We start from the raw sequence: 52,927 nt of genomic DNA, 5'->3' as shown, positions 1-52,927 counted from the left end.
GTCTTTTGCTGTCCGCGTCCGGCCGTACGCCGCTCAGCGTGCCCGAGCCCGAGCCCGAGCCCACCGGCACGATCACCGTGGAGATCTGGCGGGACAAGGTGGAGGGGGCCCCCGCCGACGCCGCGGCCCACGCCTGGTTCAGCGACTACCTCGGCATCTCCGTGCGGCTCGTGCACCTCGACGACCCGGCGACCCGCCGCCCGATCGACCCCGAGTACGCCCGCCCCGGCGAGACCGTCAGCTTCGCCGACGGCTACCCGCTGCTGCTCACCACGCTCGCCTCCCTCGACGCGCTCAACTCGCTCGTCGCACAGGGCGACCATCCCGAAGAGGGCCCTCTCCCCATGAGCCGCTTCCGGCCGAACGTGGTCGTCGACGGCACGGACGCCTGGGCCGAGGACGACTGGCGGCGCGTCGCGATCGGCGAGGTCACCTTCCGGGTCGCCACGATGTGCGGCCGGTGCGTGGTGACCACCACCGACCAGGACACCGCCGAGCGCGGTCGTGAGCCGCTGCGCACCCTCGCCCGCCACCGCCGTTTCGGCGACAAGTTGGCCTTCGGGCAGAACCTCGTTCCGGAATCCGGGGGCACGGTACGGATCGGCGATCCCGTGCGGGTGCTCGAATAGAGAGTTCGATCTCGATGAGATCTGGGCGGTCCTGATGGCACCCGCTCCCCCACTTGAAAATTCAATCTCCTCCGATTCGGTTCGTGTACAGGGAACACAGGCCCTGGGCCCGACCGTTGGGTCTTTGTGAGAAGTGCGTGAGAAGGCCGTGGGAGGGTGATTTCGCTCTCTCTCGACCGGGACCGCGCGTGGAGGGCTCCGCCCCGGGTTATCACGGACGCGGAAGGGGGTGTGGGGCAGTGCGGGCTACCGGTGGACTACGGGCGTTCGGCGGGCTGTGGCGTTGGCGGCACAATCCGCTGCGGCGGACGACCGATCTGGTCGAGGCCTGGCTGGCGTTCGCGGCTCTCGTACTGATCCTCGTTGCCGCGCCCCTGATCGGCGCCGTCGTCGGCACCACCGCCCAGGGCGCCCTGCAGCAGTCCGTGCGCGACCAGCAGGAGACCCGGCACCGGGTGACGGCCACCGTCGTCAAGAAGGTCGACGGCTCCCCGCTGGACCCGGATCCGGAAACCGCCACGACCCGCGACCGGCAGAGCCGCGTGGTCGCCGACTGGACCGGCCCGGACGGCTCCGACCGGCACGGCACGGTCATGGCCAACCTCAAGGCCCCGCAGCCCGGTGACCACTTCACGCTGTGGACGGACGGCCAGGGCCGAATAGTGGGCCGCCCCCTGGACACCGCCACCGCGACGACCCACGCCGTGCTGGCCGGATTCGGAGCCACCGTGCTCGCCGCGGGGCTCGTCGAGGGCGGCAGACGACTGATCGTATGGCGCATGGTCCGCCGCCGGTACACCCGTTGGGACCAGGCATGGGACAGGGCGGGGCCGGACTGGGGCAGGACGGGCACAGGCAGCTGACCGCCTTCCCACTCCGGTCAACTCCCCCTGCCCGCGCACGCTACGGTGGACGGACCAGCCGAACTGTTCGGCATCGACCCGCGTTCCACGAGGTGGGGGCACAGCAACGCCATGGCACAGGGCACGGTCCAGGTGACGCACACCGGTACATCGCGGTGGCGGCGCCGTACAGGTGAGTACGCATCGCTCGCCGCGGCCCTGGAGGCCGCAAGCGACGGCGATGTGCTCATCGTCGCTCCCGGCACGTACCGGGAGAACCTCGTCGTGCAGCGGGGGGTTACGCTGCGCGGCCCGGAGGGCTCGCCCGGCTCGGTCCGTATCGCGCCCGTGGACGGGGTGCCGCTGACCGTGTCCGCCTCGGCCGTGGTGCAGGACCTGCACGTGGAGGGCCAGGACGCGGCGGCGCCCGCGCTGCTCGTCGAGGACGGCACACCTGAGCTCCTGGACCTGCGGATCGTCACGCGTTCCGCGGCCGGCATCGAGGTGCGCGGCGGCGCCCGACCCACGGTCCGGCGCTGCACGGTCGACAATCCGGCCGGGATCGGCATCGCCGTGGTCGACGGCGGCGGTGGCGTGTTCGAGGAGTGCGAGGTCGTGGCCGCCGGCCAGGCCGGTGTCGCGGTGCGCGGCGGTGGCCATCCGCGTCTGGAGCGGTGCCGGGTGCACCACACCTCGGGCTCGGGACTGACGGCGACCGGGGAGAACTCCGCCCTGGAGGCGGTCGGTTGCGAGGTCTACGAGGTCCGCGGCAGCGGCGTGCAGATCACCGGCCGGGCCACGGCCCATCTCACCGACTGCGATGTGCACCGTACGACGGCCGACGGGGTCACCCTCGACACGGACGCCGTGCTCACCCTCGCGGACTGCCGTATCCACGACATCCCGGAGAACGCGGTGGACCTCCGCTCGCGCTCCGTCCTCACCCTGACCCGCACGTCGGTACGGCAGTTCGGGCGCAACGGGCTGTCGGTGTGGGACCCGGGCACGCGTGTGGACGCCAACCAGTGCGAGATCTTCGACAGCACCGGCGACTACCCGGCCGTCTGGGTCAGCGACGGCGCGACGGCGGTGCTGGAGTCCTGCCGGGTGCATGACGTACCGGACGCGCTGTTCGTGCTGGACCGGGGCTCGCGCGCGGACGTCGTCGACAGCGACCTGTCGCAGGTGCGGAACACGGCGGTGTCCGTGAGCGACGGAGCGACCGCGCAGCTCGACGACTGCCGCATCCGGGACGCCGCCACGGGCGCCTGGTTCCGTGACCACGGCAGCGGCGGCACGCTCAACGGCTGCACCGTGGACGGCACACAGACCGGTGTGATCGTCACCAAGGGCGCCGACCCGACCATCGAGCGCTGCACGGTGACCTCGCCCGCCGAGGCGGGCTTCTATGTCTCGGCCGGCGGCCGCGGCAGCTTCCTCAACTGCCGGGTGACGGGCAGCGGCGGCTACGGCTTCCACATCATCGACGGTTGCCGGGCGACGCTGCGCAAGTGCCGTACGGAGCGCTGCGCGCGCGGTGGTTACGAGTTCGCGGACGGCGGGCCCGGCACCGCGGGCGGCGGTCCCGTGGTCGAGGACTGCACGAGTGACGAGAGCGCCGGGGTACGGCCCCCGGCCCCGCCGGAGGCCGCGACCCAGACCACGGCCCAGTCGCCCGGCCTGCTGGGCTCGATCCCGGGCCAGCGCACCACCGAGCAGCCGCCGGCCGTCGCGCCCGCCGTGGAACCGGAGACGTCGGCGCGGGCCTCGAAGGCCGTGCTCGGTGAACTGGACGCACTGGTCGGCCTGGACAGCGTCAAGCGCGAGGTCCGCGCCCTCACCGACATGATCGAGGTGGGCCGTCGCCGCCAGCAGGCCGGCCTCAAGGCGGCGTCCGTCAAACGGCACCTGGTGTTCACGGGCTCCCCCGGCACCGGCAAGACGACGGTCGCCCGCCTCTACGGCGAGATCCTGGCCTCGCTCGGCGTCCTGGAGAAGGGGCATCTCGTCGAGGTGTCCCGCGTGGACCTGGTCGGCGAGCACATCGGCTCCACGGCGATCCGCACCCAGGAGGCCTTCGAACGAGCCCGTGGCGGTGTGCTGTTCATCGACGAGGCGTACGCGCTGTCGCCGGAGGACTCGGGCCGGGACTTCGGCAAAGAGGCCATCGACACGCTGGTGAAGCTGATGGAGGACCACCGCGACGCCGTGGTGGTGATCGTCGCGGGCTACACGGCCGAGATGGAGCGCTTCCTCACCGTCAACCCCGGTGTGGCGTCCCGCTTCTCACGAACCATCACCTTCGACGACTACGTCCCCGACGAGCTGCTGCGCATCGTGGAGCAGCAGGCCGACGAGCACGAGTACCGGCTGGCGCCGGGCGCGGGCGAGGCGCTGCTGACGTACTTCACGGCGATCCCCAAGGGCCCGGCCTTCGGCAACGGCCGTACGGCGCGGCAGACCTTCGAGGCGATGGTGGAGCGTCACGCGAGCCGGGTGGCCCAGGTCGCCGAACCGAGCACGGACGACCTGACGTTGCTCTACGCGGAGGACCTGCCGGAGCTGTCGTAGCGGGCGTTCCTGGGGTGAACCCCCGGGGGATACCCCCACCACAGGTGTACTGTCGGCCGGATGGGCCCGGAGCGATCCGGCGGACAGCATGATCCCCATGACGATTCGCACCCGACGAGCACTGGTCCTGGCCCTCTCCGTCTCGGCCGCCGCCACCGCGCTGACCGCCGTCACCGGCCCGGCGGCCGCCACGGCGACCCCCTCCTCCCCCACCCTCACCTGGCGCCCCTGCGCCCAGCCCGAAGGCCCCGCCGGTCAGGAGTGCGCGGAGCTGCCCGTACCGGTCGACCACCGAGACCCGGAGGGCCCGCAACTCACGCTCGCCGTCTCCCGGCTGCGCAGCGAGAACCCCGAGGCGCGGCGCGGCACGCTGCTGGTGATCCCGGGCGGACCGGGCGGCTCCGGCGTCAAACGGCTGACCCAGCAGGGAAAAGCCCTGCGGCGGGAACTCGGCGACACGTACGACATCGTCAGCCTCGACCCGCGCGGTGCGGGCGGCAGTACGCGGGCGAGCTGTGGGCTACCCGCCGCCGACCGGCACCTGGTGACCCTGCGGTCCTGGCCGGCGCCCGACGGCGACATCACCGAGAACGTGGCACGGTCCCGGCGTACCGCCGAGGCCTGCGCGACGAACGGCGGGGCGGTGCTGCGCAGCCTCACCACCGCCAACGAGGTACGGGACATCGACCGCTTCCGGCAGGCCCTGGGCGAGGAGCGGCTGTCGGCGTACGGGGTGTCGTACGGGACCTATGTGGGCGCCGTCTACGCGCAGAAGTACCCGGAGCGGACCGACCGTTGGGTGCTGGACAGCAATGACGACCCGAACCCCCGGCTGGTCGCGCGGGGCTGGCTGGCGAGCATGGCGCGGGGCGCGGAGGAACGGTTCCCGGACTTCGCGGCCTGGGCCGCGGACCCGGCACAGGAAGCGAAGGGCCTGCGTCTCGCCGAACGGCCGGAGGACGTACGGCCGTTGTTCCTGTCCCTGGCCGCCGAACTGGACCGTGCGCCGAGGGCGACTACCACCAACGGTGTCCCCCTGACCGGCAACCGGCTGCGGCAGGCGCTCCAGAACGCCCTGTACACCGACGACTCGTTCGACGAACTGGCCCGGCTGATACGGCAGGTCATGGACCCCAAGGCGACGCCGGTCCTGACACCCGACGTGGCCGGACCGATGAGCGACGAGGAGGCGGCCGTGGTCATGGCGGTGGTCTGCAACGATGTGCGCTGGCCCGCGTCGGTGGGCGCGTACGAGCGGGCCGTGGCCGACAGCCGGGTGCGGTATCCGCTCACGGCCGGGATGCCGGTGAACATCACGCCGTGTTCCTTCTGGAAGAACAAGCCGGTGGAGAAGCCGACCCGGATCACCGGCGACGGGCCGTCCAACATCCTCATGCTCCAGCATCGGCGGGACCCGGCCACCCCTTACTCCGGCGCCCTGAACCTGCGGGCCGCGCTGGGCGACCGGGCCCGGCTCGTCACGCTGGAGAGCGGCGGGCACGGCGCGTATCTCGGGACGGGGAACGCGTGCGGCGACCGTGCGGTGACGACCTTCCTCCTCACGGGACAGCGTCCGGAGCGGGACGTGTCCTGCCCGGACGAATGACAGAGGTCGCGGGCACGCTGTGGGACGGGACCCGGGCCGACCGTGCACTAGGACGTGCGTGGCCCGGGCAGCTCCGGGCCGATGCGCGCCAGCAGTTGTTGTCGCTCATGGGCGAAGGCCGGGTCCGCCTGGTAGTCGGAGTGGCCGAGGATCGGGGCGGGCAGCGGGTGGGCGCCGGTGCGGCCGTAGGCGAGCGGGTCCTGGAAGGGCTCGGCGTCGACCTGCGGCGCGCATCCGCCGGTCAGGTGCACCGGGCCGCCTATGGGGTCGGTGAGGCGGTACAGATTGCGCCAGCAGTCGACCTCGCGATGCAGGGAGGCCAGCGGCTCGGGGCCGAAGTGGGCGGGGAACCAGCGCCCGTACAACCGCTCCAGCGGTGAGCCGTAGGTGAGCAGCGCGACCCGCTTGCGGACCGACGGAGTCAACTGCCAGGCGGCGGCCGCCGCGAGGACGCTGCCCTGGGAGTGTCCGGAGATCACGAGCCGGCCGCCCGTGGTGCGGGTCCAGGTGGCCATGCGCCAGGTCAGGTCGGGTACGGCCCGCTCGGCGTAACAGGGCGGTGCGAACGGGTGTGCGGCACGCGGCCAGAACGTGCCCACGTCCCAGAGGACGCCGATCGTGCGGCGCGCGGAGGCGTCCTTGTAGGCCCGGCGCCCCCAGGTGACGAACAGGAGGAACCCCACGCCGATCAGCCAGGACCCCAACGTCTGCGCGGTCTGGGCGGCGCCCGCGACGAAGTCGTACGAGTCGTGCGTCGCCTTCGCCGGTGTCTCGCGCGTCGTCAGGGCGCCGGTCAGGGCTCCGGCGCCGAGGAGCAGGGTCACGGTGGAGGTGATGCCGATGATGCGGGGAGCCCGGTCGGTGAGCGCCGCCATGGCCCGGGTGCGGGCGATGCGGCGAGTGCGGCCGGCGTCCTGGGACTCCTGCTCCTCGTTCGGTCGTTCCTCGTTCGGTCGTTCCTCCGTCAAGTCGTACTCCCGCTCCACCGCCGCCGTCTCCGCTCGCCGTAGAACCCAGGTGCGGCGGGCCAGCCAGCCGAGGAGGCCGAGGAAGATCAGGAGGAGGGGCGGGATGACGGAGGCCTGCCAGGTGAGGAGGACAGGTGGGCCGGGGAGGGCGTCGTCGGTGCCGCCCAGCCAGTCGGCGACGCGTTGGGCGACGCCGGCGGACATCACGCCGCCGAGAGCGCAGGCGAGCATCGCGACGGCGGGGCCGGCCAGACCGTACATGGCGGTGCGCGGGTCGGGGCGGGAGCGGTACAGGGTGTGGGCGACCACGCCGAGCGCGATGACGAGCAGGCCCTGTACCAGGGTGATCCCGCCGAAGGCCATGTCGCCCGGCAGCCGCCCCGCCGACCGCCAGCCGGGGCGTGACCACCCGGCGTACACCATGGCCAGGACGAGCAGGGCGATGGAACAGGCGGGCAGACTGCGTACCAGGTGCTCGTCCAGTTCCTTGTCGAGGCGCCGCTCGCTGCGGCCCCGGCGGCACACCACCCACACCACGACGACGGCGAGCAGGACGAGTGCCGCGTTCAGCAGCCAGCCGAGAAGCTCCAGGACGGCGGGGCCACCCGCTCGGCGGTCGTGGCCAGCCGCGGACGTACCGACGGCCGCCGCGACCGTCAGGAAGCCGGCCGCCACGTGGGCGGCACGCAGCCTGGCCACGAGGCGGCGCCCGTACCAGAAGCCGGGCCGGCCGAGAGCGACGCGTGCCGTGTCCTCGACGTCGGTTGCGATGCGTGGCGCCTTCTCGTCGTCGGGACGGGCGTCGTCACGGTCCATGGGGCGCTGGGACTCGTACTCGCTCCAGGTGCGGTGGGAGAGGTACCACAGCAGGCCGGTCAGCGCGGTGGGCACCAGGGCCGCCAGGGCGAGACGGCGACCGGGTTGGCTCCACCAGCCGTCGTCGGTGCCGGCCGGGGAGAGGAAGCCCAGCCAGGTGTGCGCCTGCGCGCACGCGCGTGCGCCCGCGCACTGCCAGGCGGTCAGGTCGAGGGCGACCTCACAGGCCGCCGCGACGAGCAGCACGGTCAGGGTCAGGCCGGCCAGCCGGACGAGGAGGCCGTAGAGACGTACCGTCCGTCGGCGGTTGCGGGTGGTGGGGCGCATCCAGTGGGCGAGGTTGACGACCATGAACGGCAGCAGCAACAGCCACAGGGCGCGGGAGCCGTTGCCGGAGGTGAGGTTGCACCACACGTAGGCCTCGGGGACGGGCTCGCCGCGGTGGTCGGCGGGCCGTTTCTCCGCGTCGGCGTCGTCGATGCGCCGGAAGACGGCGGCCGTGTCGTCGCCGGTGATCCGGACGGTGCGCGGATCGTCCAGCATGCGTTCGGGGGTGGTTCCGCCGACGCCGTGGACGAGGAGTTCGAGGGCGGTACCGTCCGTCGTGGACCGGCCGGATTCCGGGTGCTCCTCCGCCTCGATGGGTTCCGGATGTTCCCTGGGTTCCGTATGTGTCGTATGTTCCCTCGCACGATCCACTGTTCCGCTTCCCCCGTGATGCGCCGCAAGTCAGATGTGATGTGCAGGCACTGATGATCGCCGCTGAGCGGGCCTCGTACACCTGTGGTCACCGAATCTCCTCGATCCGTGTGATAGTGGCGGGCGCGAGGAACGGAGCGTGACGTGCACGTGACTGTGCAGGTAGTGGCGTCACCGGTGGTGGGGCGTGCGAATATGGGACGTCCTCGGGACCGGGGACAGGGGGAATGTCCTCGTCGGAGGGGGTATGGAAGGCGTGTCGGGCGTGATGGGGCGAGAGGACCGGAGCGGGCGTGAGTGAGAACCAGAACCTCCTCGCGGAGCAGCGCCGAGCCCTGATCCTCGACGAGGTACGACGGCGGGGCGGGGTCCGGGTCAACGAGCTGACTCGCAGACTCGGCGTGTCGGACATGACGGTGCGCCGCGATCTGGACGCGCTCGCCCGCCAGGGCGCGGTGGAGAAGGTGCACGGCGGCGCGGTGCCGGTGGCCGAGGCGAGCACGCACGAGCCGGGCTTCGAGGCGAAGTCCGGGCTGGAGCTGAGCGCCAAGGAGGACATCGCGCGGGCCGCCGCGGCGCTGGTCGCTCCGGGTTCGGCGATCGCCCTGTCGGGCGGCACGACGACGTACGCGCTGGCGCACCGGCTCGTGGACGTGCCGGATCTGACCGTGGTCACCAACTCGGTGCGGGTCGCCGATGTCTTCCATGCCGCGCAGCGCACGTCCGGCCCCCGCCAGGGGGCGGCGACCGTCGTGCTCACCGGTGGGGTGCGGACGCCGTCCGACTCGCTCGTGGGGCCGGTGGCCGATCAGGCGATCGCGGCGCTCCACTTCGATGTGCTGTTCCTCGGTGTGCACGGGATATCGGTCGAGGCGGGGCTGTCCACGCCGAATCTGGCGGAGGCCGAGACGAACCGGCGGCTCGTGCAGTCGGCGCGGCGGGTCGTGGTGGTGGCCGACCACACCAAGTGGGGGACGGTGGGGTTGAGTTCGTTCGCGGCGTTGGAGCAGGTGGACACGTTGGTGACCGATGCGGGGCTGGCTGCGCAGGCTCGGGCCGAGATCGCGGAGCATCTGCGGCGGTTGGTGGTGGCCGGGGAGGACTCCGACGACAGCGGCGATATCTGAGCGCCGTATGGACTGAGGACGACTTGAGGCTTCGCGTCGGTCGTGGCTGGTCGCGCAGTTCCCCGCTCCCCTGAAGGGGCACGGCCGTACCCGGCAGCGAAAAGGGGGCTCTCAGTCCGTCCACACGCCCGTGGCCAGCAGCCTCTCGATCGCTGCCGCGTACGGCGCGATGTCCAGGCCCTGAACCCTCAGCCACTCGTCCGAGTAGTACTTGTCGAGGTAGCGGTCGCCCGGGTCGCAGAGCAGGGTCACCACACTCCCCTGGCGGCCCTCGGCGACCATCTCGGCGATGATCTTGAGGGCGCTCCACAGGCCCGTGCCGGTGGAGCCGCCGGCCTTGCGGCCGATGGCGTTCTCCAGGGCGCGTACGGCGGCGACGCTGGCGGCGTCGGGGACCTTCATCATGCGGTCGACGGCGCCGGGGACGAAGCTGGGCTCCATGCGGGGGCGGCCGATGCCCTCGATGCGGGAGCCGCAGTCGCAGGTGACGTGGGGGTCTTGCGTGGTCCAGCCCTCGAAGAAACAGGAGTTCTCGGGGTCGGCGACACAGATACGGGTGTCGTACTGCATGTAGTGGACGTAGCGGGCGATGGTCGCGGAGGTGCCGCCGGTGCCGGCGGTGGCGACGATCCAGGCGGGCTCGGGGAAGCGCTCCAACCGGAGCTGGCGGAAGACGGATTCGGCGATGTTGTTGTTGCCGCGCCAGTCCGTGGCCCGCTCGGCGTAGGTGAACTGGTCCATGTAGTGCCCGCCGGTCTCCACCGCGAGGCGGGCCGACTCCTCGTACATCTTCCGTGAGTCGTCCAAGAAGTGGCAGCGACCGCCGTGGAACTCGATCAGGCGGATCTTCTCGGCGCTGGTCGTGCGGGGCATGACGGCGATGAAGGGGACGCCGATCAGTTTGGCGAAGTACGCCTCGGAGACCGCTGTGGAGCCGCTGGAGGCCTCGATGACGGGGCGGCCCGGCCGGATCCAGCCGTTGCACAGCCCGTAGAGGAAGAGGGAGCGGGCGAGGCGGTGCTTGAGGCTGCCGGTGGGGTGGGTCGACTCGTCCTTGAGATACAGGTCGATGCCCCATCTCTCGGGCAGCGGGAAGCGCAGCAGATGGGTGTCGGCGGAGCGGTTGGCGTCGGCCTGGACCTTGCGGACGGCTTCTTTGAGCCAGGTCCGGTACTCGGTGTCGCTGTGATCGACGTCGAGGGTCGCGCCCGGACGGGTGGGGTGGGGGGTGCTCACGGCGTGCTCCTCACGCATTGTGCCGACGGCGGATCGCGGCGTCGGACATCCCGATGATAAACACCTTCCGCACGCTTCTCACCTGCATAAACATCCCTTTGAGCCCCTCAAAGGCACTCCTGTGGCGAGGATGCGCGGGGCGCATGGGGGGCGCATGCCGCGCGTGCGCCGGAACCCCGCCCCCGACCAACCGTGCGCACTGGTGCTCGACGCGGGGGACGTGCAGACTTCACCGCACGGGCCGAGTCGACGCCACCGGGGCCGCCCAGGGGAAAGCGACCTCGGGCACACTGGATCACGGTCCGCGACGGATCACACGACAGAGGACAGCCGAAGCGCACTAGGGGGCGGGGTACATGGCCGAGCCGGAGTTCACGGCCACGGGCGTGCGGATCGGAAAGAGGCTGCGGCAACTCACCCGGGCGGGGCAGGTCCGGATCGAAGACGGCCGGCTGCAGTTGCTGACCAGTTACGGCAGCGAGATCGACAGCGCCCCGGTGCAGGCGGTGCGCGCATCGAAGCCCTGGTTCGCGAACGAGGACCGGGCGTTGGCCGACGTCAACGGCACCCGCTACACGCTCACGCTGAACGAGCACGACCCGGCTCCGGGGAAGCCCGGTCCGCCCTCGGCGCGCCGTTTCATAGAGGCGGTGCGCAGGGCCGCGGGACGCAACGGCTGACGAACCGCGAGTTGCGGGACCGGACCCCCTGGGTCACTCTGGTCTCACGTCACTCTGGGTTTACCGGCGATAACGCTGCGAACCAGCTCGCCGGCCACGTCAGTGGGCGGCGGCCGTAGGCAGCCACCCCACGAGCAGGCGGCAGCCCCGGCTTCCGCCCACACCAGGCGGCAGTCATAGGCGGCCGCACCACAGCAGGCGGCGTTTTTCGCCCAGCCACCTCGCTGGATCCGTACTCCGATCTTCTTCCGGACTCAATTCGGGGAGTCGCAGCCGTGATCAGCCAGCAAAGCAGGCACTGCACGGTGGAGCTCCAAGCCCTGCCGTCGCGGATCGGCCAGGTCCGCAGAATCGTATCTGCGCAATTGCGCTACTGGCATCTGGATCCGTTGATAGAGCGGGCCGCACTCGGGGTGACCGAGCTGCTGTCCAACGTCCACCGGCACGCGGAGCCGGACAAGATGTGCACCGTGGAGATGGAGTTGCTCCTCGGCCGGCTGACGGTCTCGGTGCACGACAACGACCCCCGCCTCCCGGTCGTCCAGGACGCGGAGCCCTTCGCCACCTGCGGCCGCGGTCTCGCGATGGTCGCCGCGGTGAGCGAGAGCTGGGGTGTGCGGCCGCACGGCGAGTCGGGGAAGGTCGTGTGGTTCACGCTGCCGGCGTCCTCGGCGGCGGTGCCGAAGATCTCGCCGTACGACACCGGGCTGACGCTCGACGCCGGACAGCCGTACGACACCGGACGCAGGCCCGCCGCACGTGGGCGCAGGTCCGAACACGCTCCCGCCCGGTCGGCCGTCGCAGGCTGACCGGGCGGTGACCATCCCGTCGTACGCCGGCGTGGGTTCGTAGGCCGGCCGGTCCCTCACTCGGCGGCGACGGCACGCAAGGACGTCCAGGCGTGCCGCCCGCCGGGCCGGGCGCAGTCCCGCGAGGGCTCCGGCCGCGAGGCCCACGAGCGCCACGACCACGAGTTGCAGCGGTTGTAGCGGTGGCAGCGCGAAGTCGGAGGCACTGTCGCTCCCGCCGTCGGAGCCCTTGCCGAGGACCCAGCCGGGGAAGGCGCCGAGGCCGAGGCCGCCCACCGTGCCGAACGCGGCTGTCCGACGGCCCGGAACACGTCCAGTTCGCGGGTGCGCTCGTGGATCGCGAGGGTCAGCGTGTTGGCGATGCCGAACAGTGCGATCAGTACGGCGAGCGCCGACAGCGCGTAGACGAAGGGTGAGCACCATGTCGGTGCCGACGTCCTGGGTGCGGTGCGGGCCCCGGCGGCGCGGGTGATGACGTAGTCGCCCGCCGGTCGTCGAGCGCGCCCAGCTCGGTGCCGCCGGTGTGGGCCGTCCCGGAGGTGAGGCCGTCGAGGCCGGCCGCGCGGTGCATCAGGGTGGACTGCCGTAGCCCGAGGGCCCCATGATCGCGGGTGAGGCGGCCGGCCGGGAAGCCGACGCTCACCCCGCCCAGGGCCCTCACCGCCGTGTCGCCGGAGCCGTACACCTTCGGCGTGCTGGACGCGGGCGGCCATGACGGTCGTGGCGGTCGTGGCGCGGTGGTCATACCGCACCGCCCTTGCCCGCCGGGCCGAACCGCTCGTCCAGGACGGACAGCCGTGTACTTCCGAGACGCTTCGAGGCTTTCGCCGGGAGGGGTGCGGGTCGCCGTACGGCCAGCGGCAGTCGGTGTACCTCCTCCGAAGTGCGCGGCGTTCCAGTTCCTGTAACTTCCTGTAACTACTAGTATGTACAGTAGAGGCATGAGCACCCCGGAGCGTCTGATCGAGTCCACCCGTGAGCTGCTGTGGGAGCGCGGTTATGTGGGCACCAGCCCCAAGGCCATCCTGGAGCGCTCGGGTACGGGGCAGGGCAGCATGTACCACCATTTCAAGGGGAAGCCGGATCTCGCCCTGGCCGCGATCCGGCGGACGGCCGAGCAGTTGCGGGCTACGGCCGAGGGAGTACTCGACGGGCCGGGCTCCCCGTACGAGCGTGTCGAGGCGTATCTGCGGCGTGAGCGCGACGTCCTGCGCGGCTGTCCCGTCGGGCGGCTCACGATGGACCCGGACGTCATCGCGAGCGACGAGCTGCGGGCGCCGGTGGACGAGACGCTCGACTGGCTGCGCGAACGCCTCGCCGGAATCGTCGAAGAAGGCAAGGAGAAGGGGCAGTTCGCGCAGGAGCTGGACGCGGAGGAGATCGCCGCGACGATCGTGGCGACGGTCCAAGGCGGTTACGTCCTGGCCCGCGCGTCGGGCTCACCGGCGGCCTTCGACGCGGGCGTCCGGGGGCTGCTCGCCCTGCTCCGGCCCACGCGCCTTTCCCGGTAGGCCACGTGTCGAATCGACAGTCCCCTGGAGGTAGTTGATGCACGCCACGCAGTACGAGATCACCCTGCCCGCCGACTACGACATGGCGGTCATCCGTCGCCGCGTGGCAAGTCGAGGGCACGCGCTCGACGCCTGGGAGGGCCTCGGTCTCAAGGCCTATCTGATGCGCGAGCGGGGTGTGCACGGCTCGCCGGTGAACCAGTACGCGCCGTTCTACCTGTGGAACAGCGTGGAGGGCATGAACGCCTTCCTCTGGGGTGGCGGCTTCCAGGGCATCGTCGACGACTTCGGGCGTCCGCCGGCCCGCCAGTGGACGGGGCTGGCCTACGAGGCGGGCGGCGTCGTCGGCTCCCCCGCGCGGGTGGCGGTGCGGGGGCGGCGGCCGGTGCCGGGCGGCGTGCGGTTGGGCGAGATCGTCGAGGACGCGGTGCGTGAGACCGGGCGGCTCGCCTCGCTGGACGGGGCGGTGCTCGCGGCGGCGGCCGTGGACACCAGCCGTTGGGAGATCGTCCACTTCTCGGTCTGGGACCACGACGCGCCCAAGGCCGAGGGCGAGGTCTTCCAGGTGCTGCACATGAGCACTCCCGAACGGGACCGGCTGCCACGGGGCCGGCAGTGGTGAAGCGCCTGTGGCCCGATCGTGTTGATCTCTGACCCGCAGGCTGCTTTCGGCCACGCGCGGGGCGCCGAGGATGGGAAGTGACAGGTCACGGCACCCCCGATCCGAGGAAAGGCCCCGCACATGGCACTGGAGATGCGCGACCGCTGCGAGCGGTGCGAGACGACGCCCCTGCCCGCCGACGCCCCGGCCCGCATCTGCTCCTACGAGTGCACGTTCTGTGTGCCCTGCGGCGAGGCCATGCGCGAGATCTGTCCCAACTGTGGCGGGGAGTTGGTGGCCAGACCTCGCCGCCGGGCGGCCGCGTAGTCGTCAGACCTCAGGCCTCAGGCCTCAGGCCTCAGGCCTCAGGCGTCAGGCGTCAGGCGTCAGGCGTCAGGCGTCAGGCGTCAGGCCACGAAGATGTCCACCGACGGCCGGAGCTTCGCCGCCGAGGTCAGGGCCTCGTGGACGGGATGTGTGTCGAAGGACGCCAACAGGGCCCGGTCGGCGGGGAGTTCGGCAGCCGGGTAGGCGATCTGTTCGTAGGCGGTCTGGAAGCGGGGCCCCCAGCGGCGGGCGCCGAGGCGGGCCGTACGGGAGCAGTTGTCGACCATGTACGCCACGTCGCGGGCGTGCATGTAGGGCAGGAGGGAGTCGACGGCCTCGATGACGGACTCGTTGACGATCTCCGACCAGGGGTGGCCGCGTTCGGCGAACTCGTCGATCTGGGCGGTCATGGTGGCGACGAAGACGCCGGCGGTGAACGGGTCCACGGGCAGGTCGCGTTCGCTTCGGCGGGCGTGTGCCCGGTCGCTCACGGACCACATCGGTGAGCCGCCGATCCCGCTCATCGGGCGGGTGCCGAGGCGGCGTTCGGCCAGGATGACGCTGCGCAGTTCGGTGCCGTCGGCGACCTCGTCGTAGATCTCCGCGACGATCTCGCGGGCGGGCCCGTACGTGGCCGTGTAGGCGCGGTCGAAGACGTCCCGGCCGGCCGCGTCCAGGCCCCCGCGCACCGCGCGGAGTCCGGTGTGGGAGATGGTGCGGGCGATCGGGCCGGTGATGTTCTCGCAGGAGCGCTCGTACGCGGTCACCTCGTCGACCCCGGCGAGCCGGTGGCGGGTGTACAGGCTCTCGACGATGCCGTGGACGGCGCCGAGCAGGATGGCGCGCTCGCCGACGATGTCGGAGAGGTACTCGCTCTCCAGGGTGGTACGGAAGGTGTACGGGGAGCCGAGGGCGACTGACCAGGCGAGGGCCCGGTCGCCGGCGAGGCCGTCGGGGTCGGCGTGGACGGCGTAACTGCTGTTGATCCCGGCGCCGTTGATCTCGGCGCCCTGCTCGTACAGGCGGCGGACCGAGTCGCCCATGCCCTTCGGGCAGACGGCGATGACTCCGTGGCCGGGCGGGAAGTCGCCGCCGGTCGCTCGGAGGTGGCCGAGGAGGAAGCCGTGGGAGAGGCCGATGGTGGCTCCGGGCTTCAGGACGGCGAAGATCTCCTCGTGGTGGGCGGCCAGGGCCGCGTCCGCGATCAGGAGGATGACGAGGTCGCTGTCGGCGGTGACGGCGAGCCAGTCGCCGAGGGTGCCGTCCGTCTCGGTGAAGCCGTGGGCACGGGCGTCGGTGACCGAGGCGGAGCCGGGGCGCAGTCCGACGGCGACGGTGATGCCGGTGCCGGAAAGGGAGTCGCGCAGGTTGCGGGCCTGGGCCCTGCCCTGCGGTCCCCAGCCGATGACACCGATGCGGCGGACCCCGGCGAGTGCCTGTGGCAGCAGCGGAAAGAGGTGCCGGCCGCCGCGCAGGATGGTCTCGGTGCCGCCGGGCACGTCCATGGTTTCGAGGGCGAAGACAGTGGAGGTGGTCATGGAGGAGTTGTAGGGTCCGGGCGAGTGTTGCGGCAAGCGCAACCTTTGCAGCGGAGTGTTGCAGATAACGAAAGATCCAGGTGGGCGGACATGCGGGACGATCATCGCGAGCTGCGGCTGTTCCTTCATCTGGCCCGGACGCTGAACTTCGGCCGGACCAGCCTGGACTGCCATGTCAGCCCGGCGACCCTCACCCGTACTGTGCAGCGGCTGGAGTCCGACCTCGGGCACCGGCTCTTCGACCGCGGGCCGAGGGGCGTCTCGCTGACGGCTGAGGGGCATCGCTTCCGTGAATACGCCGTGCGGGCACTGGAGTTGTGGCGCGCGTACCGCGAGGAGCATCCGGATCCGGCCCAACTCACCGGGCGGCTGGCCGTCTTCGCGACGGTGACCGCGTGTCAGGCGCTGCTGCCGGAGCTGTTGACACCGTTCCGTGCGGCCCATCCGCAGGTCCGCCTCGATCTGCGCACGGGTGACGCGGCTGCCGCGCTGGCCCGGCTGGACGAGGGCGAGGTGGATGTGGCGGTCGCGGGCATCCCGGCGCGGCTGCCGGAGCCGTTGGTGAGCCGGACGGTGGCGACGACGGACCTGGTGTTCGTGACCGCGCGCGACCGCCCGGACCCCGGCCTCGACGGCCCCTTCGTCCTCCCCCACCGCGGCCTGGTCCGCGACGCCGCCGACCGATGGTTCCGCTCCCACGGCACCGCACCCGACCTGGCGGCCGAGCCGGAGGGCCACGAGGCTCTGTTGACCCTCGTCGCACTGGGCTGCGGCACCGGCGTGGTCCCCCGCCTGGTGCTCGACCACAGCGCCGTGCGCGACCGGCTCAGGCCGATCCCCACCGACACGCCGCCCGAGCCGTTCCCGATCGGGCTGTGTGTCCGACGGGCGGATCTACGGCGGCCACAGGTGGCGGCGTTGTGGAGTCTCACGGCGGAGTTAACCTCCTGATCACCTCGGAGACAACTCTCGTACCCCCAAAAGCAGTTATCCATTTCCCACCCCCGCAATATTCGGAATTATTGCTTTCACTTTTCGTCGACGGCACAACCATCGTCGAGCGGTAAGCCTCTAATTCGGCGAATCGATGAAGCGCGGAGAATGACGGGGTCTTACGAAAATGAAGTGGGTCGCTCAACGGAACTCGGTGCGCCGAGCGGACAGGGACAGGGTGTGAAACCGAGAACCCGTCCCGCGGTGACGTTCCGGCCGCAGGGAAAAGCCGCGCTGTTCGCCGCCGTGTTCACCGTCGCCGTGCTCTGCGCCGCCGATGTCGTGGCCCGCAGCTACCCCTTCGGGCCACGCACCCGGAGCGTCAACGACCTCGGCAACCAGTACGTGCCGTTCCACGCGCACCTGTGGGACCTCCTGCGCGGCAGGGCCGACGGCGGACTGCTCGTCAACTGGCAGTCGGGGTACGGCGCCGGCTTCCTGCCCGACCTCGGCACGTACGTCAGCAGCCCGTTCGCCCTGCTCGTGGCGGTGTTCCCGCGCGACGAGATCGACCTCGCGGTGTACGCGGTCACCCTGCTGAAGGTGGCGTCGGCCGCCGCCGCGATGGCCTGGCTGCTGCTCGCCCTGCGCCCCGGTCGCTGGTGGGCGGCGGGCCTGCTCGGCTCGTCGTACGCGCTGTGCGGCTGGACCCTGGCGGACGCGGTCTACAACCCCATGTGGCTCGACGGCCTGGTCTTCCTGCCGCTGCTGTGCCTGGTCGGTGAATGGGCGCGGCGGGGGCGGCGTCCGTTCCTCTGTGTGCTGATCGTGGCGCTCGCCTGGATCGCCAACTTCTACACCGCGTACATGGCCACCCTCGCCGCCGCCCTGGTCCTCCTGCTCCGGCTGTGGCTCGGCGACCTCTCGCACCGGCAGCGGCTCTGGGCCGCGGGCCGCGCCGCCCTGATCACGGTCCTCGGCATCGGCCTGGCGGCGCCGCTGGTGACGGTCGTGTACTTCGGCACCCGGCACTCCTATCCGGGCCGGGTCCGGCAGTTCGCGCCCGTCCCCACCGAGGACCTGCTCGCCCGGCTGCTGCCGGGGACGTACAGCTACGGGACGCCGGCCGTGTTCGTGGGCACCACCGCGCTACTGCTCGCGCTCGCCCTGCCGTTCCACCGGGCGGCCCCCGGGCGGTTGCGTGCCGGGTGGACACTGCTGGTGGTGGGTGTGGCCCTCTCGATGCAGTGGGGGCCTACGCATCTGCTCTGGCACGCCTTCGCCACCCCGCAGGGCAGCTCGTACCGCCAGGCCTTCGTACTCTGCGCGCTGCTGGTGATCGCCGCCTGGCACACGCTGTCGTACGGCGGTCCCGGCCCGCGTGCGCTGGGCGCGGCGGGTGCGCTGCTCGCGCTGGTGATCGTCTTCGCGAGCGGCAGCGAGCGGACGATGCGCGCCTTCAGTCTGCCGCTCGCCCTGCTCGCCGCAGCCGGCGCGCTGGGCGGTCTGATCCTGCTCGGGGTCAGGCGGAAGGACGGCAGACCCCTCGCGGTCCTCGCCGTGGCGCTGCTCGTGTGCACGCAGTTCGGCGAGGCCGCCGTCACCTCCGCCGCCGACACCCGGCTGCGGCTCGGGCACATGGACGACTACGCGCCCTGGGGCGCGCGGCAGCGGGACCAGGCCGAGGCGATCGCCGAGGCCGACGGCTGGCCCCGCTACCGGACCGACCCGGGCCGGGAGCAGACCGTCGGCAACGACCCGCTGCTGGTGGGCGGGCAGGGCGCCCAGTACTACAGCAGCCTCACCTCCGACGTGCTCAGCCGGACACTCACCGCTCTCGGGGACGGCTGGACCTCGCGCGGTCGGAACGTGCAGAGCCTGGACAACGCCGTCACGGACGCGATCTTCTCCGTCGGCGCCCGGGTGCACTCCCCGCCCGACCCGCACCAGAACTGGTTCCCGCAGGACGGCAGCGGGGTGACCGTGACCCGGCAGGACGTGCCGCCGCTGGTGACGGTACGGCCGGCCGCCGATCGCACCGACGGCCGTACGGACCTCTCCGACTTCGGGCCGTCGCCGTACCGCAACCAGGAACTGCTGCTGGGCTCGCGGGTGTACACCGTGCCCCGGCTCACCGTCCATACCGCGACCGGGAAGCCGCCGTCCCCCAGTGACGACGGACGGCCGGGTGTGCGGGTGGGCCCGCTGCCCTACGCGAGCACGCCGCACAAGCCGACGATCACGGGCGGTTGCCCGGCAGGGTCCGAGCTGTACCTGTGGGCTCCGCATCTCTCGGGCACCGCGCGGCTCGCCGACGTCTCGGCCTCCGGCGAGGAGCTGACCGGGCGGTTCCGGTCCGACCAGCCGGTCACCAAGATCGCCCCGATGCAGCGACTGGGCACGGTCGGGGACTCCGGACGGTTCCGGATCGAGCTGTCGCCGAACAGGACGAGCCTCGTCCCGGACGGAGCGGTCGGCTGCCTGGACACCGCGCGGCTGCGCACAGCCGTCGACGGGCTGAAGGCCACCGGCGCCACCGACGTGAGCGTGTCCGACGGGACCATCCGGGCCGAACTACCCTCCCACAGCACGGGGATCGCGGTCATCGCGGCACCCCGGATCTCCGGTTGGCGCTGTGCCGCCGACAACGCTCCCGCCGTACCCGCCAAGGACTACTACGGGCTGATCGCCGTACCCCTGTACGGCTCCGCGAGCAGCGTGACCTGCACGTTCCATCCACCGGGGCTGCGCCTGGGCACGGCGATCGGGGCTGTCTCGCTCACCGCAGTGCTCCTGATCGGGGCGACCGGCCTGGTCCGCCGCCGTCGGGCACTGACGGCGCTCGCACCCGTACCCCTGGCCGGCACTCGACCCGCGCCCGACGACCCGACCGCACGCGAGCGCATGACCACCGCTCTTTGAACCGCACCTCTGGGGGAGAACCATGCTCATCTCGATCGTCGCACCCTGCTACAACGAGGAAGCCGTCGTCGCGCGCTTCCACGAAGAGATCCAGAAGGTCGCGGAGGAACTGCTTCCGCTCGGCCACGACATGGAGTTCGTGTACGTCGACGACGGCAGCCGCGACCGCACCCTCGCCGTCCTGAAGCAGCTGGCCGAGCTGGACGCGCGCGTCCGGTACGTCTCCTTCAGCCGCAACTTCGGCAAGGAGGCGGCGCTGCTCGCGGGTCTGCGGCACGCCACGGGCGACTCCGTGATCGTCATGGACGCCGACCTGCAGCACCCGCCCGAACTGATCCGCCGCATGGTCGGCCTGCGCGAACAGGGTTACGACCAGGTCATCGCCCGCCGCACCAGGACCGGCGACGGCCTCCTGCGCACCGCCACCGCACGCCTGTACTACCGGCTGGTCAACCGTCTCGTCGACGTGGAACTCGCCGACGGCGTGGGCGACTTCCGGCTGCTGTCCCGCCGGGTGGTGGACGCCGTCCTGGACCTCACCGAGTACAACCGCTTCTCCAAGGGCCTCTTCGCCTGGGTCGGCTTCCCGGGCACGACCTTCGAGTACGAGAACGCGGTGCGCGAGCACGGCCGCAGCTCCTGGAGTTTCCGGTCACTGCTCAACTACGGACTCGACGGGCTCCTCTCGTTCAACAACCGGCCGCTGCGGGCCGCCCTCTACCTCGGCCTGTGCCTGCTGGTGTGCGCGGGGCTCTACACGGCGTGGATCGTGGGCGCCGCACTCGTCAACGGCGTGGAGACACCGGGCTATGTCACCATCGTCATGGCCGTCACCGCCCTCGCCGGCGTACAGATGATCATGCTCGGGGTGATCGGGGAGTACACCGGCCGGATCTACTACGAGGTGAAGGGGCGCCCGCACTTCCTGGTGAAGGCGACCAATGTGGAGCAGACGGAGGGGCACGCGGCGTGCGGCACGACGAAGGACCTCATTCGCTGATGCGGACGGCGACGCGTACGGAGACGCTCCCCGAGGCCCGCCCGATGCCGGAGCGCCACATATCTGGACAGATCATCACCTTCGCCCTGGTCGGGGTGGTCAACACCGCGACCTATTACGGCCTTTACCTGTTGTTCCTCAATTGGCTTCCTTATCTCGCCGCGCACATTCTCGCTTTTGCCCTGAGCATGACGGGTTCCTTTTTCCTGAACGCGAGATTCACTTACCGCACCCGTCCGACCTGGCGTAAATTCCTGTTGTTCCCGCTGACCAATGCCACCAATTTCCTGATCACCACGGCGGGTGTGTATGTGATCGTGGACGTCCTGCACGCGGGCAACCGGTTCGCTCCCTTGCTCGCGTCGGGCGCGGCGATTCCGGTGACGTTCGTGGTCTCCCGCATGATCATGCTGCGGGGTTCCCGGCCCGGGTGAAGGTCGTCAGACCAGCGCGCCCAGCGGGTCGTCGAGCACCGGCTGCCACGCCAACTCGGCCGCCCCCACCAGACTGTTGTGGTCCAGCGTGCAGGCCAGGATCGGGGGGACCCCGCTCTGCCTGCCCCACAGGCTGCGGTCGGCGACGACGGCACGCAGCCGGTCGGGGTCGGCGTCGAGGAGGGCGCGGTGCATGCCGCCGAGGATGATGCGGTCGGGGTTGAGGATGTTGACCAGGCCCGCGAGCCCGAGGCCGAGGCGGTCGATGATGGCCTCGGCGGCCGTGCGGACGCCCGGGTCGGCGTACTGGGTGCGGATCAGCTCGTTGGCCTGCTGGAGCAGTGAGACCTCGGGTCCGGGGTCACGGCCGACCGCGGTGAGGAAGGCCCGCGGGTCGGCCTCGACGTCGAGGCAGCCGCGGCCGCCGCAGTGGCAGGGGCGGCCCTCGGGGTTGACGGCGAGGTGGCCGACTTCGAGGGCGAGACCCGAACTGCCCGTGTGCAGACGGCCGTCGAGGACCAGCGCACCGCCGACGCCACGGTGCCCGGTCGCCACGCACAGCAGATCCCGGGAGCCACGCCCGGCGCCGTGCCGGTGTTCGGCGAGAGCGGCGAGGTTCACGTCGTTGGCCGCGAACGCGGGCCCCTCGATGCCGGCCGCGCGGACCCGCTCGGCGAAGATCTCCCGGACGGGCGCCCCGGCCGGCCAGGCCAGGTGCAGCGGGTTCAGCGCCAGCCCCGCCGGTTCGGCGACCGCGGACGGTACGGCGAGGCCCGCGCCCACACACCGCCGCCCGGTTTCGCGCAGCAGCTCGGAGCCCGCATCGACGACCGAGCCGAGCACCTTCGCCGGGTCGGCGTCCACGGTCTCGCAGCCGGGCGCGGTGGCGACGATCCGCCCCCCGAGCCCGACCAGCGCGGCCCGCCAGCCGTCGGCGTGCACCTGGGCGGCGAGCGCGACGGGCCCCTCCTCGGCGACTTCGAGGCGGTGCGAGGGCCGGCCCTGCGAACCGGCGGCGGCGCCCGGGTGCGCGTCGACCCGGATCAGCCCCAGCGCCTCCAGCTCGGCGGCGACGGCGCCGGCCGTGGCCCGGGTGACACCCAGTTCGGCGGTGAGCACAGCCCGGGTCGGCGCCCGGCCGGTGTGCACGAGTTCCAGCGCCGGACCGAGCGCGCCCCTCCCCCGGTCCAGCCGAGTGCGTGTCGTCGTCGGTGTCCCTTCGCCCGCCGCCTTGGGGGCCGCCTTCCCGTCCATGAAGGGGAGTCTCCCATGATCCGCTCGGCATCGAACCCCGCCCGGCAGGCGTCAGCCGTCGACGAACCCGCTGACCCGCAGGGTGACGTTCAGCCGTCCGGTCAGCCCCAGCCCGGGCGGCGCGGTTCCCGCGGACACCCGAGGCACCCCGTGGTACGCCTGCCGTGCCGCACCACCGAAGACGAAGAGATCACCGCTGCGCAGCTCCACGTCCGTGTACGGCCGCGCCCGTGTCTCCGTGTTGCCGAAGCGGAAGACACAGGTGTCGCCGAGGCTCAGCGACACCACCGGCGCGTCCGACTTCTCGTCGCCGTCGCGGTGCATGCCCATGCGGGCGTCGCCGTCGTAGAAGTTGATCAGGGCGATGTCGTACGCGGCCGTCGCCTCCTCCACTCCGAGGGCGTCCGCGACCGCGCGCCGGCCCAGCTCACCCAGCCAGTCCGGGAACGGCTTCACGGGCGTGCCGTCGCCGTCGACGACCGTGCGGGCGTACGCGTACGGGTACCAGTGCCGGCCGAGGCAGACCTGCCGGGCCGTCATCGTGCCGCCGCCCGGGGTACGGACCGTGCGGAGCCCGGCGGGCGGACGGGCCCACTCCCGGCAGGCGTCCAGGAGCCGTCGCTGGTGTGCCGTGTCCAGCCAGTCCGGGACGTGGACCGCCCCGGGCGCGATCTCCGCACGGCCGCGGGGGAACAGCTCGGCGTCCATGGGAGCCATCATCCCGCACGGCCGCTCGGTGACGGGGCCTGAGCCGGTGCTCGGTTAGCCTGGGCACACGATGAGCGACCGTATGACCGCGCCCTGGGGCGAGTACGCCCTGGCCCGCTTTCCCGAGGACCCCCGTGACCAGCTGCGCGCCTGGGACGCGTCCGACGCGTATCTGCTGCGCCACCTCGCGGAGAGTGGGACGCCGTTGGACGGGACGGTCGTGGTCGTCGGGGACCGCTGGGGCGCGCTGACCACCGCGCTGGCCGGGCATCGGCCGACGCAGATCACCGACTCGTTCCTGAGCCGGGAGGCGACAGGGGCGAACCTGGAGCGGGGCGGCGTCGAGGCGGACACCGTACGGCTGCTCACCACCCGGGACACACCCCCGGACCGCGTCGACGTGCTCCTCGTCCGGGTCCCCAAGAGCCTCGCGCTCCTGGAGGACCAGCTGCACCGGCTCGCACCCGCCGTGCACCAGGACACGGTCGTGATCGGCACCGGGATGGTCAAGGAGATCCACACCTCCACGCTTCTGCTCTTCGAGCGCGTCCTCGGCCCGACCCGCACCTCGCTCGCCCAGCAGAAAGCGCGGCTGATCTTCTGCACCCCGGATGCGAGGATCCTCGAGGCTCGGGGCAACAATCCATGGCCGTACACCTATCAACTGCCGGATGACATCGGCCTGTTGGCCGGGCGGACCGTCGTCAACCACGCGGGCGTGTTCTGCGCCGACCGGCTCGACATCGGCACCCGGTTCTTCCTGCGTCATCTGCCGAAGGACCCTCGTGGCGGGCGGGTCGTCGATCTGGGGTGCGGCAACGGTGTGGTCGGTACGGCGGTCGCCCTGGCCGATCCGGACGCCGAGGTGGTGTTCGTGGACGAGTCGTACCAGGCGGTGGCCTCGGCGGAGGCGACGTACCGGACGAACCGGCCGGACGTCGACGGCAAGGCCGAGTTCCGGGTCGGCGACGGGCTGGAGGCGTTCGCGCCGGGGAGTGTGGATCTCGTCCTCAACAACCCGCCGTTCCACTCCCACCAGGCGACGACCGACGCCACCGCCCGGCGGATGTTCACCGGGGCACGGCGGGCGCTGCGGCCGGGCGGTGAGCTGTGGGTGGTCGGGAACCGCCATCTGGGCTATCACGTGACGCTGCGACGGATCTTCGGCAACAGTGAACTCGTCGCGAGCGACGCCAAGTTCGTGGTGCTGCGAGCGGTCAGGCGGAGTTAGCAGCCCTGCCGGGAAGGTCGCCCCCTCTCAGGGCTCGCGGTGAGGCGCCCAGCTCTCGACGGCAGGCCTTGTTGAAGGCCTGGAGGTCGGGGATACCTACGGAGGCGGCCACGGCGGGGATGGAGAGGGTCGTGGCGCGGAGCAGGTGGTGGGCGCGTTCGAGTCTGCGGCGGCGGATGTAGGCGACTACCGTGCCGCCCGTCTCGGTGTGGAACAGCCGGGTCAGATGGTTGTGGGAGACGCCGGCCACGCGGGCCACCTCCGGGATGGTGAGCGGGGCGGCGAGGTGCGCCTCGATGTGGGCGATGGCGGTGGTGACCGCCGGGTGCGGGCCGGGGTCCGCCGCGTCGGGCGGGGTCAGATGGGCGACGCGCCACAGGGTGGTCCAGATCTCGGCCCGGGTGCGGTCGGGCTCGCTCGGGGCGGCGGCCACCGCCTGGAGCAACAGGCCGGTGAGCGTGGGGAGTTCGGGGCCGGCGTCCTGCACGACCGGAACCGTGCGGGGCGGCCCGGCCGGGGCGATGCGCAGATGGGCGAAGAGGTGTTCGGAGCGGCCCTGGTAGCGGTAGCGGACCGTGGTGCCGGGCGGTACGAGACTGACCCGGCCGGGGCGGATGGTGTGGGCCGTGCCGTCGACGGTCAGTTCGGCCTCGTACTGGTAGAGGTGGAGCTGCCACAGCTCCGGCAGTCGGAACACGTCCGTGCGGCTCGCGACGCCGTGTACGCCGACACCGATGAGGGCGACGAACGGCGGCTCACCGAGGTGGATCTCCGTCTCCCGCATGACCGGAAAATATCAGTGACGGGCGTCACACTCGGGTCCCGGACGCCGCGCTTCGCAAGACGGTCACATTCCCACGCGGGACGGACCCGTACGGACGGTCGCACGGACTCGTACGGGCGGCCTACCCGGGCGGAAGGACGGCTTCCGTCCGCAGGACGCCGATGAGCCGGGCCACCGTCTCCGCCATTGCCGCGCGGCCCGCCGTGAGGTACTTGCGCGGGTCCACCACCTCGGGGCGGTCGGTGAGGAAGTCCCGGATCGCGCCGGTCAGGGCGATGTTGAGCGCGGTGCCGATGTTGACCTTGGCGATGCCTCCCGCGACCGCCGTCCGCAGTTCGTCGTCCGGAACGCCGGAGGAACCGTGCAGGACGAGGGGGACGTCCAGGGCGCCGGCCAGCCGTTCGAGGAGAGCGTGGTCGAGGGCGGCGGTCCGGGTGGTCATGGCGTGTGAGCTGCCGATGGCGACGGCGAGGGCGTCCACGCCCGAATCGGCCACGAAGGCCCGCGCCTCGTCGGGGTCGGTACGGGCGCCGGGCGCGTGCGCGTCGAGCGGCGCTGCGCCGTTCTTGCCTCCTACCTGCCCCAACTCCGCCTCGATCCACAGCCCTTGGCCATGCGCCCACTCGACGGCGGCGTGGGTCGCGGCGAGGTTGTCCAGGTAGGGCAGGCGCGAGGCGTCGTACATCACGGAACCGAAACCGGCGTCGACGGCCCGGCGCAGCAGGTCGTCGCTCTGGATGTGGTCGAGGTGGAGCGCGACGGGCACGGCGGCCCGCTCGGCGGCGGCGGACGCGGCGCGGGCCAGCGGGATCAGGTCCCCGTCGTGGAACCTGACCGCGTTCTCGCTGACCTGGAGGACGACCGGCGCGGCGGCGGACTCGGCTCCCGCGACGACCGCCTCGACGTGCTCCAGGGTGATGACATTGAAGGCGGCCACCGCGGAGTGTGCGGCGGCCCCGGTGATCAGTTCACCGGTCGTCGTGAGGGGCACGGCTCCTCCTGGTTCAGCGGTCGTTGGAGTCGAGGACGACCGAGCGCGTGAGGTGGCGCGGCCGGTCGGGGTCGAGGCCGCGGGCGGCGGCCACGGCGACGGCGAGCCGCTGGGCGCGGACCAGTTCGGCGAGCGGATCGAGCCCGCGGGCCACCCACACCCCGCCTGTCTCCCGCACCTGTGCGGCCAGCCCCTGGGGCGCCTCGCCGAGCATCCAGGTCGCCGTGCCCCGGGTGGTGACGCTGATCGGGCCGTGCCGGTACTCCATCGCCGGGTACGCCTCGCTCCACGCCAGCGCGGCCTCGCGCATCTTGAGCGCGGCCTCGTTCGCGAGGCCCACGGTCCAGCCCCGGCCGAGGAAGGTGAACTGGTCGCTGCCGACGAGCCCTTCGGGCAACGGCTCCTCCAGCGCGGTGCGCGCGTCGGCGACGGCAGCCTCGGTGTGCAGGCCGAGACGGGCGCGGAGGAGGGTGAGCGCGGTGGTGGCGAAACGGGTCTGGACGACCGACTTCTCGTCGGCGAAGTCCAGCACGACGACGTCGTTCGCGGCCGCCATCACGGGGGTGTCCGGGTCAGCGGTGATCGCCGTCGTACGCGTGTGCCCCCGCAGCGCGCCCAACAGTCCCAGCACCTCGGTGGTGGTGCCGGAGCGGGTGAGGGCGACGACGCGGTCGTAGGCCCGCCGGTGGGGGAACTCCGAGGCCGCGAAGGCGTCCGTCTCCCCCTGGCCGGCCCGCTCGCGCAGCGCGGCGGCGGCCTGTGCCATGAAGTACGACGTCCCGCAGCCGACGAATGCCACCCGCTCCCCCTGCGCCGGCAGGGCGTCGGCGTGTTGCGCTGCCTCGGCGGCGACGCGGGTCCAGCACTCGGGCTGGGTGTTCAGCTCGTCCTCGACGTGGGTCATGCGGACACCTTCCCCTGGAGACGCAAGTCTCATGCTTGTTTCTGCAAGATATAGTCAACTTTCGAGCATCTTCAAGCAAGTGGAGGGCACATGTCCCGCGACGCCCGTTGGCAGACGCTGCTCGAACTGCTCGTGGAGCGGGGGCGGCTGGACGTCGAGGAGGTGGCCGTCGAGCTGGGCGTGTCCGCCGCGACGATCCGGCGCGACTTCGACCAGCTCGCGGAGCAGCAGATGCTCGTCCGCACGCGGGGCGGAGCGGTCGTGCACGGTGTCTCCCACGAGCTGCCGCTCCGCTACAAGACGGCCCGTCGCGCCACCGAGAAGCAGCGCATCGCGAAGGCGGTGGCGGATCTCGTCGCGCCCGGCGAGGCCGTGGGGCTGACCGGCGGCACGACCACCACCGAGGTGGCGCGGGCCCTGGCCCTGCGGGGTGATCTGGCGTCCGGCGCGCCCGCGCTGACCGTCGTCACGAACGCGCTCAACATCGCGGGCGAGCTGGCCGTGCGGCCCCAGTTCAAGATCGTGGTGACGGGCGGTGTGGCCCGCGCCCAGTCGTACGAACTCGTCGGCCCGCTCGCCGACGGCGTGCTCGACCGGATCACCATGGACGTGGCCGTCCTCGGCGTGGTCGCCCTGGACGTCATCCACGGCGCCGCCGCTCACGACGAGGCGGAGGCCGCCGTCAACCGGCTGTTGTGCGAGCGTGCCGAGCGGGTCGTGGTCGCGGCCGACTCCGGCAAGCTGGGGCGGCGGGCCTTCGCCCGGATCTGCGCGACCGAGTCGGTGGACACACTGGTCACGGACTCGGCCGCGGCACCGGAGACGGTACGGCTCTTCGAGGAGGCCGGGGTACGGGTCGTCACGGTGTGAGGCGACGTAGCGGGCCGATCGGGCGCGTCACGCCGAGGGTTGAAGTGCTCTCCCGGCTGAAGCCGGGAGATTCCTGCTTACCTTGCGGCAGCGGGCTTGACGCGTTTCGCGCGCCTGGCGACTGCCCTCCCGGCAGCCGGGAGGAGCGCGTGGCCCATCCGGCACGGCCCGGACGGGAGCGCGCGGGTCCTGGTTCAGTCCCGCAGCCAAGGGGCCAGCATGCCGCCGCGCTTGAGGGTGGTGAGGACGAGGGAGACGTCGATCGACGCCACCTCGCGGAGCCAGGGGGAACGGGTGACGAAGTCGTGGAGGGCGGCTTCGTCGGGGAACGCGGTGAGGATGAGGAGTTGGCGTTCGCCGGTGACGAAGCTGGTGTAACGGACGTGGGCGGACTCGGCGAGGGCCGTTGTCACGGAGTCGACCTTGGCCGGCGGAGTGCGGGCCCAGAGGACGGCCTCGACCGGCAGCCCGAGCACCGCGGGTTCGATCACGGCGCGGATGCGGACCTTGCCCTCGCGCCGTAACGCGCCGAGGCGGCGTCTCGCGGTGGCCTCCGACACGCCCGAGACGCGCGCGAGTTCGTCGTACGTGCGGCGCCCGTCCTCGGCGAGGGTGTGCAGCAACAGCCGGTCGGCGCGGGAGAGTTCGGGTGATGTCCCGTCGGCCGGCAGTGGATCGGTGATCGGCGGCGACGCGGTGTCGGAGGGGTCCTCGGCCTTCAGCGCGGCGATCTCGGCCTCGGTGAGCAGGCCCGCGTGCCACTCGCGGATCGTGCGGACATGGCGCAGCACCGGAAGGGTGCGGGTCTCCACCACGCCCGGCAGGCCGGCGAATTCGTCCAGCACCAGGCCGGCCAGCCGTTCGCGAGGCCAGCGCAGTTCCGCGACGCAGTCCGGGGTGCCGGTGAGAACGTGGACGAAGACGCAGTCGGGCCGGCGGGCCAGCGCGGTGGCGGTGACCCGGGCCCGGCCGGGGGCGCAGCGGACGCCGACCACCACACTGCGGCCGCGCATCGCCATCGCCCCGATCCGCACCAGGCCGGACTCCAGCAGCCGGGTGCCCCGGCGGACGACGGTGCGTTCGGGCTCGCCGAGGGCCGCCGCGATGCGGTGCCAGGCGGCCCGGCCGTCGATCTGCAGCGCGCTGATGATGCGCCGGTCCAGTGAATCCGTCACGGGGCCGGTCTGCGGTGCGTCCATCGGCCCCAGCCTATGGCGGATTCCGTCAGCTCCGCAGGGGTTCTTGTTCCCTTCCGTCGCCGTGGCCCAGCCTGCCGTGAAGTGGAATCGCATGGTCCCGCACGGTCTCCCCGCCGTGCGGGCGCGTTCATCGTCCCCTCGGCCCACCGTCCCCCTTCGGCCCACCGTCCCTCTCGGCCCGCACGAGCCGCACGAACCCATGACTCCCGTAACTCCCCGATGTACGGAGATGGTTGACGTGACCGTGACTCCCGGCAGTCCCCCACGTTCCCCCGCCGCCGACTCCACTGCGCCGACGCGCCCCCGGCCCGCCGGCACCCGGCGCGGCCGGTGGGCACTTCTGGGTCCCGGTCTGGTGCTGGCCGCCGCGAGCGTGGGCGCGGGCGACATGGTGACGTCGCTCGCGGGCGCCGCCGGGTACGGGATGGCGCTGATGTGGGCGATCGTCATCGGTGTCGTCCTCAAGTACGCGCTCACCGAGGCGGTGGGCCGCCTGTACCTGGCCACCGGGCAGACCGTGATCGCGAGCCTGAAGTCGGCCGCCCGCTGGCTCCCGGCGGCGTTCATGCTCTTCGTCCTGGTGATCGGCCTGCTCTACGGGGCGGCGCTCAGCTCGGTGGCGTCCCTGGCGCTGTCCACGCTGTTCCCGGTGCTGCCGGTCAGGCCCGTCGGCGTGGTGATCGCGCTGGCGGCGGCCGCGATCGTGTACGTCGGGCGGTACGCGGTGTTCGAGCGGGTGATGAGCGTCTTCATGCTCGCCAAGTTCCTCGGCATGGCCGTTCTGGCGGTGGCCACGCTCGCCACAGCGGACGATCTGCCCGGCCTGCTCGGAACGCTGCGCCCGCGGCTGCCGGAGGGGGATGTGGTGACGGTGCTGGCGCTGGTCGGCGGGGTGGGCGGCACGGCCGGGATCGCCTCGTACAGCTACTGGGTGCGGGAGAAGGGCTGGGCGGACCGGAGCCGGCTGCGGATCGTTCGGGCGGACTCGGCGGTGAGTTACGGCGTCACCCTGCTGTTCGTGCTCTGCACGACGGTGGTGGGCACGGGGCTGCTGTACGGCACGGGCGGGAGCATCACCGGCAGCGACGGGCTGGCCGCGCTCGCCGATCCGCTCGGCGCCGATCTGGGGTCGGTGGCGCGGGTGCTGTTCCTGGGGACGTTCTTCCTGGTGACGATGAGCGCGCTCGTCGGCGGCTTCAACGGCCTGTGCTACATGCTCGCCGACTCGCTACGGACGCTGCGCGGCATCCCGGACGCGGAGGCGGAGCCCCACATCGCGCAGAACGGCCGCCCCTTCCGCCTGTTCGTCCTCTACTGCGCCGTCACCGCGGTCGCCGTCACCTTCCTCGGACGGCCGGTGTCCCTCGTCCTCACCTACGCCGCCGTCGGCTCGCTGATCCTGCCGCTGCTCGCCGGCGCGCTGCTGGTGCTGCTCAACCGCCGGAGCGTGGAGCCGGCGCTGCGTAACGGAAGCACCTCGAACGTACTGCTGGGCGGCTCCTTCGTGCTCTTCGGAGTGCTCGCGGCCGTCCAGCTCAAGGACTCCCTGGGAGGGGCGTGAACCACCTCGTGAACCACCTCGTCGACCACCCCGCGCAGTACCCCGTGAACCCGACGGGCGACGCGGACCCGACGGACGACCTGTGCTTCCGGACCGCGTACGAACTCTCCGTCGCGCTGGCGCGCCGCGAGGTGTCCGCGCGGGAGGTGGTGACCGCCCACCTGGAACGGATCGAACAGGTCAATCCGGCGGTGAACGCGATCGTGACGCTGGTGGCCGACCGGGCGCTGGAGCAGGCGACCGAGGCGGACGACCGGATGGCGGCCGGGGAGCCGGTCGGCCCGCTGCACGGGCTGCCCGTGGCGCACAAGGACCTGCACGACACGGCGGGCATCCGGACGACGTCCGGTTCGCCGATCTTCGCCGACCGGGTGCCCGACCGTGACCACCTGGTCGTCGAGCGGCTGCGGAAGGCGGGGGCGATCACCCTCGGCAAGACCAACGTCCCCGAACTCGGTCTGGGTTCGCACACCGTCAACCCCGTCTTCGGGGCCACCCGCAACCCGTACGACCTCTCCCGCAGCGCGGGCGGCAGCAGCGGCGGGGCGGGAGCGGCCCTCGCCTGCGGGATGCAGCCCATCGCCGACGGCAGCGACACCGGCGGCTCGCTGCGCAATCCCGCCTCCTTCAACAACGTCGTCGGGCTGCGCCCGTCGCCCGGACGGGTGCCGTCCTGGCCCGACAAAGCGCCCTGGGGCCAGCTGTCGGTGAAGGGGCCGATGGCCCGGACGGTGGCGGATGTCGCCCTGACCCTGTCCGTGCTGGCCGGTCCGGACCCCCGTGACCCGCGCTCCCTGCAGACGCCCGGCTCCACCTTCGCCTGGCAACTCGACGGCAACCTACGGGGGTTGCGCGTCGCCTGGTCACCCGATCTCGGCGGGCGGGTGCCCGTCGACCCGGAGGTACGGGAGGCGCTGCGCCCGGCGGCCGAGGTGTTCTCCGCGCTGGGCTGCGACGTCGAGGAGGCCTGCCCCGACCTCACTGGTGCGGACGAGGTGTTCCTCGCCCAGCGCGCCTGGCAGGTGGAGCTCTCCTACGGGCCGCTGCTGGACGAGCACCGCGACCGGCTGGCCCCGGACGTGATCTGGAACATCGAGGAGGGCCGCAGGCTCGGCGGCCCCGACCTGGGGCGCGCGCAGGCGCTGCACGGCGCGCTCTTCCACCGGGTCCGCGAGTTCTTCGGACGGTACGACCTGCTGTTGCTGCCGGTCAGCCAGGTCGCACCCTTCGACATCGAACTGGCGTACCCGACGGTCGTCGACGGCACCCCGATGGAGACCTATCTCGACTGGATGCGCTCGGCGTACCTGATCTCCGTCACGGGCTGCCCGGCCCTGTCCGTCCCGGCCGGGTTCACCCCGGAGGGCCTGCCGGTCGGGCTGCAGATCGTGGGCCCGCACCGGCGGGACTGGTCGGTCCTGAAGGCCGGGCACGCCTTCGAACGGGCGACGCGGGTCGGGGAACGTCGGCCTCCGGTGGTGAACGCTCCGCTGGGGGCGCGGTGATGAATCTGCGGGCCTGTGGGGGCCGGTCGCGCAGTTCCCCGCGCCTCCTACGGGGCGCGAGGCACCGTATCGCCGCTGGTCAGTGGCCATGGCCGGGCGCGGTCTCGTGCGGCTCCTGCGGTGTGGCCGCGCCGCCCGTGCGGACCGTGAACGCCGCCGTGTGGACCTTGCCCTCGTGCTTGAAGTCGAGGAACAGGCGGTAGGCACCGTCGCTGGGCGCGGTGGCCGTGAAGGAGATGCCGGGGCCGGGTCGGGTCTTTCCGTCGCCGGGCTCGCCGTTGGGGTGCACGTGCAGGTAGGCGAGGTCGCCGGAGCGGAGGGCCACCAGGTGGCCGTACGCGCCGAGGTAGGGCTGGAGGTCGGTGACGGGCCTGCCGTCGCGGGAGACCTTCAGCTCGAGTTCGCTGCCTGCGCCCGGGCGCAGTCCGCCGTCCAGCTCGACCTCGTAGCCGTTGACCTCGGCGGTGTCGCTCGGCGCCGGGAGCTTCTCCGGCCTGTAGGTGCCCGAGGCCGCGAGGTCGGCACCGAGCGTGAGGTTCTCGGCGTCCTTCCCGGCCGGGGTGAAGTCGGCGAAGACGCGGTAGCCGCCCGCCCTGGGCAGGTCGAGGCGGGCGCTCCAGGTGCCGTCGGCCGCACGGGCGGGGTGCAGGTGGCGGTAGGTGACCAGGTCGCGTGAGGCGACGATGAGGTGGAGTTCCTTGTCGTGCTCGCGCTGGAACGCGGTGACGGCGCTGCCGTCCTCGTCCCGGATGACGAACCGCAGGTCGGTGCGCTGCCCGGCGGTGACGTCCGGGGTCCGGAGATCGAGCGTGTAGCCGCCCTCGGAGATCTGCAGTCCGCCGGCCGGGGCCGATACGTGCCCGCCCTCGCCCTCTCCGGGATCCGGGGACTCCTCGCGGTGGCTGTCGTGGCGCGCCGGCGCGCTCTCCGCGGCGCCCGAGACGACGGGTTCGACGCCCTTGCCCACGCCGTAGGCGGTGCCGAACGTCGCGGCCAGAGCGGCGGCGAACGCGGTGATCCTCAGTCCGGTGTTCATGGCCGTCTCCTTCGGGTTTAGGGCCTCCACACAGCTCACGATACCCCTAGGGGGTATAACGTCAAGCGGTGCCAGCAACTTGCCATTGATACCCTCCAGGGGTATACAGACAAGTGCGAGGATACCCCTACCCCGTATCCGATCCGCAAGCCGCCCACGATGTACGAGGAGTTGGCATGGCCATCACCAGGACCGGCCCCGCCGCCGAGGTGGAGCTCTCCATCGGCGGCATGACCTGCGCCTCCTGCGCGGCCCGCGTCGAGAAGAAGCTGAACCGCATGGAGGGCGTCACGGCCACGGTCAACTACGCCACCGAGAAGGCGAAGGTCAGCTACGCCGATGACGTCTCGGTGCGGGACCTGATCGCCACCGTCGAGGCGACGGGGTACACGGCACAGGAGCCCGCGCCACCCGCACGGGCCGAGCCCGACAGTACGGGCGAGGCGGAGGAGGACGAGTTGCTGCCGCTCAGGCAGCGACTGATCACGGCGGTGATCCTCGCCGTCCCCGTCGTCGCGATGGCCATGATCCCGGCATTGCAGTTCGAGTACTGGCAGTGGCTGTCCCTCACGCTGGCGGCACCCGTGGTCACGTACGCCGGGTGGCCCTTCCATCGCGCCGCCTGGACGAACGCCCGGCACGGTGCCGCCACCATGGACACCCTGATCTCCATCGGCACGCTGGCCGCGTTCGGCTGGTCACTTTGGGCGCTGTTCTTCGGGACGGCGGGCACACCGGGCATGACACACCCCTTCGAACTGACCATCGTCCGGGGTGACGGTGCCGGGAGCATCTATCTGGAGGCCGCGGCCGGGGTGACCGCCTTCATCCTCGCCGGGCGCTACTTCGAGGCCCGCTCCAAGCGGAAGGCGGGCGCGGCACTGCGGGCGCTGCTGGAGCTGGGCGCGAAGGACGTCACCGTCCTCACGCCGGACGGCGGCCAACGGACTGTCCCCGTATCCGAGTTGAAGGTCGACGACCGCTTCCTCGTGCGTCCCGGAGAGAAGATCGCCACGGACGGGACGGTCGTGGAGGGCTCGTCCGCCGTGGACGCGTCCATGCTCACCGGCGAGTCCGTGCCCGTGGAGGTCGTGGTCGGCGACCCGGTCACCGGTGCCACCGTCAACGCGGGCGGGCGGCTCGTCGTCGAGGCCACCCGGGTCGGCGCCGACACCCAACTGGCCCGGATGGCGAAGCTGGTGGAGGACGCGCAGAACGGGAAGGCCGCGGCCCAGCGGCTCGCGGACCGGATCTCCGCCGTCTTCGTGCCGATCGTGCTCGCCCTCGCCCTGGGCACCCTCGGCTTCTGGCTCGGTAACGGCGCCGGACTGACGGCCGCGTTCACCGCAGCCGTCGCCGTACTGATCATTGCCTGCCCCTGCGCTCTGGGGCTCGCCACGCCGACCGCGCTGCTGGTCGGCACCGGGCGCGGCGCCCAGCTGGGCATCCTGATCAAGGGCCCGGAGGTGCTGGAGTCCACGCGCAAGGCCGACACCGTCGTCCTCGACAAGACCGGCACCGTCACCACCGGCCGGATGACGCTGCTGGCCGTGCACCCCGGCGCCGGCACCGACGAGGTCGAAGTCCTCCGGCTGGCGGGCGCGTTGGAGCACGCCTCCGAGCACCCGGTCGCCCGTGCCGTCGCCGAAGGAGCGTCGGCGCGGCTCGGCTCACTGCCCGTGCCGGAGGACTTCGCGAACGTACCCGGCCTCGGTGTGCAGGGGATCGTCGACGGCCACTCGGTCCTCGTCGGCCGCGAACGACTCCTCGCCGACTGGGCCATGGAACTTCCGGCGGACCTCCGACGGACCAAGGAGCAGGCCGAGGCGTCCGGCCGTACCGCCATCGCGGTCGCCTGGGACGGCGAGGCCCGCGCGGTCCTCGAAGTCGCCGACGCGGTGAAGGAGACCAGCGCGGAGGCGATCACCCGGCTGCGCGCGCTCGGCCTCACGCCGATCCTGCTGACCGGCGACAACAGGGCCGTGGCCGAGTCCGTCGCGCGTGAGGTCGGTATCGCGACCGAGGACGTGATCGCGGAGGTGCTGCCGCAGGACAAGGTCGAGGTCGTCAAGCGGCTCCAGGGCGAGGGCCGTTCGGTCGCGATGGTCGGTGACGGCGTCAACGACGCGGCCGCACTCGCACAGGCCGACCTGGGGCTGGCGATGGGCACGGGCACGGACGCCGCGATCGAGGCCGGCGACCTGACCCTCGTACGAGGTGATCTGCGCGTGGCCGCCGACGCCATCCGCCTCGCCCGCCGGACCCTCGGCACCATCCGGTCCAACCTTTTCTGGGCCTTCGCCTACAACGTGGCCGCCCTGCCGCTCGCGGCAGCCGGCCTCCTCAACCCGATGATCGCCGGGGCGGCCATGGCCTTTTCCTCGGTCTTCGTCGTCGGCAACTCCCTGCGCCTGCGGACGTTCCGAGCGGCCGACTGAATCAACTGGCCGAGGGTGAAGGCTCGTTCCGCGCCAAGCGCTGCGCGGGGCGGCCCCCAGGGCCTCCAGTCATACCCCGTCGCCCTAGCGACGCCGCCAGGGCAGTACCGCAAGATCGGTCGGGTTGCCCTCCGCGCGGACAAGGGCGTCGCCGATCGCCTCGCCGATCTCGGCCAGCTGGCGCACCTGCTCGGGAGTGAGGGCGTCGAACACCGCACGGCGTACGGCTTCCACATGGCCGGGGGCCGCGCGGTCCAGCAGCCCCTGCCCCTCGTCGGTGAGGACTGCCAGCTGCCCCCGGCCGTCGGCGGGGTCCTCCCGGCGGTCCACGAGTCCGGCCTCACCCAGCCGGTTGACCGCGTGGGTGAGACGGCTGCGGGTGATCTTCAGCCGGCGGGCCAGCTCGGACATGCCCAGGGCCCGGTCGGGCGCCGACGAGAGATGGGACAGCAGGGTGTAGTCGGCGTGCGTCATGCCGACGTCACGGCGCAGCTGCCGGTTGAGGTAGTCGCTGAGCAGGGTGGAGAAGTCGATGTAGGCCAGCCAGGCCCGTTGTTCCTCGGCGTCGAGCCAGCGCGGCGTGGTGGGCATGATCACACTCTACCGGCCTCCGTTTGAAGCTTCAATCACAAGGTGCAGCGCCACCTTCCGGCAATGTGTTTGAACTCTCAAACATGCTAGGGGCGCACGAAAGGCAGCACACGCAATGAAGCTCAGCAGGCAGCAGGTGGTCGGCACGGCGGTCACCACGGCGGCCGCCACCGCACCGGCCCTCACCGCGGTCTCCGCCACCGCGGTCGCCCAGACCGGCACGCACGGCACCGCGAAGGCCGCTGAGCAGGATCGGCTGACGGTGCTCTGCCGGCAGGCCAGGGCCGAGGGCGGCAAGGTCACTGTCTCTCCACCTCGCGCTCGGCGTCGAGGAACCGGACCCGGGCGATGAGCCGATCACATCGACATCGGGCTTGTCCCATTGGCCTCGGAATTGACGGGCATGGAGGAGAGCGATTCGACATGGCGGCGCTGCCCCTCGGCGAAAATCGTGTCGAACGCCAGGCTCGATTTACCCGATCCGGAGACTCCCACGAAAACGGTGAGCGCGTCCCGGGGCAGTTCCACCGAGACATCATGGAGGTCGTACTGACGAGCTCCTTTGATGACGAGACGGTCTTTCACACGTCCGGAGCCTGACCCACGTATTCACATGGGATTGCCGGATCATTATCGACGAATTTCCATTCCTCAGGCCGCGAGATATTCACCAAGGGCGGTAATGAGAAATTCGACGCGGCAGGTCACCGACCGTGGCGACCGCCGAGGTGGGCGAGGAGCAGATTCGGGTCCCGCATGGTGAAGTAGGCGCCGCTGAGTACGTAGACCGGCCGTCGTGGGCGCGGGCGATGCCGAGGACGATGTCGTCGCCGACTAGGGGGTCTGCGGGTTCGGCTCGGCGGGGAGGGCCGCGAGAATGCGGGTGTGCCCCTGCTTGGTGACATTGGCGATCTGGCGGGCGGCCGAGAAGGTCAGGTCGGCGGAGCCGTCGGGTTCGAGGACGATGTTCTCCGGTGTCTGTCCCTTGGTGATGTCGAAGTGGGCAACGATGCGCGGATGGGACACGGTTGGCGACGGCCCACCCCCGGTCGGAGTGGGCCGTCGCCACGGAAACGGAACAGGGGGCCGCCGGCTCGTCGCGGTCGGGCGTGAAGCGGTGGGCGGCCGACTCGCCGACGGTCCCTCGCCGACCGACGGGCCAGCCCACTCGCCGACAGTCCCTCGCCGACCGACGGGCCAGCCCACTCGCCGACAGTCCCTCGCCGACCGACGGGCCAGCCCACTCGCCGACAGTCCCTCGTCGAGCGGTGGGTCAGCCCACTCGCCGGCGGTCCGTCGTCGAGCGGTGGGTCAGGGGTTCGCGCAGGGCCAGGTGTGCGCGCAGCGTCGTGCCCGTGTACTCGGTGCGGTAGACGCCGCGTTCCTGCAGTTCGGGGACGAGCAGGTCGACGATGTCGTCGAGGCCGTCGGGGATCAGGTACGGCGTGACGTTGAAGCCGTCGACCGCGCCGTGCCGTACCCAGTGGGCGAACCTGTCGGCGAGGCCCGCCGGAGTGCCGACGTGGCCGCGCTGCGGGCCGAGGGCGATGACGGTCTCGCGTAGCGACCAGCCGCCCGCCTCGGCCTTCTCCCGCCACTCGGCGACCACATTGCGCGGGTCAGCGATGCGCCGGGCGCCGAAGGAGCCGTCGTTCTCGGCGACGACCGGGTCCTCCTTCGGCAGCGGCCCGTCGGCGTCCCGGTCGGAGAAATCCCGGTTCCACAGCAGCCCGGCAATGCCCAACGCCGTGGCGGGAGTCACCTGTTGGAGGCGGATCCAGCGCTTCTTCTCCAGGGCCTCCTCCTCGGTGGCCCCGATGATGATCTCCGTACCGGGGAGGATGCGCAGGTCGTCCTCGGGGCGACCGGCGGACAGCAGGCGACGCCGGACGTCGTCGGCGAAGGCCAGCGCGTCGTCGAAGTCGTTGCCGTGCGCGGAGAAGATGACATCGGCGTTGCGGGCGGCGAAGTCCCTGCCCTCGCCCGAGTCGCCGGCCTGGAAGATCACCGGGTGGCCCTGGGCGCTGCGCGGCAGTGTGGGCGCGAGGTCGACGTCGAACTGCCGCCCCTGGTGGCGGACTTGACGCACGGCTCCGGGTGCTGCCCAGCTGGAGGCGCCCGGCGAGCCGGAGGCGGCGCCGTCCTTCCAGCCGTCCCAGAGGGCGCGTGCCACGGTGAGGAACTCCTCGGCGCGCGTGTAGCGGTCGGCGTGGTCGAGGTAGCCACCACGGCGGAAGTTCTCCCCGGTCCAGGCGTTGTCGGTGGTCACCACGTTCCAGCCGGCGCGGCCCTCGGAGAGCAGGTCGAGGCCGGACAGGCGGCGGGCGAGGTCGGGGGCCTCGTTGAAGGTGGTGTTGGAGGTGGAGACCAGGCCGATCCGGTCGGTGACGGCGGCCAGGGCGGCGAGCTGGGTGAGGGCGTCGGGCCGTCCGGCGACGTCGAGATCGTGGATCTTCCCGTCGACCTCGCGCAGACGCAGCCCCTCCCCGAGGAAGAACGCGTCGAACAGGCCCCGTTCGGCGGTCCGCGCCACCTGCCGGAAGCTGGCGGGGTCGATCTGGCTGCCGCTCGCCGGGTCGGACCAGATGGTCCAGTGGTTGACGCCCTGGAAGAAGACCCCGAGGTGCAGTTGCGCGTCGGGCCGGGGCGCGTCGAGTGGATCGGTGCGGGTCATCGGGTCTCCTCCCCGGCCGGGACCGCCGCGGTGGCGTAGCGGTTGGCGGGCCGCTCCAGGCCCAGGTGGGTGCGCAGGGAGGCGCCGGGCAACGGGCGGACCGCGTACCGCCGTTCGAAGAGGTGCGGCAGTACGAGCCGGGACAGCTCCGGAAGGTCCTCGTCCAGCACGAGCGGATGCAGCCGAACGCCGTCCACGACACCCCGCAGCCGCTCCAGCAGCGCGGCCAGTCCGGCGGCGGAGCCGATGTGGCGCAGCCGTCCGCGATCGGTCCAGGGCGCGTGCTGTTCGAGGTCGGCGACGCGTTCCTCGGCCGTGGCGTGCGCGGTGTCGAGGGCGACCTCGATCTCGGCGAAGGCCCGGGGCGTCCCGGCGCCGGCGGCGGCCGAGGCGACGACGGCGAGGTCACGGCCCGCGACGAGGGCGACGTCGAGCCGCTCGGCGGGCACCAGGTCGGGGTGGCCGAGCACGACGACCTGGCCCTGCGGGGGACGAGGCACGATCGCCGGCCCCTTCACCGTGAAGGTGTCGCCGGTGAAGTCGACGTAGTGGAGCCGGTCGCGGTCGAGGTAGCGGCTGGTGGCCACGGAACGGATGACCGCGTCGTCCTCCCACGAGTCCCACAGTGCGCGCACCGCCTCGACGCCGTCACGGGACTCGCGGGCTCGGGCGGCGGCCCCGTCGACGAGGGGGCGTCCCCAGGCACGTGCCGCCTCGGGCCGCGTCTCCTCGCCGACCACCCACCCGGCGCGCCCGACGGAGATGTGGTCGAGGGACGCCAACTGGCTGGAGACATGGAACGGTTCGGCGTACGTGAGGGGGACGACCGGCGCGACACCGGCGACGCTCGTCGACGCGGCGATGAACGCGGCCCGCTCCACCGCGCCGATCCGGCCGACCGTGTCGGGCGCGGCACCGGGCGGGAGCACGCCGTCGTCCAGGGTGAGCAGGGTGAACCCGGCGTTCTCCGCGGCGGCGGCGACACGGGCCACCCTGCGCGGGGTCAGCAGATGCTCGGGAGAGTGGGCGGCGCGGCGCCAGGCCGCGGGATGGGCGCCGTCGCCGTCGAGTTCGACGGCGAGGCGCAGGGCGGGGCCGGACATGGGGTTCCTTCCGAGGGCACGACGAGACGGCCGGCCCGAGGGGCCGACGGGGGGTCACACGCGTGCGGAAGGACAGACGGCGGAGGCGGTACGGCAGTAGTCCACATGCCGCCGGGTGATCAGCCGCGCGCCCGCGCCGGCACCGTGCGGTGCCGCGTCACGTGCGCGCATCAGGGCCTCCACCCGTCCAGTAACGATCGCTTCAACCTACGCCGTCCGCCCGGGAAGATGTCAAGAGCATTAGTTGTACGCGCATGAGACGACCCCGTTGCCCAATTGGGTGACCCGGTTCGGGGCGGCCTTCCCTCGCCCGGAGACCTCCTTGCCCCAGCCACCGACTCCCACCTAGCCTCATTTTGTGCCGCGAATAAACAAAACCCGAACGCACAACGCCGTGCCGGGCCACGACAAGGACCTCGTCCGCCTCCGCGCCCTCCGTATCGCCATCACCGCCTTCTTCGCCCTCGACGGCTTCGTCTTCGCCGGCTGGGTGGTCAGGATCCCCGCGATCAAGGAACAGACCGGCGCGTCGCCCGGCGCGCTGGGGCTCGCGCTGCTGGGCGTGTCCGCCGGAGCGGTGATCACGATGACGCTCACCGGCCGACTCTGCCGCCGTTTCGGCAGCCATCCGGTGACGGTCGCCTGCGCCGTCCTTCTGGCCCTCAGCGTGGCCCTGCCCCCACTCACGCACTCGGCACTCGCACTGGGCTCGGTGCTACTGGTCTTCGGCGCGGCTTTCGGCGGGATGAACGTCGCCTTCAACAGCGCCGCCGTGGACCTGGTGGCCGCGCTGGGGCGGCCCATCATGCCCAGTTTCCACGCCGCGTTCAGCCTCGGCGGCATGGTCGGAGCAGGGCTCGGCAGCCTCGTCGCGGGCTCCGTCTCCCCCACCCGCCATCTGCTGGGCATCACCCTGATCGGCCTATTGGTGACCGCCGTCACCGCACCCACCCTGTTGCGCCACGAGCCCCCGGCGCCACCGGACCGCACCCCCGAACAGGGCGACCGGGAGGCCGGCCCCCGCCGCCTCGACGGCCGTACGCGCGGCCTGGTGGTCGTCCTCGGTCTGATCGCCGGGTGCACGGCGTACGGCGAGGGAGCGCTGGCCGACTGGGGCGCCCTGCACCTGGAGGCGGATCTGGACACCTCGCCCGGTGTCGCGGCGATCGGTTACTCGTGTTTCGCGCTCGCCATGACGATCGGCCGGCTGACCGGGACGCCCCTGCTCGAACGCCTGGGCAGGACCACGGTGCTCGTGGCCGGTGGCGCCACCGCGACAGCCGGCATGCTGCTCGGGGCTCTCGCCCCCTCGGTGTGGGCGACCCTGCTCGGCTTCGCGGTCACCGGTCTGGGCCTCGCCAACATCTTCCCCGTCGCCATCGAACGCGCCGGTGCGCTGGCCGGCCCCAGCGGTGTGGCCACCGCTTCCACCCTCGGCTATCTCGGCATGCTCCTCGGCCCGCCCGCGATCGGTTTCATGGCCGAGTGGTTCTCCCTGCCCACCGCGCTCACCAGCGTCGCGGTACTCGCCGCGTTCGCCTCCGCCATCGCGTTCGCCACCCGCCACTCGGCCGCGAAATGACCACTCACCGTTGCCCCGTGACACCTCGCGGTGCATGAAGTCAGCCCTCCGAGAAGATGAGGCAACCATTCAGTCGTTCGATTCGTATAACTCCCTGGAGGCACTGCGACCCGGCCGAACAGAGGACGGCCGGAGCGTCACCATCCGGTTTTCCGGATGGTCCCGAACAAGGAGAAACGATGCGACTGTTCGTGCTCAACTACGCTCGCGCCGCTGAGCAGTTGGAGTTCAGCGCTCCGTACACCTACGACTCCGGGCTGCAGTTGAACGTGCTCGCCGACGGGCGGATAGCCGCTCACGACCAGGGCCTTATGAGGGAATTGGGGGCGACGACGTCCACAGCGGGCTCGAAGACCCATTTCGACGACTGAACGCGGACCGGCGACGATGACGGTGCTGATCCTCACCTGCGAACAGGATGTGACGGCGGACCTGGTGGTGGCACAACTCAACAGGACCGGCGTACCGGTGGTCCGGCTCGACCCCGCCGACCTCCCCGGCGGGGTGGCGCTCTCCGGCGAGTACGTGCACGGCTCCTTCCGCGGGCATCTGTCCGCCGGGGGGCGTCTGGTGAGCATGAGCGGGCTGCGGTCGATCTGGCTGCGCCGGCCCGGCGTTCCGGCCGCCCGGGTCGCCGAGCCGTCCGCCTGGTTGACCGAGGAGTCCTCGCAGGCCCTGTACGGCATGCTGCGCGGCACGGGCGCCCGCTGGATGAACGACCCGGACGCGGCCCGCCGGGCCCGGCACAAGCCGTGGCAGCTCCGGCACGCCCAGCGCTGTGGGCTCCCCGTGCCGGCCACGCTGATCACCACGTTCCCACAGGCTGCCCGCGACTTCGCCGAGCGCTTCCCGGACCTGGTGGTGAAGCCGGTCTCCGGCACCCACCCGCAGGAGCCCGCCCGGACGGTCCCGACCAGCCGTATCGCGCCCGGCACCGACTTCACCGCCGTCGCGTTCGGCCCGACGCTGCTGCAGCGCCGGATCGCCAAGACCGCCGACATCCGGCTCACCGTCGTCGGCGACCGCATGCTGGCCGCCCGCAAGGCGGTCGCACCGGACGCGCACCCCGACGAGGTGGACGTCCGCTTCGCCCCCTCCACCGCGCCGTGGCAGCCCGTCGACGTCCCGGCACGCACCGCCACGGCCGTACGCACCTACCTCCGCGACGCCGAACTCTCTTACGGAGCCTTCGACTTCGCGGAGGACGCGGAGGGGATCTGGTGGTTCCTGGAGTGCAACCAGTCCGGCCAGTTCGGGTTCGTGGAGATGGACACCGGCCAGCCGATCGCCCACAGCGTCGCCGAGTGGCTGGCACACGAGGAACCGGGGGCGGGAACGCGCCGCGAGGGCCGGATCCGGGCGACACCCTGACGCCCCTGACGACCCGCTGGTGAACCGAAGCGCCCGCCGCGGCTCGGGCGGGCGCTTCGAGCACGCTCCATCCGGCAGACTCGCCCCATGGAGACCGCCGAGCACATCAGAGCCCTGGACGAGGAAGGCCGACTGCTCGCCACGGCCGCCCGGAAGGCCGGTACGGACGCCGAGGTGCCGACGTGCCCGGAGTGGCGGGTGCGGGACCTGGTGCGGCACACGAGTGTCGTGCACCGCTGGGCCACGGCGTTCCTCGCCGAGGGACACGCCTCGCCCCGCCCCCTCGGGAACGACCCCGAGCTGGACGGTGACGCTCTGCTGACCTGGTTCGAGGACGGTCACCGGCGCCTCGTCGACACCCTGCGCGACGCCCCCTCCGACGTCGACTGCTGGAGCTTCCTGCCCGCCCCCTCCCCGCTGGCCTTCTGGGCACGCCGCCAGGCCCACGAGACGGCCGTGCACCGCGCCGACGCGGAGTCCGCGCTCGGCGGCGAACTCGGCGAGCCCGCCGTGGACTTCGCCGTCGACGGCATCGACGAACTCCTGCTCGGCTTCCACGCCCGCGGCAGGAGCCGGGTGCGCACCGAGACGCCTCGTGTCCTGCGGGTGCGGGCGACCGACACGGCCGCCGTCTGGACCGTACGGCTGTCGTCGGAGCCGCCCGTGGCAGAACGCGCGGAAGCGTCGAAGGCGGAGGCCGCCGACTGCGAGATCTCGGGCCCGGCGCCCCGGCTGTACCTGTCCCTGTGGAACCGGCTTCCCCTCCCTGCCGTCACAGGCGACCCCTCGCTCGCGGAGCTGTGGCGGGAGACCTCGGGCATCGGCTGAACCAGGTCCGGCGGGATGCGCCAGGTGCCTTGTCGGGTACGCCCGCCGCCCCCACACTCAACCCATGGGGAGACGAACGCAGGCCGAACGTGACGCGATGACCACGGAGATCGGTTTCGCGCTCTTCGCGGGAGCGGTGTCGGCGGGCGCGGCCTACTTCGGCGTGACCGAGTTCCTGCCGAACCTCTTCGGCTCCCTGCGCGGCCGGTGGAGCCTGCTCGGCCCCCTCGCGCTCACCGTGACCGTGGTGGTGTTCGTCGCGGTCGTCACGATCGTGCTGACCCGCTTCCGGCGCGCCACGCGAGTCGGCCGACACGCTGCGGAACGACCCGGCGGGCCGGGCTCCGCTCAGCCCAGCCGGCCCGGCCGTACCAACCCCGACTCGTAGGCCGGCACGACGAATTGGGCCCGGTCGCGGGCGCCCAGCTTCACCATCGTGCGGCTCACATGCGTCTTGGCGGTCAGCGGGCTGACGACGAGACGGCGGGCGATCTCGTCGTTGGTCAGGCCGATGCCGACGAGGGCCATCACCTCCCGCTTCCGCGCGGTGAGTTCGGCGAGGGAGGCGACGGCCGCGGGCTCCTTGGAACGGGCCGCGAACTCGGAGATCAGCCGCCGCACTCTGCTCCGCCATGCCTGCCACGCTAGACGCCGCCCACCGGGCACGACGTCACCCGAGCGGGGTGATCACACATACTCCCGGCGAAGTACGCCCCGCCGGTCCCGGGGAACGTCAGCGCTCCGCCGCCTCGGACTGCGGGAACACCAGACCGACATGGTGGGCGAGTTGACCCGCCGCGTGCCGGAAGAACACCCCACGGTCCTCGACCACCCGGTTGAACTGCCCGAACACCTCGAAGCTGACCAGCCCGAACAGCTGCGCCCACGCCCCGACCAGCACCGCGACCACCTCCGGCGGCAGATCGGGCGCGAAATGCTCGGCCATCCGCCGCGCCTCGGGCCGCAGCTCGGCGGGCAGCTTCCACTGGGCCACACCCTTGTCCTGGTAGGAGTCACGCACGATCCGGATCAGCACCAGCCCGGCCCTGGACGCGGCCGGCAGGGTCGTGTCGGGCGCGGTGTACCCGGGCACGGGCGAACCGTAGATCAACGCGTACTCGTGCGGCCGCGCCAGTGCCCACTCCCGCACGCCTTCGCACGCCGCGACCCACTGCCCGGCCGGACTCTCACCGGCGGCCTTCGCGTGCGCGGCTTCAGTGGCCTCGCCCAGGGAGTCGAAGGCGTCGATGATCAGCGCGGTCAGCAGCTCGTCGCGGCTCGGGAAGTAGCGGTACAACGCGGAGGAGACCATGCCGAGCTCCCGCGCCACGGCCCGCAGCGACAGCTTGGCGGCGCCCTCGGCAGCGAGCTGTCTGCGCGCCTCGTCCTTGATGGCGGCGGTGACCTCGATCCGGGCGCGGGCGCGGGCTCCTCGTGCTGTGCTCATGCGAAGCAGTGTGCCACAGAGGCAGAGCACTGCACACATTTCGGAGCAGTGCTCTCAAATCGGAGCACCATTCACGAGACAGAGCGGCAGCCGCAAATGAGAGCACTGCTCTTGCTTTGGAGCACCGATCTCGTGCACACTGCTCTCAAGCGAGAGCAGTGCTCTCTGAATCACTCGGAGAGCCGCTCGACCACTACGGGAGGAACCCCATGTCGTCGTCGCCCCACTACATCAAGTCCAACCCCTTCGACCGCGCGGTGAACGGCTTCATCGGCTGGCTCGCCCGCCGCGGCGTCAGCCTCCTCGGCACGGCCGAGCTCTCCGTGCGCGGCCGCAAGAGCGGCGAGTGGCGTCGACTGCCGGTCAACCCGTTGCCGTACGAGGGCGGCCCCTACCTCGTCTCGGCGCGCGGCCACTCCGAGTGGGTGCGGAACATGCGGGCGGCGGGCGGTGGACGACTTCAGGTGGGCCGCCGGGTGCAGGAGTTCACGGCGGTCGAGCTGCCCGACAAGGAGAAGCCCGTCGTGCTGCGCACCTACCTCAAGAAGTGGGGCTGGGAGGTGGGCCGGTTCTTCGGCGACGTCGACGCCGACTCCACCGACGAGGAACTGCTCGCCGCCGCACCGAAGCACCCCGTCTTCCGGATCACCGTCAAGCGGTGACGGGGCGGGCGGGGCGCAGGTGGCCGACCGAGAGGTGCCGACGCGGCGCCGCCCCGTGCCTACCGGTCGAACGCGGTCAGCGCCCGCTGGGCCAGCGGGTGGGTGCGGACGATCTCGCCCAGGGAGGTGGACCCGCGCGTGATGTCGACGAAGGCCCGCCAGGCAGGGCGGAAGCCGGTGATGGCCGCGTGGAAGAGCCCGGGCCGCCGCTCGAAGGCGATCAGCAGCCGCTTGCCGACGCTCATCTCGACGCCGAGTCCCGCCTTCACGGCGAACGCGTAGTTCAGGGCCTGGCGGCGGGTGTCCACCGCGTCGTGCGCCTCGGCGATCCGCACCGCCCACTCCCCCGCGAGCCGCCCCGACCGCAGCGCGAAGGAGATGCCCTCCCGCGTCCACGGCTCCAGCAGCCCCGCCGCGTCCCCGCAGACCAGCACCCGCCCCCGCGAGAGCGGCGAGTCGTCGGCACGGCAGCGCGTCAAGTGCCCGGAGGAGACGCTCGGTTCGAAGCCGGCGAGGCCGAGCCGCCCGATGAAGTCCTCCAAGTAGCGCTTGGTGGCGGCGCCTTCACCGCGCGCGGAGATCACACCGACGGTCAGGGTGTCGCCCTTGGGGAAGACCCACCCGTAACTGCCGGGCATCGGGCCCCAGTCGATGAGGACGCGCCCCTTCCAGTCCTCGGCGACGGTCTCCGGCACGGGGATCTCCGCCTCCAGGCCGAGGTCGACCTGTTCGAGCTTCACCCCGACGTGCGCTCCTATGCGGCTGGCGCTGCCGTCGGCGCCGACGACGGCCCGCGCGAACAGCGTCTCCCCGCTCTGCAGGACGACGGCGACCGTGCGCCGGTCCGGCACGGCCGAGCCGTGCTGCTCCACCCGGGTGACCGTGGCGCCCGTACGCAGCTCGGCGCCCGCCTTCTGGGCGTGCTCGACAAGTTGCTGGTCGAACTCGGGCCGGTTGATCAGGCCGAAGAGCATCTGCTTGGACTTGCGCGTCCGGGCGTAGCGGCCGTCGAGGGAGAAGGTGACCGCGTGCACACGGTCCTTGAAGGGCAGTTCGAAGCCGGGCGGCAGCGAGTCCCGTGAGGGGCCGATGATGCCGCCGCCGCACGTCTTGTACCGCGGCAGCTCCGCCTTCTCCAGCATCAGGACGCTGCGTCCCGCGACCGCCGCCGCGTAGGCGGCCGAAGCCCCCGCGGGGCCCGCGCCCACCACGACGACGTCCCACACCCGCTGCACGTCGTCCGCCGAAGAGTTCTCGCTGCTCACGATGGTCTACTGCTCCCGATCCAGCCGCCTGCCGCACCTGTCCCACGCATCCTACGGCGGGTGACGCCGAGGACCGCTGTGGGAGGATCGGCAGCGCATGCGCCCTACACCGACACACCGGGTAAGCGCGTACGCAGCCACATACCCACAAGGACAACGTCGCACCCACGAGGAGCGTGCCCATGCCGTCGAACCCGGTCGCCGAGACCGTCGCCTCGTTGATTCCCCGGGCGAAGGAGGAGCTCACCGAACTGGTGGCCTTCAAGTCGGTGGCGGACTTCGACCAGTACCCGCGGGGCGAGAGCGAGGACGCCGCGCACTGGGTCGCCGACGCGCTGCGCGCCGAGGGTTTCGAGGACGTGGCCCTGCTCGACACCCCCGACGGCACCCAGTCCGTGTACGGCTACCTGCCGGGGCCCGAGGGCGCGAAGACCGTCCTCCTCTACGCGCACTACGACGTGCAACCACCGCTGGACGAGACGGCCTGGGTGTCGCCGCCGTTCGAGCTGACCGAGCGCGACGGCCGCTGGTACGGGCGCGGCGCGGCCGACTGCAAGGGCGGCGTGATCATGCACCTGCTCGCGCTGCGGGCGCTGAAGGCGAACGGCGGCGTGCCCGTCAACATCAAGGTCATCGCCGAGGGCTCCGAGGAGATGGGCACGGGCGGCCTCCAGCAGTATGCCGAGGCGCACCCCGAGTTGCTCGCCGCCGACACCGTCGTCATCGGCGACGCGGGTAACTTCCGCGCAGGCCTGCCGACGGTCACCTCCTCCCTGCGCGGCATGATCCTCATGCGAGTGAAGATCGACGCCCTCGAAGGCAACCTGCACTCGGGCCAGTTCGGCGGCGCGGCGCCCGACGCGCTGGCCGCGCTGATCCGCGTACTCGACTCGCTGCGCGCGAAGGACGGCACGACGACGGTCGACGGACTCGCGAGCGACGGGGCGTGGGACGGCCTTCAGTACGACGACGCGCAGTTCCGCAAGGACGCCAAGGTGCTCGACGGCGTGGAACTGGTCGGCGCCGACACGGTCTCCGACCGCATCTGGGCCCGCCCGGCCGCCACCGTGCTCGGCATCGACGCCCCGCCCGTCGTCGGCGCGACCCCGTCGATCCAGGCGAGCGCCCGCGCGCTGATCGGCCTGCGCGTTCCGCCGGGCGTGGACGTCGCCGACGGCATCAAGCTGCTCGAAACCCACCTGGTGACGCACACCCCGTGGGGCGCCCGGGTGAGCTGCGAACTGATCGGCCACGGTCAGGCGTTCCGGGCCGACACCTCCAGCCCGGCGTACGAGGCGATGGCCTCGGCCATGGCCGTCGCCTACCCGGGCCAGGAGATGCAGTACGCCGGCCACGGCGGCTCCATCCCCCTCTGCAACACCCTCGCCGCCCTCTACCCCGACGCCGAGATCCTCCTCATCGGCCTCAGCGAACCCGAGGCCCAGATCCACGCGGTCAACGAGAGCGTGTCCCCGGAGGAGTTGGAGCGCATGTCGGTCACGGAGGCACTGTTCCTGCGCAACTACGCGGCGAACTGAGCGAACGATCCAACGCGGGTGCAGTACCGCGCCCTTTCAGGGGCGCGGGGCTGTGACAATGCGGCTCCGCCGCCTGGGCGCGAGCAACCACGAACAACCCGCAGCCGCCCCACGACCTTCTCGAAGGGCGGCGGCGAACCGTCACACCGGCACCCCTGCCTCCAAGTACAGCGCAGCCCCCCGCTCCCGCGCCCGCAGAGCCCACCGCAACCGCTCGTACCGCACCGGAGGCAGCAGATCCGCGGCCTCTTCCTCGGTCACGAAGCGCCAGTCACGCAACTCGGGCCCGGGCAACACGGGCCGCTGGGCACCGCTCGTGTCGAGTCGGCCCCCGTCGAAGAGCAGGCGCAGTCCGCCGTATCCGGGCGGCGCGGGCGACTCCCAGTCCACGACCAGCAGCCGGGGCACGTCGTCCAGCCGTACACCGGTCTCCTCGAAGACCTCACGCACACCCGCCCGCGCCGGCGCCTCCCCGGCCTCCACGACCCCGCCGGGGAACTCCCAGCCGGCCTTGTAGGTCGGATCGACCAGCAGGACCCGGTCGTCCTCGTCGAACAACAGGACCCCCGCGGCGACCGTCTCGGCGGTCGGCTCGGGGGTCTGCACGATGTCGCACACGGGTACGTCGTCGGCGGCCACGGCGTCGGCGATGCGCCGCGCCGTCTCGTACGGGGTGAGGGCGCCGGTGTCGACGAGGTGGGCATCGGCGGTGAGCCAGCCGCTGAGCGCGGCGCGGTAGGGCCCCATGTGGTCGTACGCCCATTGACGCATCCGCATCTCCCCGTCGGGGAGGTCGGGCGGTATCTCCCGCCCGGCTATTCGCTCTCGCAGTATCGTTTCGGCCGGGGCCAGGAGCAGATGCCGTACGGGTATGCGGCGGGAGGCGAGGCCGCCGAAGATCTCGTCGCGGTACTCCTGGCGGAGCAGGGTCATGGGGACCACGAGGGTGCCGCCCAGCTCGGCGAGCAGGGCGGCGGCGGTGTCGACCACGAGCCGGCGCCAGCTCGGCAGGTCCTGGAAGTCGCCGACCTCGGCGAGGCGTTTGGCCGGCAGCATGTGTGTCAGTGCGCCGCCGATGACCTCGGGGTCGAAGAGCGTGCTGTTCGGGATCAGTTCGATCAGTTCCCGTGCGGTGGTGGTCTTCCCCGCACCGAACGCACCGTTGATCCAGACGATCACGGTTCCCCCTCTTCTGTTGGCCCCCTGAGGCTTGCCCTCCACTCCGCCACGGAAACCAGCCGCTGAGGAGGAGCCGAAATACGACGACGGCGGGTCCCCCACCGAATGGGGGACCCGCCGCCTGCGATGCGATGGGAGGCGAAGGGAGAATCCGCCGCCCGCTACAAGGCCGTCAGCCTTCCTTGCCGCCCTTGCCGCCCTTGCCGCCCTTGCCTTCCTTGCCGCCCTTGCCCTCCTGGCCCCCCAGGGCGTCCTCGCCGACCGCCAGGCTGTCGCTGGCGACCGTCTTGCCGACCTTGCCGAGCGTGCCCTCGACATCCAGTTTGCTCAGCGCGTCCGTCTTCCCGAGCGGGTCCCCGGCGTCGAGACCGTGCGACGGCGTGATGGCCGCGACGACGAAACCGGTGGCGAGGGAGGCGATGGCGAGCATGCTGCGCTTCTTCATGCCCCGCTCAACTGCCGAAGCCCCCGTGGGGTCACGGCCGGTTCCCGGCGTTTCGCCCCACCGCCGCGCTCACCCCGGAACACGGGAGGGAAGCCCGGCACACCCACGGGGCGAAGCGCGGCCGAGCCACCGGACGCACGCCGCACGGGACGGGGCGGAAACGCGGCACGACCGCAGGGCGGAAACGCGGCAGCCCCCACCGCGCGAACGCCGCACGGCACAACGCGGGAACACAGCCCGGCCACCGGACGGGAGCGCGGCGCGGCCTCCCGGCACCGGCCTGCCTGGCAGCGCGGCGAGCACATCTGCCTCCCCGCTCCCGCTTCCCCCACCGCTCCGCGGTCACCCCACACCGGCCACCGGCGTGCTCGGCCGGCGTGCCAGCGCCGCCGCGGCGGCTCCCACCAGGCCCGCGTCCGTGCCCATCACGGCGGGGGCGATGGTGAGGTGCTGGACGAAGGACAGGGTGGCGTAGTCCTTGAGGGCGGTGCGGAGGGGGGCGAAGAGGACGTCGCCGGCGCCCGCGACGCCGCCGCCGATGACGGCGATGTCGATCTCGACGAGGGTGGCGGTGGCGGCGATCCCGGCGGCGAGGGCCTGGGCGGCGCGTTCGAAGGAGGCCACGGCGATCGGGTCACCGGCCTGCGCGGCGGCGGCGACCGCCGCGGCCGAGCTGTCTCCGTCGGGGCCCGGCCGCCAACCGCTCTCCAGGGCGCGGCGGGCGATGTTGGGCCCGCTCGCGATGCGCTCGACGCAGCCGCGGGCGCCGCACGGGCAGGCGTCGCCGTCGAGGTCGACGCTGATGTGACCGATGTGGCCGGCGTTCCCGGTGGGGCCCGCGTGCAGCTTCCCGCCGAGGACGAGGCCACCGCCGACGCCCGTCGACACGACCATGCACAGCGCGTTGTCGTGCCCGCGCGCCGCGCCCTGCCAGTGCTCGGCCGCAGTGATGGCCACGCCGTCGCCGATCAGCTCGAGGGGCAACCCGCCGGTCGCCGCCCGGACCCGCTCGACGAGCGGGAAGCCGCGCCACCCGGGGACGTTCACCGGGCTCACCGTGCCGGCCGAGGCGTCCACCGGGCCGGCGCTGCCGATCCCGACGGCCGTGGCCCCGCCCCACAGCGGGGCGGCGGTCAGTTCGCCGAGCACCTCCTCGACGGCCCGCATGACGGTCTCGCCGTCCTCCTGCGCGGGCGTCGGGCGCTGCGCGCGCACCAGGATCCGGCCGTGGCCGTCCACCAGCGCCCCGGCGATCTTGGTGCCGCCGATGTCGAGCGCGGCCACGAGGTCGGTCTGCATCAGTGTCAGTTCTCCCGCTGCGAGTCTCCTACCGGGCGCCCGAACAAAGCGGCGCCCGGATCTCCGGCCGGACCGGCAGCACGACGCTCGCCTGGTGGGGGGCGCCGGCCAGAGAATGCGATAGACAGTCTCCCCCGGCTGTGACAACGTTGTCCAGGCTCTATGCTCGACGCCACATCCTCAACAGCCGCACAATTCCGACACGGCACACCACCGACCACACCTCGTGGACGACAGGACAGGACAGCGCATAGTGCCCGAGACCGCCGGCGGCATCGCCCGCCGCCCCGAGAACCGCTACGGCAACCGTCCCACGATGAAGGACGTCGCGGCCCGGGCCGGGGTGGGTCTGAAGACGGTCTCCCGGGTGGTGAACGGCGAGCCGGGCGTCACCCCGGACACCGAGCGCCGGGTCCAGGAGGCGATCGAGGCACTCGGCTTCCGGCGCAACGACAGCGCGCGGGTGCTGCGCAAGGGCCGTACGGCCAGCATCGGCCTGGTCCTGGAGGACCTCGCCGACCCGTTCTACGGTCCCCTCAGCCGGGCGGTGGAGGAGGTGTCCCGCGCCCACGGCTCGCTGCTGATCAACGGGTCCAGCGCCGAGGACCCGGACCGCGAGCAGGAGTTGGCGCTGGCGCTGTGCGCCCGCCGGGTCGACGGGCTCGTGATCATTCCGGCCGGTGACGACCACCGGTATCTGGAGCCCGAGATCAGGGCGGGCGTCGCCACGGTGTTCGTGGACCGCCCGGCCGGGCGGATCGACGCCGATGTCGTGCTGTCGGACAGCTTCGGCGGGGCCCGCGACGGCGTGGCCCACCTCATCGCCCACGGCCACCGCCGCATCGGCTTCATCGGCGACATGCCCCGCATTCACACCGCCGCCGAGCGGCTGCGCGGCTACCGGGCGGCCATGGAGGATGCGGGCATACACGTCGAGGACGCGTGGATGTCGCTGGGCGTCACCGATCCCGACCGGGTCCGCAGGGCGGCCGAGGAGATGCTGTCCGGCCCGTCGCCCGTCACGGCGGTCTTCGCGGGCAACAACCGGGTGACGGTGACGGTCGTACGCGTCCTCGCCGAGCACACCCGTCCCGTCGCCCTCGTCGGCTTCGACGACTTCGAGCTGGCCGATCTGCTCCGGCCGGGCATCACGGTCGTCGCCCAGGACCCCGCCCGGCTGGGCCGCACCGCCGCCGAGCGCCTCTTCCAGCAG

Annotated in this window: 47 protein-coding genes and 4 pseudogenes (1 of these 51 running past the window's edge); 28 read left to right on the top strand and 23 right to left on the bottom strand. The window is 71.9% G+C overall.

Annotated features, from left to right (window positions below; translation table 11 throughout):
- The 4 genes from ACFU53_RS02130 to ACFU53_RS02115 form a co-directional block, all read left to right on the top strand.
- The coding region (locus tag ACFU53_RS02130) for an MOSC domain-containing protein (RefSeq protein ID WP_383985045.1) at positions 1-629 on the top strand (629 nt) is incomplete at its 5' end.
- A gap of 239 nt (positions 630-868) precedes the next feature.
- A complete protein-coding gene (locus tag ACFU53_RS02125; protein WP_383985042.1) occupies positions 869-1,492 on the top strand; it encodes a hypothetical protein in 624 nt (207 codons plus the stop codon).
- Between the two features lie 111 nt (positions 1,493-1,603).
- Entirely contained in the window at positions 1,604-4,042 is a 2,439-nt protein-coding gene (locus tag ACFU53_RS02120) for a right-handed parallel beta-helix repeat-containing protein (protein ID WP_383985039.1), read from the top strand.
- A gap of 97 nt (positions 4,043-4,139) precedes the next feature.
- Positions 4,140-5,648: an alpha/beta hydrolase gene (locus tag ACFU53_RS02115; RefSeq protein ID WP_383985036.1), complete on the top strand. Its 1,509-nt coding sequence runs from the start codon at positions 4,140-4,142 to the stop codon at positions 5,646-5,648.
- Between the two features lie 47 nt (positions 5,649-5,695).
- Here the strand turns inward: ACFU53_RS02115 and ACFU53_RS02110 are convergent, their stop codons facing one another.
- Positions 5,696-8,131 (bottom strand): hypothetical protein, encoded by a 2,436-nt coding sequence (locus tag ACFU53_RS02110; protein ID WP_383985033.1) that lies wholly within the window; start codon positions 8,129-8,131, stop codon positions 5,696-5,698.
- A gap of 293 nt (positions 8,132-8,424) precedes the next feature.
- Here ACFU53_RS02110 and ACFU53_RS02105 point away from each other — a divergent pair, with 293 nt between their 5' ends.
- Positions 8,425-9,258, top strand: a complete 834-nt coding sequence (locus ACFU53_RS02105) for a DeoR/GlpR family DNA-binding transcription regulator (RefSeq protein WP_383985030.1) — start codon at positions 8,425-8,427, stop codon at positions 9,256-9,258.
- 111 nt (positions 9,259-9,369) lie between these two features.
- Here the strand turns inward: ACFU53_RS02105 and ACFU53_RS02100 are convergent, their stop codons facing one another.
- Positions 9,370-10,494, bottom strand: coding sequence for a PLP-dependent cysteine synthase family protein (locus ACFU53_RS02100; protein ID WP_383985028.1), 1,125 nt, complete (start codon positions 10,492-10,494; stop codon positions 9,370-9,372).
- Between the two features lie 356 nt (positions 10,495-10,850).
- Here ACFU53_RS02100 and ACFU53_RS02095 point away from each other — a divergent pair, with 356 nt between their 5' ends.
- Together ACFU53_RS02095 and ACFU53_RS02090 are read left to right on the top strand one after the other, a co-directional pair.
- The gene (locus ACFU53_RS02095) at positions 10,851-11,174 is read left to right on the top strand and encodes a hypothetical protein (RefSeq protein ID WP_383985025.1); all 324 of its coding nucleotides are present in this window, start codon (positions 10,851-10,853) and stop codon (positions 11,172-11,174) included.
- Between the two features lie 275 nt (positions 11,175-11,449).
- On the top strand, positions 11,450-11,983 hold the full coding sequence (locus tag ACFU53_RS02090) for an ATP-binding protein (RefSeq protein ID WP_383985022.1): 534 nt from the start codon (positions 11,450-11,452) through the stop codon (positions 11,981-11,983).
- Between the two features lie 56 nt (positions 11,984-12,039).
- On the opposite strand, the pseudogene ACFU53_RS02085 reads toward ACFU53_RS02090, so the two are convergent.
- Together ACFU53_RS02085 and ACFU53_RS02080 are read right to left on the bottom strand one after the other, a co-directional pair.
- Positions 12,040-12,415 (bottom strand): annotated as a pseudogene (locus ACFU53_RS02085) (ABC transporter substrate-binding protein); the annotation flags it as partial.
- Between the two features lie 46 nt (positions 12,416-12,461).
- Positions 12,462-12,696, bottom strand: a pseudogene (locus ACFU53_RS02080) (ABC transporter ATP-binding protein); the annotation flags it as partial.
- Positions 12,697-12,924: 228 nt separating this feature from the next.
- Between ACFU53_RS02080 and ACFU53_RS02075 the strand changes: the two are divergent.
- From ACFU53_RS02075 to ACFU53_RS02065, 3 genes are all read left to right on the top strand, one after another.
- Positions 12,925-13,494, top strand: a complete 570-nt coding sequence (locus ACFU53_RS02075) for a TetR/AcrR family transcriptional regulator (RefSeq protein WP_383985020.1) — start codon at positions 12,925-12,927, stop codon at positions 13,492-13,494.
- Positions 13,495-13,531: 37 nt separating this feature from the next.
- Entirely contained in the window at positions 13,532-14,116 is a 585-nt protein-coding gene (locus ACFU53_RS02070; protein ID WP_383985017.1) for a DUF4865 family protein, read from the top strand.
- Positions 14,117-14,236: 120 nt separating this feature from the next.
- Positions 14,237-14,422: a DUF1272 domain-containing protein gene (locus ACFU53_RS02065; protein WP_383985014.1), complete on the top strand. Its 186-nt coding sequence runs from the start codon at positions 14,237-14,239 to the stop codon at positions 14,420-14,422.
- An 80-nt stretch (positions 14,423-14,502) separates the two neighbouring features.
- Here ACFU53_RS02065 and ACFU53_RS02060 read toward each other — a convergent pair whose 3' ends face one another.
- Positions 14,503-15,960 carry a ketol-acid reductoisomerase gene (locus ACFU53_RS02060; protein ID WP_383985010.1) on the bottom strand — a complete coding sequence of 486 codons (1,458 nt, stop codon included), beginning with the start codon at positions 15,958-15,960 and terminating at the stop codon, positions 14,503-14,505.
- Positions 15,961-16,050: 90 nt separating this feature from the next.
- Between ACFU53_RS02060 and ilvY the strand changes: the two genes are divergently transcribed.
- The 4 genes from ilvY to ACFU53_RS02040 all read left to right on the top strand — a co-directional run bounded on the left by ilvY (position 16,051) and on the right by ACFU53_RS02040 (position 21,249).
- A complete protein-coding gene (ilvY, locus tag ACFU53_RS02055) occupies positions 16,051-16,911 on the top strand; it encodes an HTH-type transcriptional activator IlvY (RefSeq protein WP_383985006.1) in 861 nt (286 codons plus the stop codon).
- Positions 16,912-17,133: 222 nt separating this feature from the next.
- Positions 17,134-19,815, top strand: coding sequence for a YfhO family protein (locus ACFU53_RS02050; protein ID WP_383985003.1), 2,682 nt, complete (start codon positions 17,134-17,136; stop codon positions 19,813-19,815).
- Between the two features lie 22 nt (positions 19,816-19,837).
- Positions 19,838-20,815 carry a glycosyltransferase family 2 protein gene (locus ACFU53_RS02045; protein WP_383985000.1) on the top strand — a complete coding sequence of 326 codons (978 nt, stop codon included), beginning with the start codon at positions 19,838-19,840 and terminating at the stop codon, positions 20,813-20,815.
- 44 nt (positions 20,816-20,859) lie between these two features.
- Positions 20,860-21,249, top strand: a complete 390-nt coding sequence (locus ACFU53_RS02040) for a GtrA family protein (protein WP_383985051.1) — start codon at positions 20,860-20,862, stop codon at positions 21,247-21,249.
- Positions 21,250-21,255: 6 nt separating this feature from the next.
- Here ACFU53_RS02040 and ACFU53_RS02035 read toward each other — a convergent pair whose 3' ends face one another.
- Entirely contained in the window at positions 21,256-22,503 is a 1,248-nt protein-coding gene (locus ACFU53_RS02035; RefSeq protein ID WP_383984997.1) for an ROK family protein, read from the bottom strand.
- Between the two features lie 51 nt (positions 22,504-22,554).
- Positions 22,555-23,211, bottom strand: coding sequence for an alpha-ketoglutarate-dependent dioxygenase AlkB family protein (locus tag ACFU53_RS02030; RefSeq protein WP_383984994.1), 657 nt, complete (start codon positions 23,209-23,211; stop codon positions 22,555-22,557).
- A 70-nt stretch (positions 23,212-23,281) separates the two neighbouring features.
- On the opposite strand from ACFU53_RS02030, the gene ACFU53_RS02025 reads away from it, so the two are divergent.
- The gene (locus ACFU53_RS02025) at positions 23,282-24,442 is read left to right on the top strand and encodes a methyltransferase (RefSeq protein ID WP_383984991.1); all 1,161 of its coding nucleotides are present in this window, start codon (positions 23,282-23,284) and stop codon (positions 24,440-24,442) included.
- Here ACFU53_RS02025 and ACFU53_RS02020 read toward each other — a convergent pair.
- The 3 genes from ACFU53_RS02020 to ACFU53_RS02010 form a co-directional block, all read right to left on the bottom strand.
- Positions 24,429-25,226 (bottom strand): helix-turn-helix domain-containing protein, encoded by a 798-nt coding sequence (locus tag ACFU53_RS02020; protein ID WP_383984988.1) that lies wholly within the window; start codon positions 25,224-25,226, stop codon positions 24,429-24,431. The two genes, ACFU53_RS02025 and ACFU53_RS02020, sit on opposite strands and share 14 nt — an antisense overlap.
- Positions 25,227-25,347: 121 nt before the next feature.
- Positions 25,348-26,217, bottom strand: a complete 870-nt coding sequence (locus tag ACFU53_RS02015; RefSeq protein WP_383984985.1) for a ketose-bisphosphate aldolase — start codon at positions 26,215-26,217, stop codon at positions 25,348-25,350.
- A gap of 13 nt (positions 26,218-26,230) precedes the next feature.
- Entirely contained in the window at positions 26,231-27,121 is an 891-nt protein-coding gene (locus ACFU53_RS02010) for an SIS domain-containing protein (RefSeq protein WP_383984983.1), read from the bottom strand.
- A 90-nt stretch (positions 27,122-27,211) separates the two neighbouring features.
- On the opposite strand from ACFU53_RS02010, the gene ACFU53_RS02005 reads away from it, so the two are divergent.
- On the top strand, positions 27,212-27,991 hold the full coding sequence (locus ACFU53_RS02005) for a DeoR/GlpR family DNA-binding transcription regulator (protein ID WP_383984980.1): 780 nt from the start codon (positions 27,212-27,214) through the stop codon (positions 27,989-27,991).
- A gap of 194 nt (positions 27,992-28,185) precedes the next feature.
- On the opposite strand, the gene ACFU53_RS02000 is transcribed toward ACFU53_RS02005, so the two are convergent.
- Positions 28,186-29,190: an Lrp/AsnC family transcriptional regulator gene (locus ACFU53_RS02000; protein ID WP_383984977.1), complete on the bottom strand. Its 1,005-nt coding sequence runs from the start codon at positions 29,188-29,190 to the stop codon at positions 28,186-28,188.
- Positions 29,191-29,419: 229 nt separating this feature from the next.
- On the opposite strand from ACFU53_RS02000, the gene ACFU53_RS01995 reads away from it, so the two are divergent.
- Together ACFU53_RS01995 and ACFU53_RS01990 are read left to right on the top strand one after the other, a co-directional pair.
- Positions 29,420-30,751, top strand: coding sequence for an Nramp family divalent metal transporter (locus ACFU53_RS01995; RefSeq protein ID WP_383984974.1), 1,332 nt, complete (start codon positions 29,420-29,422; stop codon positions 30,749-30,751).
- Positions 30,748-32,256, top strand: a complete 1,509-nt coding sequence (locus ACFU53_RS01990; RefSeq protein WP_383984971.1) for an amidase — start codon at positions 30,748-30,750, stop codon at positions 32,254-32,256. The genes ACFU53_RS01995 and ACFU53_RS01990 overlap by 4 nt, the downstream gene beginning before the upstream one ends.
- A 79-nt stretch (positions 32,257-32,335) precedes the next feature.
- Here the strand turns inward: ACFU53_RS01990 and ACFU53_RS01985 are convergent, their stop codons facing one another.
- Positions 32,336-33,292, bottom strand: coding sequence for a hypothetical protein (locus tag ACFU53_RS01985; RefSeq protein ID WP_383984968.1), 957 nt, complete (start codon positions 33,290-33,292; stop codon positions 32,336-32,338).
- 176 nt (positions 33,293-33,468) lie between these two features.
- Between ACFU53_RS01985 and ACFU53_RS01980 the strand changes: the two genes are divergently transcribed.
- A complete protein-coding gene (locus ACFU53_RS01980; RefSeq protein ID WP_383984965.1) occupies positions 33,469-35,730 on the top strand; it encodes a heavy metal translocating P-type ATPase in 2,262 nt (753 codons plus the stop codon).
- 84 nt (positions 35,731-35,814) lie between these two features.
- Here the strand turns inward: ACFU53_RS01980 and ACFU53_RS01975 are convergent, their stop codons facing one another.
- A complete protein-coding gene (locus ACFU53_RS01975; protein ID WP_383984962.1) occupies positions 35,815-36,321 on the bottom strand; it encodes a MarR family winged helix-turn-helix transcriptional regulator in 507 nt (168 codons plus the stop codon).
- A 115-nt stretch (positions 36,322-36,436) separates the two neighbouring features.
- Between ACFU53_RS01975 and ACFU53_RS01970 the strand changes: the two genes are divergently transcribed.
- Complete coding sequence (locus ACFU53_RS01970) at positions 36,437-36,673, top strand: hypothetical protein (RefSeq protein ID WP_383985054.1); 237 nt, start codon at positions 36,437-36,439, stop codon at positions 36,671-36,673.
- On the opposite strand, the pseudogene ACFU53_RS01965 reads toward ACFU53_RS01970, so the two are convergent.
- The 4 genes and pseudogenes from ACFU53_RS01965 to ACFU53_RS01950 form a co-directional block, all read right to left on the bottom strand.
- Positions 36,665-36,906, bottom strand: a pseudogene (locus tag ACFU53_RS01965) (hypothetical protein); the annotation flags it as partial. The gene ACFU53_RS01970 and the pseudogene ACFU53_RS01965 overlap by 9 nt on opposite strands.
- 249 nt (positions 36,907-37,155) lie before the next feature.
- Positions 37,156-37,347 (bottom strand): hypothetical protein, encoded by a 192-nt coding sequence (locus ACFU53_RS01960; protein WP_383984959.1) that lies wholly within the window; start codon positions 37,345-37,347, stop codon positions 37,156-37,158.
- Positions 37,348-37,594: 247 nt separating this feature from the next.
- Positions 37,595-38,995 (bottom strand): NtaA/DmoA family FMN-dependent monooxygenase, encoded by a 1,401-nt coding sequence (locus ACFU53_RS01955; RefSeq protein ID WP_383984956.1) that lies wholly within the window; start codon positions 38,993-38,995, stop codon positions 37,595-37,597.
- On the bottom strand, positions 38,992-40,098 hold the full coding sequence (locus tag ACFU53_RS01950; RefSeq protein WP_383984953.1) for an LLM class flavin-dependent oxidoreductase: 1,107 nt from the start codon (positions 40,096-40,098) through the stop codon (positions 38,992-38,994). The genes ACFU53_RS01955 and ACFU53_RS01950 overlap by 4 nt, the downstream gene beginning before the upstream one ends.
- A 394-nt stretch (positions 40,099-40,492) precedes the next feature.
- Here ACFU53_RS01950 and ACFU53_RS01945 point away from each other — a divergent pair, with 394 nt between their 5' ends.
- From ACFU53_RS01945 to ACFU53_RS01925, 5 genes are all read left to right on the top strand, one after another.
- Positions 40,493-41,680: an MFS transporter gene (locus ACFU53_RS01945; protein WP_383984950.1), complete on the top strand. Its 1,188-nt coding sequence runs from the start codon at positions 40,493-40,495 to the stop codon at positions 41,678-41,680.
- 179 nt (positions 41,681-41,859) lie between these two features.
- Positions 41,860-42,051, top strand: coding sequence for a putative ATP-grasp-modified RiPP (tgmA, locus tag ACFU53_RS01940; RefSeq protein WP_013005676.1), 192 nt, complete (start codon positions 41,860-41,862; stop codon positions 42,049-42,051).
- A 16-nt stretch (positions 42,052-42,067) separates the two neighbouring features.
- Positions 42,068-43,051, top strand: coding sequence for an ATP-grasp ribosomal peptide maturase (gene tgmB / locus ACFU53_RS01935; protein WP_383984947.1), 984 nt, complete (start codon positions 42,068-42,070; stop codon positions 43,049-43,051).
- A gap of 87 nt (positions 43,052-43,138) precedes the next feature.
- Complete coding sequence (locus ACFU53_RS01930) at positions 43,139-43,879, top strand: maleylpyruvate isomerase family mycothiol-dependent enzyme (protein WP_383984944.1); 741 nt, start codon at positions 43,139-43,141, stop codon at positions 43,877-43,879.
- Positions 43,880-43,943: 64 nt separating this feature from the next.
- Positions 43,944-44,267 carry a DUF6332 family protein gene (locus tag ACFU53_RS01925; protein ID WP_383984941.1) on the top strand — a complete coding sequence of 108 codons (324 nt, stop codon included), beginning with the start codon at positions 43,944-43,946 and terminating at the stop codon, positions 44,265-44,267.
- On the opposite strand, the pseudogene ACFU53_RS01920 reads toward ACFU53_RS01925, so the two are convergent.
- Both ACFU53_RS01920 and ACFU53_RS01915 read right to left on the bottom strand, forming a co-directional pair.
- Positions 44,228-44,497, bottom strand: a pseudogene (locus ACFU53_RS01920) (response regulator transcription factor); the annotation flags it as partial. The gene ACFU53_RS01925 and the pseudogene ACFU53_RS01920 sit on opposite strands and share 40 nt — an antisense overlap.
- Positions 44,498-44,612: 115 nt before the next feature.
- Complete coding sequence (locus ACFU53_RS01915; protein ID WP_383984937.1) at positions 44,613-45,326, bottom strand: TetR/AcrR family transcriptional regulator; 714 nt, start codon at positions 45,324-45,326, stop codon at positions 44,613-44,615.
- A 209-nt stretch (positions 45,327-45,535) separates the two neighbouring features.
- Here ACFU53_RS01915 and ACFU53_RS01910 point away from each other — a divergent pair, with 209 nt between their 5' ends.
- The gene (locus ACFU53_RS01910; protein ID WP_383984934.1) at positions 45,536-45,988 is read left to right on the top strand and encodes a nitroreductase family deazaflavin-dependent oxidoreductase; all 453 of its coding nucleotides are present in this window, start codon (positions 45,536-45,538) and stop codon (positions 45,986-45,988) included.
- Positions 45,989-46,047: 59 nt separating this feature from the next.
- On the opposite strand, the gene ACFU53_RS01905 is transcribed toward ACFU53_RS01910, so the two are convergent.
- Positions 46,048-47,253 carry a geranylgeranyl reductase family protein gene (locus ACFU53_RS01905; protein ID WP_383984931.1) on the bottom strand — a complete coding sequence of 402 codons (1,206 nt, stop codon included), beginning with the start codon at positions 47,251-47,253 and terminating at the stop codon, positions 46,048-46,050.
- A 182-nt stretch (positions 47,254-47,435) separates the two neighbouring features.
- Between ACFU53_RS01905 and ACFU53_RS01900 the strand changes: the two genes are divergently transcribed.
- Positions 47,436-48,791 carry a dipeptidase gene (locus ACFU53_RS01900; RefSeq protein ID WP_383984928.1) on the top strand — a complete coding sequence of 452 codons (1,356 nt, stop codon included), beginning with the start codon at positions 47,436-47,438 and terminating at the stop codon, positions 48,789-48,791.
- 141 nt (positions 48,792-48,932) lie between these two features.
- On the opposite strand, the gene ACFU53_RS01895 is transcribed toward ACFU53_RS01900, so the two are convergent.
- From ACFU53_RS01895 to ACFU53_RS01885, 3 genes are all read right to left on the bottom strand, one after another.
- The gene (locus ACFU53_RS01895) at positions 48,933-49,970 is read right to left on the bottom strand and encodes an NUDIX domain-containing protein (RefSeq protein ID WP_383984926.1); all 1,038 of its coding nucleotides are present in this window, start codon (positions 49,968-49,970) and stop codon (positions 48,933-48,935) included.
- Between the two features lie 172 nt (positions 49,971-50,142).
- A complete protein-coding gene (locus tag ACFU53_RS01890; RefSeq protein WP_383984923.1) occupies positions 50,143-50,415 on the bottom strand; it encodes a hypothetical protein in 273 nt (90 codons plus the stop codon).
- 342 nt (positions 50,416-50,757) lie between these two features.
- Positions 50,758-51,714, bottom strand: coding sequence for an ROK family protein (locus ACFU53_RS01885; protein WP_383984920.1), 957 nt, complete (start codon positions 51,712-51,714; stop codon positions 50,758-50,760).
- Positions 51,715-51,967: 253 nt separating this feature from the next.
- Here ACFU53_RS01885 and ACFU53_RS01880 point away from each other — a divergent pair, with 253 nt between their 5' ends.
- Positions 51,968-52,927, top strand: the 5' portion of a protein-coding gene (locus ACFU53_RS01880) for a LacI family DNA-binding transcriptional regulator (protein ID WP_383984917.1). It continues 90 nt past the right edge of the window; the window shows 960 of its 1,050 coding nt (coding positions 1-960); it begins with the start codon at positions 51,968-51,970; its stop codon lies beyond the right edge, outside the window.

Origin of the sequence: Streptomyces sp. NPDC057474, from assembly GCF_042802555.1 — a bacterium.
In the GTDB taxonomy this organism is placed as follows: Bacteria; Actinomycetota; Actinomycetes; order Streptomycetales; family Streptomycetaceae; genus Streptomyces.
The sequence above is the reverse complement of the archived record's forward strand: the minus strand, read 5'-3'. Positions and strand labels throughout refer to the sequence as shown.

What these genes read in the sequence shown, in the direction of transcription:
- ACFU53_RS02120 (WP_383985039.1), top strand. Translation starts at nt 1,604, where the DNA reads ATGGCACAGGGCACGGTCCAGGTGACGCACACCGGTACATCGCGGTGG.
- ACFU53_RS02115 (WP_383985036.1), top strand. Translation starts at nt 4,140, where the DNA reads ATGACGATTCGCACCCGACGAGCACTGGTCCTGGCCCTCTCCGTCTCG.
- ACFU53_RS02095 (WP_383985025.1), top strand. Translation starts at nt 10,851, where the DNA reads ATGGCCGAGCCGGAGTTCACGGCCACGGGCGTGCGGATCGGAAAGAGG.
- ACFU53_RS02075 (WP_383985020.1), top strand. Translation starts at nt 12,925, where the DNA reads ATGAGCACCCCGGAGCGTCTGATCGAGTCCACCCGTGAGCTGCTGTGG.
- ACFU53_RS02070 (WP_383985017.1), top strand. Translation starts at nt 13,532, where the DNA reads ATGCACGCCACGCAGTACGAGATCACCCTGCCCGCCGACTACGACATG.
- ACFU53_RS02065 (WP_383985014.1), top strand. Translation starts at nt 14,237, where the DNA reads ATGGCACTGGAGATGCGCGACCGCTGCGAGCGGTGCGAGACGACGCCC.
- ACFU53_RS02060 (WP_383985010.1), bottom strand. Translation starts at nt 15,960, where the DNA reads ATGACCACCTCCACTGTCTTCGCCCTCGAAACCATGGACGTGCCCGGC.
- ilvY (WP_383985006.1), top strand. Translation starts at nt 16,051, where the DNA reads ATGCGGGACGATCATCGCGAGCTGCGGCTGTTCCTTCATCTGGCCCGG.
- ACFU53_RS02045 (WP_383985000.1), top strand. Translation starts at nt 19,838, where the DNA reads ATGCTCATCTCGATCGTCGCACCCTGCTACAACGAGGAAGCCGTCGTC.
- ACFU53_RS02040 (WP_383985051.1), top strand. Translation starts at nt 20,860, where the DNA reads ATGCCGGAGCGCCACATATCTGGACAGATCATCACCTTCGCCCTGGTC.
- ACFU53_RS02035 (WP_383984997.1), bottom strand. Translation starts at nt 22,503, where the DNA reads ATGGACGGGAAGGCGGCCCCCAAGGCGGCGGGCGAAGGGACACCGACG.
- ACFU53_RS02030 (WP_383984994.1), bottom strand. Translation starts at nt 23,211, where the DNA reads ATGGACGCCGAGCTGTTCCCCCGCGGCCGTGCGGAGATCGCGCCCGGG.
- ACFU53_RS02025 (WP_383984991.1), top strand. Translation starts at nt 23,282, where the DNA reads ATGAGCGACCGTATGACCGCGCCCTGGGGCGAGTACGCCCTGGCCCGC.
- ACFU53_RS02020 (WP_383984988.1), bottom strand. Translation starts at nt 25,226, where the DNA reads ATGCGGGAGACGGAGATCCACCTCGGTGAGCCGCCGTTCGTCGCCCTC.
- ACFU53_RS02010 (WP_383984983.1), bottom strand. Translation starts at nt 27,121, where the DNA reads ATGACCCACGTCGAGGACGAGCTGAACACCCAGCCCGAGTGCTGGACC.
- ACFU53_RS02005 (WP_383984980.1), top strand. Translation starts at nt 27,212, where the DNA reads ATGTCCCGCGACGCCCGTTGGCAGACGCTGCTCGAACTGCTCGTGGAG.
- ACFU53_RS02000 (WP_383984977.1), bottom strand. Translation starts at nt 29,190, where the DNA reads ATGGACGCACCGCAGACCGGCCCCGTGACGGATTCACTGGACCGGCGC.
- ACFU53_RS01995 (WP_383984974.1), top strand. Translation starts at nt 29,420, where the DNA reads ATGGTTGACGTGACCGTGACTCCCGGCAGTCCCCCACGTTCCCCCGCC.
- ACFU53_RS01985 (WP_383984968.1), bottom strand. Translation starts at nt 33,292, where the DNA reads ATGAACACCGGACTGAGGATCACCGCGTTCGCCGCCGCTCTGGCCGCG.
- ACFU53_RS01980 (WP_383984965.1), top strand. Translation starts at nt 33,469, where the DNA reads ATGGCCATCACCAGGACCGGCCCCGCCGCCGAGGTGGAGCTCTCCATC.
- ACFU53_RS01975 (WP_383984962.1), bottom strand. Translation starts at nt 36,321, where the DNA reads ATGCCCACCACGCCGCGCTGGCTCGACGCCGAGGAACAACGGGCCTGG.
- ACFU53_RS01970 (WP_383985054.1), top strand. Translation starts at nt 36,437, where the DNA reads ATGAAGCTCAGCAGGCAGCAGGTGGTCGGCACGGCGGTCACCACGGCG.
- ACFU53_RS01955 (WP_383984956.1), bottom strand. Translation starts at nt 38,995, where the DNA reads ATGACCCGCACCGATCCACTCGACGCGCCCCGGCCCGACGCGCAACTG.
- ACFU53_RS01950 (WP_383984953.1), bottom strand. Translation starts at nt 40,098, where the DNA reads ATGTCCGGCCCCGCCCTGCGCCTCGCCGTCGAACTCGACGGCGACGGC.
- tgmA (WP_013005676.1), top strand. Translation starts at nt 41,860, where the DNA reads ATGCGACTGTTCGTGCTCAACTACGCTCGCGCCGCTGAGCAGTTGGAG.
- tgmB (WP_383984947.1), top strand. Translation starts at nt 42,068, where the DNA reads ATGACGGTGCTGATCCTCACCTGCGAACAGGATGTGACGGCGGACCTG.
- ACFU53_RS01930 (WP_383984944.1), top strand. Translation starts at nt 43,139, where the DNA reads ATGGAGACCGCCGAGCACATCAGAGCCCTGGACGAGGAAGGCCGACTG.
- ACFU53_RS01925 (WP_383984941.1), top strand. Translation starts at nt 43,944, where the DNA reads ATGGGGAGACGAACGCAGGCCGAACGTGACGCGATGACCACGGAGATC.
- ACFU53_RS01915 (WP_383984937.1), bottom strand. Translation starts at nt 45,326, where the DNA reads ATGAGCACAGCACGAGGAGCCCGCGCCCGCGCCCGGATCGAGGTCACC.
- ACFU53_RS01910 (WP_383984934.1), top strand. Translation starts at nt 45,536, where the DNA reads ATGTCGTCGTCGCCCCACTACATCAAGTCCAACCCCTTCGACCGCGCG.
- ACFU53_RS01900 (WP_383984928.1), top strand. Translation starts at nt 47,436, where the DNA reads ATGCCGTCGAACCCGGTCGCCGAGACCGTCGCCTCGTTGATTCCCCGG.
- ACFU53_RS01890 (WP_383984923.1), bottom strand. Translation starts at nt 50,415, where the DNA reads ATGAAGAAGCGCAGCATGCTCGCCATCGCCTCCCTCGCCACCGGTTTC.
- ACFU53_RS01885 (WP_383984920.1), bottom strand. Translation starts at nt 51,714, where the DNA reads ATGCAGACCGACCTCGTGGCCGCGCTCGACATCGGCGGCACCAAGATC.